Source organism: Pontibacillus sp. HN14 (genome assembly GCF_021129245.1).
Lineage (GTDB): Bacteria > Bacillota > Bacilli > Bacillales > BH030062 > Pontibacillus.
In genome coordinates, this window is record NZ_JAJOLR010000012.1 from 1 (window position 1) to 51,434 (window position 51,434).

52 protein-coding genes and 2 tRNA genes are annotated in these 51,434 nt (G+C 40.9%); 51 read left to right on the plus strand and 3 right to left on the minus strand.

All coding sequences use genetic code 11. From position 1 onward, the window contains the following. Positions 1-225 precede the first annotated feature (225 nt). The 11 genes from LQ226_RS20305 (at position 226) to rsmI (ending at position 7,627) form a co-directional block, all read left to right on the plus strand. Complete coding sequence (locus LQ226_RS20305) at positions 226-453, plus strand: sigma factor G inhibitor Gin (RefSeq protein ID WP_304610419.1); 228 nt, start codon at positions 226-228, stop codon at positions 451-453. 81 nt (positions 454-534) lie between these two features. Continuing rightward, on the plus strand, positions 535-1,986 hold the full coding sequence (locus LQ226_RS20310; protein ID WP_231419857.1) for an aminotransferase class I/II-fold pyridoxal phosphate-dependent enzyme: 1,452 nt from the start codon (positions 535-537) through the stop codon (positions 1,984-1,986). Positions 1,987-1,998: 12 nt separating this feature from the next. After that, positions 1,999-2,622, plus strand: a complete 624-nt coding sequence (tmk, locus tag LQ226_RS20315; protein ID WP_231419901.1) for a dTMP kinase — start codon at positions 1,999-2,001, stop codon at positions 2,620-2,622. Between the two features lie 74 nt (positions 2,623-2,696). Beyond that, entirely contained in the window at positions 2,697-3,026 is a 330-nt protein-coding gene (locus LQ226_RS20320) for a cyclic-di-AMP receptor (protein ID WP_231419858.1), read from the plus strand. A 16-nt stretch (positions 3,027-3,042) separates the two neighbouring features. Next, complete coding sequence (locus LQ226_RS20325) at positions 3,043-3,483, plus strand: YaaR family protein (RefSeq protein ID WP_231419859.1); 441 nt, start codon at positions 3,043-3,045, stop codon at positions 3,481-3,483. 13 nt (positions 3,484-3,496) lie between these two features. After that, entirely contained in the window at positions 3,497-4,483 is a 987-nt protein-coding gene (gene holB / locus LQ226_RS20330) for a DNA polymerase III subunit delta' (protein WP_231419860.1), read from the plus strand. A 4-nt stretch (positions 4,484-4,487) separates the two neighbouring features. Beyond that, positions 4,488-5,315: a PSP1 domain-containing protein gene (locus LQ226_RS20335; protein WP_231419861.1), complete on the plus strand. Its 828-nt coding sequence runs from the start codon at positions 4,488-4,490 to the stop codon at positions 5,313-5,315. Positions 5,316-5,331: 16 nt separating this feature from the next. Further along, entirely contained in the window at positions 5,332-5,679 is a 348-nt protein-coding gene (gene yabA, locus LQ226_RS20340; RefSeq protein WP_231419862.1) for a DNA replication initiation control protein YabA, read from the plus strand. 71 nt (positions 5,680-5,750) lie between these two features. Beyond that, positions 5,751-6,494 carry a tRNA1(Val) (adenine(37)-N6)-methyltransferase gene (locus tag LQ226_RS20345; RefSeq protein ID WP_231419863.1) on the plus strand — a complete coding sequence of 248 codons (744 nt, stop codon included), beginning with the start codon at positions 5,751-5,753 and terminating at the stop codon, positions 6,492-6,494. Continuing rightward, positions 6,484-6,786, plus strand: a complete 303-nt coding sequence (locus LQ226_RS20350) for a GIY-YIG nuclease family protein (protein WP_231419864.1) — start codon at positions 6,484-6,486, stop codon at positions 6,784-6,786. Before LQ226_RS20345 ends, LQ226_RS20350 begins: the two co-directional genes overlap by 11 nt. Next, on the plus strand, positions 6,755-7,627 hold the full coding sequence (gene rsmI, locus LQ226_RS20355; RefSeq protein ID WP_231419865.1) for a 16S rRNA (cytidine(1402)-2'-O)-methyltransferase: 873 nt from the start codon (positions 6,755-6,757) through the stop codon (positions 7,625-7,627). Before LQ226_RS20350 ends, rsmI begins: the two co-directional genes overlap by 32 nt. A 52-nt stretch (positions 7,628-7,679) precedes the next feature. Here the strand turns inward: rsmI and LQ226_RS20360 are convergent, their stop codons facing one another. Beyond that, positions 7,680-7,967, minus strand: a complete 288-nt coding sequence (locus LQ226_RS20360; RefSeq protein WP_036787243.1) for a transition state genes transcriptional regulator AbrB — start codon at positions 7,965-7,967, stop codon at positions 7,680-7,682. Between the two features lie 668 nt (positions 7,968-8,635). Between LQ226_RS20360 and metG the strand changes: the two genes are divergently transcribed. The 26 genes from metG (at position 8,636) to ytvA (ending at position 34,653) form a co-directional block, all read left to right on the plus strand. Beyond that, positions 8,636-10,594 carry a methionine--tRNA ligase gene (gene metG / locus LQ226_RS20365; RefSeq protein ID WP_231419866.1) on the plus strand — a complete coding sequence of 653 codons (1,959 nt, stop codon included), beginning with the start codon at positions 8,636-8,638 and terminating at the stop codon, positions 10,592-10,594. A 144-nt stretch (positions 10,595-10,738) separates the two neighbouring features. Next, positions 10,739-11,509 carry a TatD family hydrolase gene (locus LQ226_RS20370; RefSeq protein WP_231419867.1) on the plus strand — a complete coding sequence of 257 codons (771 nt, stop codon included), beginning with the start codon at positions 10,739-10,741 and terminating at the stop codon, positions 11,507-11,509. A gap of 209 nt (positions 11,510-11,718) precedes the next feature. Beyond that, positions 11,719-12,897: a G5 and 3D domain-containing protein gene (locus tag LQ226_RS20375; protein ID WP_231419868.1), complete on the plus strand. Its 1,179-nt coding sequence runs from the start codon at positions 11,719-11,721 to the stop codon at positions 12,895-12,897. Between the two features lie 291 nt (positions 12,898-13,188). Then, positions 13,189-13,746 carry a ribonuclease M5 gene (gene rnmV, locus LQ226_RS20380; RefSeq protein ID WP_231419869.1) on the plus strand — a complete coding sequence of 186 codons (558 nt, stop codon included), beginning with the start codon at positions 13,189-13,191 and terminating at the stop codon, positions 13,744-13,746. Continuing rightward, on the plus strand, positions 13,743-14,621 hold the full coding sequence (gene rsmA, locus LQ226_RS20385) for a 16S rRNA (adenine(1518)-N(6)/adenine(1519)-N(6))-dimethyltransferase RsmA (protein ID WP_231419870.1): 879 nt from the start codon (positions 13,743-13,745) through the stop codon (positions 14,619-14,621). The genes rnmV and rsmA overlap by 4 nt, the downstream gene beginning before the upstream one ends. A gap of 63 nt (positions 14,622-14,684) precedes the next feature. Further along, positions 14,685-15,587, plus strand: a complete 903-nt coding sequence (gene yabG, locus LQ226_RS20390; RefSeq protein WP_231419871.1) for a sporulation peptidase YabG — start codon at positions 14,685-14,687, stop codon at positions 15,585-15,587. A 284-nt stretch (positions 15,588-15,871) separates the two neighbouring features. Beyond that, entirely contained in the window at positions 15,872-16,138 is a 267-nt protein-coding gene (gene veg, locus LQ226_RS20395) for a biofilm formation stimulator Veg (protein WP_036787229.1), read from the plus strand. A 177-nt stretch (positions 16,139-16,315) separates the two neighbouring features. Continuing rightward, entirely contained in the window at positions 16,316-16,495 is a 180-nt protein-coding gene (locus tag LQ226_RS20400; RefSeq protein WP_231419872.1) for a small, acid-soluble spore protein, alpha/beta type, read from the plus strand. A gap of 790 nt (positions 16,496-17,285) precedes the next feature. Continuing rightward, positions 17,286-18,155, plus strand: coding sequence for a 4-(cytidine 5'-diphospho)-2-C-methyl-D-erythritol kinase (gene ispE / locus LQ226_RS20405; protein WP_231419873.1), 870 nt, complete (start codon positions 17,286-17,288; stop codon positions 18,153-18,155). Positions 18,156-18,209: 54 nt separating this feature from the next. Beyond that, the gene (gene purR / locus LQ226_RS20410; protein WP_231419874.1) at positions 18,210-19,025 is read left to right on the plus strand and encodes a pur operon repressor; all 816 of its coding nucleotides are present in this window, start codon (positions 18,210-18,212) and stop codon (positions 19,023-19,025) included. Between the two features lie 251 nt (positions 19,026-19,276). Beyond that, entirely contained in the window at positions 19,277-19,573 is a 297-nt protein-coding gene (gene spoVG / locus LQ226_RS20415; RefSeq protein ID WP_036787219.1) for a septation regulator SpoVG, read from the plus strand. Positions 19,574-19,809: 236 nt separating this feature from the next. Further along, positions 19,810-21,189, plus strand: coding sequence for a bifunctional UDP-N-acetylglucosamine diphosphorylase/glucosamine-1-phosphate N-acetyltransferase GlmU (glmU, locus tag LQ226_RS20420; protein WP_231419875.1), 1,380 nt, complete (start codon positions 19,810-19,812; stop codon positions 21,187-21,189). Positions 21,190-21,204: 15 nt separating this feature from the next. Then, positions 21,205-22,161, plus strand: coding sequence for a ribose-phosphate diphosphokinase (locus LQ226_RS20425; RefSeq protein ID WP_231419876.1), 957 nt, complete (start codon positions 21,205-21,207; stop codon positions 22,159-22,161). Positions 22,162-22,253: 92 nt separating this feature from the next. Further along, positions 22,254-22,907 carry a 50S ribosomal protein L25/general stress protein Ctc gene (locus LQ226_RS20430; RefSeq protein WP_231419877.1) on the plus strand — a complete coding sequence of 218 codons (654 nt, stop codon included), beginning with the start codon at positions 22,254-22,256 and terminating at the stop codon, positions 22,905-22,907. A 175-nt stretch (positions 22,908-23,082) separates the two neighbouring features. After that, positions 23,083-23,643 carry an aminoacyl-tRNA hydrolase gene (pth, locus tag LQ226_RS20435; protein WP_231419878.1) on the plus strand — a complete coding sequence of 187 codons (561 nt, stop codon included), beginning with the start codon at positions 23,083-23,085 and terminating at the stop codon, positions 23,641-23,643. A 90-nt stretch (positions 23,644-23,733) separates the two neighbouring features. Further along, positions 23,734-23,964 carry an anti-sigma-F factor Fin gene (gene fin / locus LQ226_RS20440; RefSeq protein WP_231419879.1) on the plus strand — a complete coding sequence of 77 codons (231 nt, stop codon included), beginning with the start codon at positions 23,734-23,736 and terminating at the stop codon, positions 23,962-23,964. 72 nt (positions 23,965-24,036) lie between these two features. Beyond that, positions 24,037-27,564, plus strand: a complete 3,528-nt coding sequence (mfd, locus tag LQ226_RS20445; RefSeq protein ID WP_231419880.1) for a transcription-repair coupling factor — start codon at positions 24,037-24,039, stop codon at positions 27,562-27,564. Positions 27,565-27,775: 211 nt separating this feature from the next. Beyond that, on the plus strand, positions 27,776-28,312 hold the full coding sequence (gene spoVT, locus LQ226_RS20450) for a stage V sporulation protein T (protein ID WP_036787266.1): 537 nt from the start codon (positions 27,776-27,778) through the stop codon (positions 28,310-28,312). 91 nt (positions 28,313-28,403) lie between these two features. Then, positions 28,404-29,999, plus strand: coding sequence for a putative polysaccharide biosynthesis protein (locus tag LQ226_RS20455; protein ID WP_231419881.1), 1,596 nt, complete (start codon positions 28,404-28,406; stop codon positions 29,997-29,999). Further along, positions 29,999-31,468 carry a bifunctional methyltransferase/pyrophosphohydrolase YabN gene (yabN, locus tag LQ226_RS20460; protein WP_231419882.1) on the plus strand — a complete coding sequence of 490 codons (1,470 nt, stop codon included), beginning with the start codon at positions 29,999-30,001 and terminating at the stop codon, positions 31,466-31,468. The genes LQ226_RS20455 and yabN overlap by 1 nt, the downstream gene beginning before the upstream one ends. A gap of 3 nt (positions 31,469-31,471) precedes the next feature. Further along, entirely contained in the window at positions 31,472-31,726 is a 255-nt protein-coding gene (locus LQ226_RS20465) for an RNA-binding S4 domain-containing protein (protein ID WP_231419883.1), read from the plus strand. A 221-nt stretch (positions 31,727-31,947) separates the two neighbouring features. After that, positions 31,948-32,190 (plus strand): sporulation protein YabP, encoded by a 243-nt coding sequence (yabP, locus tag LQ226_RS20470; RefSeq protein WP_229721317.1) that lies wholly within the window; start codon positions 31,948-31,950, stop codon positions 32,188-32,190. Continuing rightward, complete coding sequence (gene yabQ / locus LQ226_RS20475; protein ID WP_231419884.1) at positions 32,187-32,786, plus strand: spore cortex biosynthesis protein YabQ; 600 nt, start codon at positions 32,187-32,189, stop codon at positions 32,784-32,786. The genes yabP and yabQ overlap by 4 nt, the downstream gene beginning before the upstream one ends. 9 nt (positions 32,787-32,795) lie before the next feature. Further along, on the plus strand, positions 32,796-33,176 hold the full coding sequence (locus LQ226_RS20480; RefSeq protein WP_231419885.1) for an FtsB family cell division protein: 381 nt from the start codon (positions 32,796-32,798) through the stop codon (positions 33,174-33,176). Between the two features lie 74 nt (positions 33,177-33,250). Then, a complete protein-coding gene (locus LQ226_RS20485) occupies positions 33,251-33,685 on the plus strand; it encodes a S1 domain-containing RNA-binding protein (protein ID WP_231419886.1) in 435 nt (144 codons plus the stop codon). A 179-nt stretch (positions 33,686-33,864) separates the two neighbouring features. Then, the gene (gene ytvA, locus LQ226_RS20490; RefSeq protein WP_231419887.1) at positions 33,865-34,653 is read left to right on the plus strand and encodes a YtvA family blue-light photoreceptor; all 789 of its coding nucleotides are present in this window, start codon (positions 33,865-33,867) and stop codon (positions 34,651-34,653) included. 143 nt (positions 34,654-34,796) lie between these two features. Here ytvA and LQ226_RS20495 read toward each other — a convergent pair. Both LQ226_RS20495 and LQ226_RS20500 read right to left on the minus strand, forming a co-directional pair. Then, positions 34,797-34,868: transfer RNA gene (locus LQ226_RS20495), tRNA-Glu, on the minus strand. 25 nt (positions 34,869-34,893) lie between these two features. Beyond that, a tRNA-Met gene (locus tag LQ226_RS20500) sits at positions 34,894-34,970 on the minus strand. Positions 34,971-35,296: 326 nt separating this feature from the next. Between LQ226_RS20500 and spoIIE the strand changes: the two genes are divergently transcribed. The 14 genes from spoIIE (at position 35,297) to lysS (ending at position 50,729) form a co-directional block, all read left to right on the plus strand. After that, positions 35,297-37,747, plus strand: a complete 2,451-nt coding sequence (gene spoIIE, locus LQ226_RS20505; RefSeq protein WP_231419888.1) for a stage II sporulation protein E — start codon at positions 35,297-35,299, stop codon at positions 37,745-37,747. A gap of 130 nt (positions 37,748-37,877) precedes the next feature. Next, positions 37,878-38,618, plus strand: a complete 741-nt coding sequence (locus LQ226_RS20510) for a vWA domain-containing protein (RefSeq protein WP_231419889.1) — start codon at positions 37,878-37,880, stop codon at positions 38,616-38,618. Next, positions 38,584-39,585: a serine/threonine protein kinase gene (locus LQ226_RS20515; RefSeq protein WP_231419890.1), complete on the plus strand. Its 1,002-nt coding sequence runs from the start codon at positions 38,584-38,586 to the stop codon at positions 39,583-39,585. Before LQ226_RS20510 ends, LQ226_RS20515 begins: the two co-directional genes overlap by 35 nt. A gap of 96 nt (positions 39,586-39,681) precedes the next feature. Continuing rightward, positions 39,682-41,073 carry a tRNA lysidine(34) synthetase TilS gene (gene tilS, locus LQ226_RS20520; protein WP_231419891.1) on the plus strand — a complete coding sequence of 464 codons (1,392 nt, stop codon included), beginning with the start codon at positions 39,682-39,684 and terminating at the stop codon, positions 41,071-41,073. Between the two features lie 11 nt (positions 41,074-41,084). Beyond that, the gene (gene hpt / locus LQ226_RS20525) at positions 41,085-41,630 is read left to right on the plus strand and encodes a hypoxanthine phosphoribosyltransferase (RefSeq protein ID WP_036787165.1); all 546 of its coding nucleotides are present in this window, start codon (positions 41,085-41,087) and stop codon (positions 41,628-41,630) included. A 166-nt stretch (positions 41,631-41,796) separates the two neighbouring features. After that, on the plus strand, positions 41,797-43,827 hold the full coding sequence (ftsH, locus tag LQ226_RS20530) for an ATP-dependent zinc metalloprotease FtsH (RefSeq protein ID WP_231419892.1): 2,031 nt from the start codon (positions 41,797-41,799) through the stop codon (positions 43,825-43,827). Between the two features lie 267 nt (positions 43,828-44,094). Continuing rightward, positions 44,095-44,967 (plus strand): Hsp33 family molecular chaperone HslO, encoded by an 873-nt coding sequence (gene hslO, locus LQ226_RS20535; protein WP_231419893.1) that lies wholly within the window; start codon positions 44,095-44,097, stop codon positions 44,965-44,967. 27 nt (positions 44,968-44,994) lie between these two features. Beyond that, positions 44,995-45,909, plus strand: a complete 915-nt coding sequence (locus LQ226_RS20540) for a peptidyl-prolyl cis-trans isomerase (protein ID WP_231419894.1) — start codon at positions 44,995-44,997, stop codon at positions 45,907-45,909. A gap of 128 nt (positions 45,910-46,037) precedes the next feature. Continuing rightward, positions 46,038-46,964, plus strand: a complete 927-nt coding sequence (gene cysK, locus LQ226_RS20545; protein WP_231419895.1) for a cysteine synthase A — start codon at positions 46,038-46,040, stop codon at positions 46,962-46,964. Positions 46,965-47,265: 301 nt separating this feature from the next. Beyond that, on the plus strand, positions 47,266-48,033 hold the full coding sequence (folP, locus tag LQ226_RS20550; RefSeq protein WP_231419902.1) for a dihydropteroate synthase: 768 nt from the start codon (positions 47,266-47,268) through the stop codon (positions 48,031-48,033). A gap of 1 nt (position 48,034) precedes the next feature. Continuing rightward, the gene (folB, locus tag LQ226_RS20555) at positions 48,035-48,403 is read left to right on the plus strand and encodes a dihydroneopterin aldolase (RefSeq protein ID WP_231419896.1); all 369 of its coding nucleotides are present in this window, start codon (positions 48,035-48,037) and stop codon (positions 48,401-48,403) included. Then, positions 48,400-48,912: a 2-amino-4-hydroxy-6-hydroxymethyldihydropteridine diphosphokinase gene (folK, locus tag LQ226_RS20560; protein WP_231419897.1), complete on the plus strand. Its 513-nt coding sequence runs from the start codon at positions 48,400-48,402 to the stop codon at positions 48,910-48,912. Before folB ends, folK begins: the two co-directional genes overlap by 4 nt. Then, entirely contained in the window at positions 48,882-49,088 is a 207-nt protein-coding gene (locus tag LQ226_RS20565; protein WP_231419898.1) for a helix-turn-helix domain-containing protein, read from the plus strand. Before folK ends, LQ226_RS20565 begins: the two co-directional genes overlap by 31 nt. A gap of 156 nt (positions 49,089-49,244) precedes the next feature. Further along, entirely contained in the window at positions 49,245-50,729 is a 1,485-nt protein-coding gene (gene lysS / locus LQ226_RS20570; protein WP_231419899.1) for a lysine--tRNA ligase, read from the plus strand. Positions 50,730-51,434 lie beyond the last annotated feature (705 nt).

The following is a 51,434-nucleotide window of genomic DNA, read 5'->3' on the forward strand; positions in this document are numbered from 1 at the left end:
ACCCCCGCAAGAGTAGGACGCCGCCATGCAACGTAACCTCAAAGGATATAATCCTTTGAGGTTTTTTGTATTCCTTACATTGCTTTTAGATGAATGGCTAGCCCCTCAAATTAGTAACTTTCTTCAATCGGTCCAGGAAACAAAACAAGCCGTACAAACACAAAACTGAATATCTTACGTACATTATCATAGATCATAAAAGCTATTCGTATAAAACTAGGTTACATGGGACACACTAATCATACGGAGGTGGAGAATATGAAGGAAGAACAATCAATCTATGAAACTTGTGGTGTGTGTGAGTGCAGAAGAAAGAATGGCATTCATTTATATAACTTATTTATATGTAAGGACTGTGAGAGGGAAATTGTTCAAACGTCTCCCGAAGATCAACAGTATCAGTATTTCTTAAAGAAATTAAAAAATATAACCCAAACAAAGCAATATTCATAGTATAGTGATACTAAGGTGTTTAGAAGGGAAAGGTCATTCCTTCTTGGCACCTTTTTTACATGAATGAGGAGGGTTTATCTTATGTTGCAATCGCAAACCCCATTATATACAGCACTACAGGAGAGGGCTGAACGAGACTACATTTCTATGCATGTGCCTGGTCATAAAAATGGGACTGTCATTCCTCATGCAGGCAAGCCTTTTTTTGAAAATATATTATCTATTGATATGACGGAGATTACTGGCTTAGATGACCTTCATCAGCCTGATGGAATTATTAAAGAGGCGCAGCAGCTGACAGCAGAGTGGTTTAAAGCTAAGTCGTCCTACTTTTTAGTAGGAGGCAGTACTTCTGGAAATCTAGCTATGATTCTTGCGGCGCACAAGAAAGGAAAACCTTTTCTTGTACAACGTAACAGCCATAAATCCATTATGCATGCTTTAGAATTAGCAGGTTCTAAGTCTATTTTTATTTCTCCACGCTACGAGCAAAACTATAAGCGCTTTACAGGTCTTCATAAAGAAGAAGTACAAGAGGCATTAAACATGCAGTCTGATGTATCTGGACTCATTGTAACCTCACCAGACTATTTTGGACATACGTCTGACTTGAAAGAGATCATTGAACTAGCACACTCTTATGATATACCTATATTAGTAGATGAAGCTCACGGGGTTCACTTCTCTCTACAACACCCCTCCATCCCGATGTCATCTTTGGATTTGGGGGCTGACGTAGTGGTCCAGTCGGCTCATAAAATGGCTCCAGCTATGACAATGGGGGCTTTTTTACATACTAGTACAAATAGGATAGACAACAGCAAATTGACTCACTATTTACAAGTGTTTCAATCTAGTAGTCCTTCTTATCCAGTACTCGCTTCATTAGACCTGGCAAGGCATTACCTGGCTCACTTAGATAAAAGAGATATAGAAGCTAGTTTAGATTGGATTCATCAATTGCGCCTTTCACTTTCCAATTCAGACGTATGGACGCTCCTCCCTTTTGAAAACGGGGTAGATGACCCGTACAAGGTTACACTTCTTGTAAGAGAGGGGTTAGACCCAGATGAGGTTGCTGGGTGTTTAGAAGAGGAAGGTCTTTATCCTGAGTTAGTGGTGGGCCAACAGATTCTATTCACACTAGCTTTGACCCCTAATTATTCTGTTGCTCATTTAAACAGGTTGTTTAAGCGAGTCGAATCTAAATTAAAAGACAAGTACGATTTTAACCATGCTACAATAGAGAGAGTCGTTCATCCAGTTATAAATATGGTGCAACCCAACCCATACTCTTATCAAGAATTAGAGGGTATGGAGGTGGAGTTTGTACCTTGGCACTTAGCTATTGGACGAGTAGCAAGTTCCTCGGTTACTCCGTATCCCCCTGGTATTCCATTCATTATGAGGGGGGAACGTATCCTTAAAGGGCATGTAGAACGTATGGGTGAATTCATACGAAACGAGAAGCACATCCAAACGAGGGAAGCAGCTTATCGGAAAGGGATTCACGTTTATATAGAAAGAGAATAAAGGAGAATGAAAGTGAAGGGAACGTTTGTAACTTTTGAAGGAGGAGAAGGGGCTGGGAAGTCAACGGTTCTAAAAGCCGTGGGAGAGCGCCTTCTTCAAGAAGGATATGATGTTGTTATGACAAGAGAGCCTGGTGGAATTGATATCGCAGAGAAAATTCGCCAAGTCATTCTTGATCCATCGCATATTACAATGGATGGGCGAACGGAAGCGTTGCTATATGCAGCTGCGAGGAGGCAGCATTTAGTGGAGAAAGTTGTTCCGGCATTAAATGAAGGAAAAATTGTACTCTGTGACCGGTTTATTGATAGTAGCCTAGCTTATCAAGGCCATGCAAGAGGGTTAGGGATCGAAGAAGTACAACGCATTAATGAGTTTGCTATAGAAGGGTATATGCCTCATTTAACGTTGTTCTTCGATATTACGCCTGAAAGAGGGTTAGAACGAATTGCCCGGAACAAAGGCAGGGAACAAAATCGCTTAGACTTGGAGCACCTTCGCTTCCATCATACGGTCTATGAAGCATACGGAATGTTACTGGAGCAATACCCAAACCGCATTCAACCTATTAATGCAGATCAATCTTTAGATAAGGTTATAGAAGCAGCTTATCAAAAAGTTTCTTCCGCTATTTAACAGATGCACTTCGTAACTTGAAAAATTCTTGTTATAATAGGGTACAAATGGGTTTTAGTAAGGAGGATATCGTCATGAAAATGATTGTGGCGGTTTTACAGGATAAAGATAGCAATCGGTTAACGAACGCATTAGCTGATCATCAATATAAAACAACAAAATTATCAACAACAGGTGGTTTTTTAAAAGAGGGGAACACAACATTAATGATCGGTTGTGAAGACCATCATGTGGACGATGTTTTAGATATTATTCGTGATAACTGCAGCCAACGTGAACAAATGGTAGCCCCTATCTCCCCAATGGGCGGAAATGCGGATTCCTATATCCCGAAACCTGTGAAAGTAGAAGTCGGAGGCGCTACTGTATTTGTGCTTCCTGTAGATTCATTCTTTCAATTTTAATTAAGGAGATGATGACGTGAAGATCGGTCAAGACTTAAGGTCACAAATGGATTCTGCTCAAAAGAATATGAGACCGAACTCTAATGGTGCCAAAGGCTTTGACCAGATGGTTCAGTCTGAATCGCACAAGATGCGTCAGCAGGAATTGCATCGCTTAATGGGAGATATTACGAAACAAGGTGAGAAAGTTGCGCGCTTTCGTTCATTTAAGGACTTAGCCAGATACAAGCGCCTTGTAAAGTCATTTGTGCAGGAAGCTGTTCAGTATGGAATGAATTTAAATCAGTCCCACAGCTGGAATATGGATGGTCAAAGTAGAAAGCTTACACTCGTGAAGTCTGTGGATGACAAGTTAACTGAGTTAACAGATGAAGTAATGAACCAAGAGAAAAAATCCATTGATGTCTTAGGTATTATTGGAGAAATTAAAGGTTTATTAGTGAACTTATATACGTAAGGTCGTGACAGGAATGAACAAGTGGGCCGATATGATCGAGGTTCAGCCAATGGTTACGAAAATGTTAACCAACAGTATTCAAAAAGATCGCATCTCTCACGCTTATTTATTTCAAGGTTCTAGGGGGACAGGGAAACTAGAGATGAGTTTATTGTTTGCCAAAAGTTTCTTTTGTCAGTTCCGTGAAGGAGTAGAACCTTGTCAAACATGTAAGGATTGTATTCGCATCGACTCCGGTAATCATCCGGATGTACACGTTATACAACCAGAGGGTCAATCAATTAAGAAAGAACAGATTCTTCATTTACAGAAAGAGTTTACCTATACGGGGTTAGAATCGAATCAAAAGGTATACATTGTAGAAGACGCTGATAAAATGACAGCCAATGCAGCGAACCGATTGCTTAAGTTTCTCGAAGAGCCTAATCGTCAAACTGTCGCGATGCTTCTTACTGAAAATGGTCAGGCGCTGCTTGATACGATTCGTTCAAGATGTCAGATCATGGCTTTTCAGCCACTAAACGCGGAAAATGTAACGAAGCGTTTAATTCAAGAAGGGGTATCCGAATCTTCAGCTCGTTTATTGAGTGCTCTAACCAATAACATAGATGATGCTCTTGAAATGAATCGTGATGACTGGTTTGCGAATGCGAGAAAGTTAGTGATACAATTAATTGAAGTCCTTCAGGAAAAACCCAGCGAGGCTTTATTATTTGTTAACAATCAATGGATGGCTCATTTTAAAGACCGGGATGCCTTAAATCAAGGTTTAGATCTTCTTTCCTTATGGTTTAAGGACTTAGTGTACGAACATATCGGACTTGAGTCTTCTATTGTTTTTATTACAGAAAGGGAGCGCATTCGTACAAGCTCCTATACATGGTCGAAGCCATTTGCTACGAATGCTTTGACCTATATTTTAGAGGCAAAACGTAAGCTAATATCAAATGTTCACCCAACCCTGGTGATGGAACAACTCACGCTTCAAATACAGAGGTGATTGAATGGTTGAAGTAGTTGGTGTACGTTTCAAGCAGGCGGGAAAGATTTATTATTTTGATCCGGATACTTACCAAATTACAGACGACGATTATGTAATAGTTGAGACCGTTCGAGGAATCGAATTCGGTAAAGTCGTGATTTCGAGTAAACAGGTGGATGAAGAGGATATTGTCTTACCGCTTAAGAAAGTCATCCGAATTGCGGATGAAAAAGATAAATTAGTTGTAACAGAGAACAAACAAAATGCGAAAGAGGCATTTGACGTTTGTGCTGATAAGATTATACAACATAAGCTAGATATGAAGCTTGTAGATGTGGAATATACATTTGATCGAAATAAAGTAATCTTTTACTTTACGGCAGATGGTCGTGTAGACTTCCGTAACCTTGTGAAAGATCTGGCGTCTGTGTTTAAAACACGGATCGAGTTGCGTCAAATCGGCGTACGTGACGAGGCGAAAATGTTAGGTGGCATAGGTCCTTGTGGCCGAATGTTGTGTTGTTCTACCTTTTTAGGGGATTTTGAACCGGTTTCCATAAAGATGGCTAAAGATCAAAATCTATCGCTTAATCCTGCGAAAATTTCAGGCTTGTGTGGTCGCCTTATGTGCTGTTTGAAGTATGAGAATGATGATTACGAAACAGCGAAGAAGGAACTTCCTGATATTGGGGAAGATATTCGGACACCACATGGCCCCGGCAAGGTCGTTGGCTTAAACATCCTTGAACGTGTTATTCAAATAGAAATCCCTGATCAAGAACGAGTTATTGAATATACGCTAGAAGAGCTCATTCAAGAAGGTGCAGTACCAACGCAAGCCACAGAATAATGGGGTGGATGTAAGCGTGAATAAAAAAGAAGTATTTGAGCAAGTATCACATATGGAAGAACAAATCGGACAACTCTATCAACAATTAGGGGATCTAAAGAAACAACTGGTGGAGCTGTTAGAAGAGAATCAGCACTTATCCGTGGAGAACCACCACCTAAGGCAACGTCTTGAGCAAGATCATGAACATTCTGAACAAAGCGAGTCAAAACAATCCGAAGCAAAGGGAGCTTTGGTAGGTGAAGGATATGATAACCTTGCTCGTTTGTACGAAGAGGGTTTCCATATCTGTAACCTCCATTTTGGGAGTCCCAGGGATGAAGATTGCTTATTTTGCCTATCATTTTTAAATAAAAAGAAGTAATGTTAGAGGCTGGTCCAAACGGAACAGCCTCTCTATTTATCTTTACGGATGAATAAGGGAGTGAACCACCCATGGTAAACTTACATGGAGATGAACGAATTGATTTTTTATTAGCAGAAGAGAATTTACGTATCATACAAAGCCCCAGTGTTTTCGCTTTTTCGTTAGATGCTGTTTTGCTTGCAAAATTTACGTATGTGCCGATTAAGAGAGGGAGGATTCTGGATCTTTGCACAGGGAACGGTGTTATCCCTTTCTTTTTGAGTAATCGGTCCCGTGCTTCCATTACAGGCGTAGAGCTCCAAGAGCGCTTATATGATATGGCTGTACGAAATACCGCATTGAATGGGTTAGAGGGCCAGATTCAGTTTGTCCATGGGGATCTTAAGGAGATGCCTTCTGAATTAGGGAATGGTCAATTTGATTTGGTTACCTGTAATCCCCCTTACTTTCCTACTCCAAAAGATGACTATAAAAATGAGAATGAACATTTAGCGATTGCCCGACATGAGATTTACTGTACGTTGGAAGATGTTGTCTGGGCGTGCAGTCGCTTAACGAAGTCAGGAGGAAAGATCTCCATGGTTCATCGGCCTGGTCGTCTTCCGGATTTAATTTCTCTTTACCGCAAGTATCAGGTAGAGCCTAAACGAATTCAACTTGTCTATCCTAAGCCAGGTAAAGAGGCGAATATGGTTTTAATAGAAGGAGCGCGAGACGGGAAGCCAGATCTTAAAGTTTTACCTCCACTCTATATCTATCAAGAAAACGGGGAGTACTCGGACGAGATGAGGAAGATTCTCTATGGAGAATAATGAACATACGGTTTATATGCTCCGTTGTAAAGACAACACAATCTACACGGGCTACACAAATCACTTAGAGAATCGCTTACGTATGCATGAGGAAGGGAAAGGGGCAAAATATACGAGAGGACGTGGGCCTTTCACTCTCCTTTATTGCGCTTCTTTTTCTTCAAAGCGTGAGGCCTTGCGTGAAGAGTATCGAATCAAGCAGCTGACACGTATTCAAAAAGAACGACTTATTAATTCAGATCAGAAAGGTATGGCAGATCATGAAGACTCAAAAAAGCTTTCAAAATCCTGAAGATCAGCAGGGAGAACTTTATATTGTCCCTACACCCATTGGTAATTTAGAAGATATTACGTATCGGGCTTTGCGCATCTTAGGAGAAGTGGATGAAATTGCAGCAGAAGATACGAGGCAAACGAAGAAATTATTAACTCATTTCGACTTGCATACCCCCCTTACTAGCTATCACGAACATAATAAGTTTAACCGGGAAGCGCACCTTTTAGAAGCATTGCAGAATGGAAAGAAAATAGCCATTGTGAGTGATGCAGGAATGCCTGGAGTATCTGACCCGGGTTTTGAGATCGTAAAGCGTGCGATAGAAGAGGACATTTCGGTTATTGTACTGCCTGGTGCAAATGCTGCTCTTTGTGCCCTAGTTGGTTCAGGTTTAGATACGACTCGTTTTTCTTTCTATGGCTTTTTACCTCGTAAGAAGAAAGATCGGAAAGAGGAACTTGAAAGGTTAAGCAAGAGTGCGCAGACGCTTGTTTTTTATGAGTCTCCTCATCGTTTGAAAGAAATGTTAAAGGCCTTACATGAAGGGTTTGGTGATAGGCAAGTCGTATTAGCTCGTGAGTTAACCAAAAAATATGAGGAATATATCAGAGGAACAGCTTCTGAAGTATTAGATTGGGCTCAATCTGAACAGGTTCGCGGTGAGTTTTGTATTATTGTTGAAGGTAGCACGGGTGAAGAAGAAGACAGTGAGACCAACTGGTGGGATAATTTATCCCTTGAGGAGCATGTCGAACGCTATATAGAAGAGGGAAAGTCATCAAAGGACTCTATTAAACAGGTGGCACTGGATCGAAAAATCTCTAAGAGAGATGTTTACCAAGCTTATCATACGTAATAAAAAACCCCCGCTTACCGCGGGGGTTTGTCGTCTCTTTTTTATCTCTATATTAGTCTACTTTGTTATTTAAGCTATTTTGAATCTCGTTCATTAATTCTTTTGCACCTTCTGGGCTAAGAACTAATTTTCCGTTAGCAAGGCTCATGTTGCTCTCAGAAACCTCACCTGTAACGTGACAAGTCATGTTAGGCTTGTATTTTTTTAATACGATGCGATCGTCATCCACGTAGATTTCAAGCGCATCCTTTTCATTGATTCCTAGAGTACGGCGTAATTCGATAGGAATTACCACGCGACCCAGTTCGTCTACTTTACGTACAATACCAGTTGATTTCATGTGTATTGCTCCTCTCACTCAAAATATTTTTCTTTATCTTCGTCATGTTTCGACATTCTATACCTCATATAGTACCAGTGATTCCCATGGATGTCAATTCTTTTATTTGCCAAATACAACAAAAAATTAACAAATATAAAACAAGTAAACCACTAAATAAGGAGAATTTTCCTAGGGCTGTTATTGTTTCTTAACTTTTTCAATTAAAAGGAAACAACATCGCATACAGCTGTTATAAATTTTCGACACCATTCGACCTATTTGGGGGGTCAATGATAAAACTTTATTCCCTTAAGGTCGGTGGAAGACTTAATGATCTCTACCCTCCTTTATAAAAGAATGTGAAGCGATTACTTATAAGTCTTTTTACCCTATGTTATTTCCCCTTAATCGAATGATTTGCTTGATCGAGCTGTCCATGTGGGAAGGTTTGGCGAACCGACCTCTGTTAGGAATCCAGGAGGTAAGGTAAAAAACGTGATTATAAATGGAAATAAAGTAGTTTTCTTGATTAAATAGGGGATGTTTTTGTATAGTTTTTTGTTAGGAATGGAAATAATGCTTATGAACCGATAAAATAGAAAGGTATGCTTTATTAACTTTATAGAAGTGATCTCTCTCATCTCAATTGAGAGTTGTTCTACATATATTAAATAGGAGGGGATTCCATGACGGAAGAAAATAAGACCTTTTATATTACGACACCGATCTATTATCCTAGTGGGAACTTGCATATCGGACATGCCTACACAACAGTAGCCGGTGATGCAATTGCGCGTTATAAACGTTTACAAGGGTACGATGTGATGTACTTAACGGGTACAGATGAGCATGGCCAAAAAATTCAGCGAAAAGCAGATGAAAAAGGGGTAACCCCACAAGCTTATGTGGATGACATTGTAAGTGGTATTCAAAGTCTTTGGGATAAGATGGACATCTCTATTGATGACTTTATCCGTACAACAGAGAAGCGCCATACAGATGTCGTTGAGAAAATCTTTAATCGTCTTCTTGAGAAGGGCGATATCTACCTTGATGAATATGAAGGGTGGTACTGTACATCGTGTGAGTCATTCTTTACAGAGCGACAGTTAGACGATGGACATTGTCCGGATTGCGGAAACAAAGTAGAAAAAGTAAAAGAAGAATCCTACTTCTTCAAAATGAGCAAATACGTTGATGACTTATTAAAATTTTACGAAGAAAACCCTCATTTCATTCAGCCTGAGAGCAGAAAAAATGAAATGATTAATAATTTTATTAAGCCAGGTCTTGAAGATTTAGCTATCTCTCGTACAACCTTCGACTGGGGTGTTAAAGTACCAGGAGATCCAAAACACGTAATCTATGTTTGGATTGATGCTCTAAGTAACTACATTACAGCTTTAGGGTACGGTACAGAACATGACCAACGTTATCAGAAGTACTGGCCGGCTAACGTCCACCTTATGAGTAAGGAGATCGTTCGCTTCCACACGATTTACTGGCCAATTATGCTGATGGCTCTTGATCTGCCTTTACCAAAGCAGGTATTTGCCCATGGTTGGATCTTAATGAAAGATGGAAAGATGTCTAAATCAAAAGGAAACGTTGTGGACCCTGTTGATTTAATTGACCGTTACGGACTAGATTCTTTACGTTACTACTTGCTTCGTGAAGTGCCGTTTGGTTCAGACGGGGTATTCACACCAGAAGGATTTGTGGAGCGTACAAACTACGATCTAGCGAATGACCTTGGTAACCTTCTAAACCGTACGGTAGCAATGATTAGCAAATACTTTGATGGGGAAATTCCAGCGTTCGAAGCTGGTCAGGAGGATGTTGATGTCTCCTTAGAGACGTTTGCTAAAGAAACAAAAGAGAAAGTTGAACAGGCTATGGACCATATGGAGTTCTCTGTGGCGCTTTCAAGTCTTTGGGCATTTGTTAGCCGTACAAATAAGTATATTGATGAAACAACTCCTTGGGTACTGGCTAAGGATGAAAATAAAAAAGAGCGTCTTGGTAATGTGATGGCCCACTTGGCGGAATCCCTTCGCCATATTGCGGTAATGCTGCAGCCATTTATGACGCGCACTCCAAAACTTATGTTTGAACAACTTGGCATTGAGGACGAGCGCTATGCGAAGTGGGAAAGTTTAAATACAGTAGGTATCATTCCAGCCGGAACAAAAGTTCAAAAAGGCCAACCTATCTTCCCGCGTCTTGAAACGGAAGAGGAAACACAAATCATCAAAAACATGATGAAAGGTGGCACTCCGGCTCCTGAAGAGGAAGAAAAGGAAGAAGAAGAGGGGTCTGAAGAAATCGGAATTGATGATTTCTTAAAAGTGGATCTTCGTGTTGCTGAAGTTGTCGAGGCAGATAAGCATCCGAAAGCAGATAAGCTTCTACGTTTGCAACTTGATTTAGGGAACGAACAACGTCAGGTCGTTTCAGGAATTGCGAAACACTATACGCCAGAAGATTTAATAGGGAAGAAAGTCATATGTGTAACGAATTTGAAGCCTGTTAAATTACGAGGAGAACTTTCTCAGGGTATGGTGTTGGCCGGAGAAGACGAGCAAGGCACACTTTCTCTTGCTTCAGTAGATCAAAGCCTTCCAAATGGAACAAAAGTTAAATAACTAGAACGTTAAGGGTACTCTATACAAGTAGGGTGCCCTTTTTTTCTTTCTATTGGTTAACAATAGGGAGGGAGCGTGATCATTTTGAACACTTATAGACTGGTGTTACAATACAACTAAACGATCGATAAAGGAGTCAGTGACATGCTGTTTGATACACACGTACATTTGAATGCAAGACAATTTGAAGAAGACCGAGAAGAAGTCATTAAGCGTGCTCATGAGGCAGGCGTTGAGTATATGGTTGTCGTTGGGTTTGACCGGGAAACGATTCCATTAGCTATAGAGATCGCAGAATCTCACGAGAATATTTATGCCGCCGTGGGGTGGCATCCAGTGGATGCCATTGATATGGAAGATTCGGATTTAGAGTGGATTGAAGAGCTAGCAGCACATCCTAAAGTAGTTGCTATCGGAGAGATGGGCTTGGACTATCACTGGGACAAATCACCTGCAGATGTCCAAAAGGAAGTGTTCAAAAAGCAAATTCAACTTGCTAAGAAAGTGCAAATGCCTATTATTATTCATAACCGTGAAGCCACACAGGATATTGTGGATCTTCTAAAAGAGGAAAAGGCTGAAGAAGTAGGTGGCATTATGCATTGCTATAGCGGTTCAGTAGAGATTGCCAAGGAGTGTATAGAAATGAACTTCTACATTTCCTTAGGAGGTCCGGTGACCTTTAAGAATGCTAAAAAGCCAAAAGAAGTGGCAGAAGCTATTGATTTAGATCATTTACTTGTAGAAACAGATTGTCCTTTCCTAGCTCCTCATCCAAACCGCGGAACGCGGAATGAGCCGGCATACGTGAAACTTGTGGCAGAGCAGGTAGCCGAATTAAAAGGAATTTCGCTCGAAGAAGTTGGACAAACTACGACAAGAAATGCCTTTAAACTCTTTAAACTTGACCAATAAAATGTACACGTACTAGAATAACGGGAAAATCATGGCAGGTTATGTACACATCTGTCGCGATTTTTCCGTTTCTTTTTGAAAAGGGAGCAGGTATAGTAAAAGGAGCCAAGGTGATTGAATGGGTCCTTTTTCCATTTCTGCCGTTAATCATTTGACAGATGTTGGTGCGGTGGATATAATACACTGCGTAGAAAAAAGGAGGCAGAAGCGTGAAAAAAATAATCGCGTTGGTCGCAAGTGCCCTTATGTTTTTTGCCTTACTTGGGAGCTTAGGGTTTGAAACTACCAAGGCAGAAGTACAATTAAGCACGAATAAAGAAACAAAAACCGTGCGTACTCATGCTGGTACGGTGGAAGACCTGTTAAACGACCAAGGAATAAAAGTAGAACCACATGATGCATTATCACACAATCTTAACGATACAATTACTTCAGGAATGAATATAGACTATCAATCTGCTAAACAGATCACTGTGAAAGTAGATGGTAACACTCAACAATACTACACTACAGCCGATACAGTACAACAGCTATTCAAAGCAGAAGGCATCTCTATTAAAGAGCGTGACAAAGTGTCCCACGAACAAGCATCTTCTCTGAAAGATGGAATGGAAATTCAAGTTCAAAAGGCATTTAAGGTCGCTTTAAATGATGGCGGTGAAACTTCTGAAATATGGACAACGGCTAACACCGTAAATGATTTCTTGAAACAACAGGCTATCTCTCTTAACGAACTGGATCGTTTAAAACAAAAAGAGTCCGCTTCATTATCTAAAGATCAAAATGAAGTGACGATTACTCGTGTTGAGAAGGTAACAGATGTTGTTGAAGAAACGGTGGATTATGCTGTCGTAAAACGTAACGACAAATCCTTGGCAAAGGGTAAAGAGAAAGTTGTTCAAAACGGTGAAGAGGGCCAAGTTGTAAAGCAATATGAAGTCACGTTAGAAAATGGCGAAGAAGTGGACCGTAAACTTGTGAAAGAAGAAAGTAAAAAGGACAGTAAGGATAAGATTGTTGCCATTGGTACGAAGGTGCAGCAAGTTCAGTCATCCCAACCTCAAATTTCTCGTAGTAACAGTTCATCGGGCGTTCAAAAGACATTATACATGCATGCAACAGCTTACACGGCCTACTGTGCCGGGTGTAGTGGTGTAACATCAACAGGGATTAATCTGCGTGCAAATCCAAATCAAAAAGTCATCGCTGTAGATCCGAATGTTATCCCATTAGGATCTAAAGTATGGGTTGAAGGTTATGGGTATGCTATTGCAGGAGACCAGGGCTCAGCAATTAAAGGAAATCGCATTGATTTATTTATGTCTAGTAAAAGTGCTGCAAATAGCTTTGGTCGCAGAAATGTTCAGGTAAAAGTATATGGAAAGTAGAGCAGGGGTTTCATACCTCTGCTTTTTTTCGTTTAGAAACGAAGTTAGATGAGTGTAGGGATTATTAAAATTCAACTTCTAGTTATAATGAAATATTTATTACGTATGTACCCATATTATATGCAGTTTTACACTCTAATCTCCTGTTGTCGAACAAAAAAATTAAAGTATTCTAAAAATTGTTTCACGTGAATCATTTTGTCTGAATAGACCGAAGGACAAACAGATAGTGTTTTATTTTGAAGGATGGACGTGTTATAACTAAACAAGATACCTAAGCGGGAGGATACAATGATTATTAAAGAGGTAATTGTAGTTGAAGGAAGAGATGATACGGTGAATATCAAGCGTGCTGTAGACGCGGATACCATCGAAACAAATGGTTCAGCTGTAAACAAGGAAACCATTACAAAGATTTGCCACGCCCAGGAAAAAAGAGGCGTGATTATTTTTACAGATCCTGATTCCCCGGGGGAGAGAATACGTAGCATAGTTTCCGAGGCTGTACCAGGTTGTAAACACGCATTTTTACCTAAAGAGCAAGCACTAGCGAAACACTCCAAAGGCGTAGGGGTTGAGCATGCTACACCAGCAGATATCCAAGAGGCTCTAAAGAACGTATACAGTATAACAGAGACCTATGAGACGGATATTGAACAAGCCGATTTGGTTGATTATGGTCTGCTAGGCGGACAGGGGTCGAAAGCAAGACGGGAAAAGTTAGGGAAACGATTAAAAATTGGTTATACCAATGGAAAACAGTTATATAAACGCCTGGTTATGTTCCAGATCACAAGAGAAGAGTTCATAGCTGCGATGGAAGATATGAAGCAGGAGGAAGAAGAATGAGTGATTATAAAGCAATAGCAACACCCGTGCGAACGAAAGCGATTCTTGAGAAGTACGGATTCTCGTTCAAAAAGAGTTTAGGGCAAAATTTCTTAATAGATGCCAACACATTAGAAAATATTGTGAATCATGCAGGGGTAAATGCGGAGAGTGGCGCAATTGAAATTGGGCCAGGAATAGGAGCCCTAACAGAGCAACTGGCACGTAAGGCGGACCGAGTGCTGGCCTTTGAAATTGACCAGCGTTTACTTCCGATCTTAAAAGATACACTTCATGATTATGATAATGTCTCTGTTATTCATCAGGATATTTTGCAGGCTAACGTAAAAGAAATGATCCAGGATCATTTTAAAGAAGGTCAACCTGTCCATGTTGTGGCCAACCTGCCTTATTATATTACGACACCTATTCTAATGAATTTGTTAATGGAGCGCTTACCGATTGATAGCATAACGGTAATGATTCAAAAAGAAGTGGCAGATCGAATGGCGGCATCTCCGAACAGCAAAGCTTACGGTTCTCTTTCCATAGCAGTTCAATACTATACCGAGGCTAAGGTTGTGATGGATGTTCCTAGAACGGTCTTTATGCCTCAACCAAATGTAGGTTCAGCTGTGCTCCGTCTTTCCATGAGAAATGAGCCCCCGGTAGATGTGAAAAATGAACCTTTCTTCTTTGATCTCGTGCGGGCATCCTTTGGGCAGCGTCGTAAAACGATTATGAATAACCTCAGTCGCCATTTTAAGGATCGGTTTAGCAAAGATGAAATAAGAGAGTATTTAGAGAAAAGCGGTATTGAAGAAAAGCGCAGAGGCGAATCCTTATCTATAGAGGAATTTGCTCGACTCGCAAACACGTTTTACGAAGCATTATAGGGGCACATTTCCTTTATTCTCACATAGGCTATTTTAGAACGGTTGGTGTGAGGAGGAAGGAAGATGATTAGCAGAGGAGATTTAGTTACGCGATCCTCCTACAAGCATGATGTATTATTTCGTGTGCAGGATATTCAAGAAAGTCGAGTGCTGTTGTACGGAGAAGAAATCCGTCTTGAAGCAGATGCTCCACTGTCAGACCTGGTAAAGGTCCAAACAGATGACCTGAAGCGGCGCAAAAGGGAAGCTAAAGAGAAAGAAGATTATTCGTATCGATTATTTCGACAAGATTATCAGCTTATGCGTCAAAAGCGTGACTATGAAGCTTCAGGCGGTTACCAGCATCAAAATGCCTATTTCCAGCTTCCATCCCGTGTTCTTCATCTGGATGGAGACAGATTGTATTTAAAAAAGTGTATCGATCTATATCAGCAATTAGGTTTGCAGGTTCATGGGGTCCATTTAAGTGAAAAAGAAATGGCTCATGAAATTGGAGATTTAATTGATAAGATTAACCCGGATGTGGTCGTCATTACAGGCCATGATTCTTATTCTAAAAGTAAAGGGAATAAGCATGATCTCCGTGCTTATCGCCATTCCAAGTATTTTGCAGAAGCGGTAAGGGAAGCTCGGAGGAAAGTGCCTCACCTGGATCAGCTTGTCATTTTTGCTGGTGCCTGTCAGTCTCATTTTGAATCTTTAATACGTGCAGGAGCTAATTTCGCTAGTTCTCCTTCACGTATTAACATTCATGCGTTAGATCCTGTTTATATAGTGGCGAAAATTAGCTATACCTCCTTCATGGATAAAGTGAATGTATGGGATGTAATCCGTAATACGTTAACTGGTGAAAAAGGTCTTGGGGGAGTGGATACACGAGGATTGATGAGAACAGGTATGCCTTATGACGCTGAGGAAGAAATTGAAGATGAAGAGAATAATCCTTTTCAACACCCATTATCATAATGGGTGTTTTTTGTTTTAGGCAGGATGTTAAACCTTGAAAAGACGGTACTTTACTCTCTTCTGGTCTACTCCATTGTGAAGAGTCATTCGACCTTGCATGGAGAGAAAAGTCGAATGTTGCCATTTTCATACATAATTTTGTCAGATCCAAGAAACACTACAAATAGAAAAAAAGAAAAGGCCGTATTTCATTGACATTAAAAATAACATACTGCTATAATATAAAGTTTTATTGACTGAAAAGACAAGCGTGTGTTATAGTATAATTAGTGAGGTGGAGTGTAGTGGCAAAAACGTTAGCAGAAATCAAACAGTCTCTCGATGGGCAAATTGGGAAACGGTTAACATTGAAAGCTAATGGTGGTAGACGTAAAACCATCGAACGAAGTGGTGTATTAGCTGAAACGTATCCTTCTGTTTTCATTGTAGAACTTGACCAAGAAGAGAATGCTTATGAACGCGTCTCTTATAGCTATGCTGATGTACTTACTGAAACAGTAGAGCTAAACTTTGGTGAAGATCTGAGCAGAATGATGTTAGGGGAGCAGTAAACCTAGGTTTACTGCTTTTTACTTGCTTTAGGGTACATAGCCGGGTCCCGTTCTAACAGAGCGGGATCAATTGTTTTGTAAAGATTGCTTCAATACCCATTATTGTTTAAGACTACACAATCGGAATATACATATGCTAAACGTGTCGTACTAACACAATGAAGGGAGCTGTTTTCCTTGGGTAAACGTCGAGGCTACATGTCTGATGAGTTAAAAGAGGAAATCGCAAAGGAATTAGGTTTTTACGACACGGTTGAAAAGGATGGTTGGGGCGGTATTACGGCGCGTGACGCTGGCAATATCACCAAACGGGCTATCCAAAAAGCTCAAGAACAAATGATGAGGGACAAGTCCTAATGACAGGGGCTTGGCCCCTTTTTTGTTTAAAGGGGTATTGCGCTTGTTTTTGCCATGCAGTGAGTATTCTCTGTGACTTTTTAAAGCTTCTCATATCCCAAAAGGTCATAGATGACGAGAATCTCTTACTTTTTAAAAGGTCTTTTCCCGTAAAAGGTAACAGATGCAACGGATCAATGACCTTTTAAACGTATTTATTTCTTGAAAGGTAACAGAGGAAGGGGGTCTGTTACCTTTTCGGCTTAATAACCAAGGGAAATGTTAGAGATCGATCTCGCACGAGGGGGGCGTACGACACTAAACAGTCGCCTGCGCTTTTCGTAGTGTCTAGCTCCGGCTCCTAGCCCCTAGCGTCATAAGCAATCTAACTCCAGTGGCCTTCAGCCACTTCCGTTAGCTTGCTTATGCGTACGGGGCTGAACAGTCGCCTGCGCTTTTCGTTTATGTCCAGCTCCGGTGGGTAGAGGCTAGCGAGATAAGCAAACTACCTGCAGTGGCTAATCGCCACTTCCGGCAGTTTGCTTATCCGGCCCCACACGATGTGGGGTCGTTCGGCGTTGTCACAGGAGGTGACGTTCTTAGTCGAACTTCCGCTCTCTAACCCGCCTGCGCTTTTCGTAGTGTCTAGCTCCGGCTCCTAGTGTCTAGCGTCATAAGCCAGCTCCTCTCCAAAGGCTATCGCCTTTTCCGAAGATCTGGCTTATGCGTACGACACTGAACAGTCGCCTGCGCTTTTCGTTTAACTATGATACAATTTATCCATAATTAATGCGAAGAAGCAGGTGATGATATGCGTTTTTTGGAGAAGGCGCCGGCTAAGATTAATTTAGCCTTGGACGTGTTGTACAAGCGTCCGGATCAGTATCATGAAGTGGATATGATTATGACGACAATTGATTTGTCTGATCGCATTGAGTTAAGCCCTTTGAGAACTGATGAGATTCTGATTGTTTCGGAAAATCGGTTTGTTCCGAGTGATCACCGTAATCTTGCTTTTCAGGCTGCTCAAGTGTTGAAAGATAAGTTTGGCATCCGTGAGGGTGTGGAGATCTATATTGAGAAGCAAATTCCTGTAGCTGCTGGGCTTGCTGGGGGAAGTAGTGATGCTGCCGCGGTTCTGAGAGGGCTGAATCGATTGTGGGAATTGGATTTAAGTGTTCAGGAGCTGGCCGCAATCGGAGCTCAAATCGGTTCTGACGTGTCTTTCTGTGTTCATGGTGGAACAGCGAGGGCTACTGGCAGAGGGGAAAGAATCGAAAAACTTCCTGCACCGCCGGCTTGCTGGGTAGTATTGGCGAAGCCGACGATGGGCGTGTCGACTCAAGCGATTTATGAGAACTTGAATTTAGAGGAAGCGGAACATCCTGATATCAAAGGGATGGTGAAGGCTATTCAGAAAGAAGATTATCAAGAGATTTGTGAGAAGATCGGAAATGTATTGGAACCTGTCACCGTTCAGTTACACAGTGATGTTCAACAAATTAAAGAACATATGCATGAATTTGGTGCGGATGCTGTGTTAATGAGCGGAAGTGGTCCGACGGTATTTGGCTTAGTTCAACATGAAACAAGAGCTCAGCGTATTTACAACGGTTTACGAGGTTTCTGTGATGAAGTTTACGTGGTACGTATGCTTGGAGGACGAGTCCCTCTTGATTAAAGCCGTATAAAACTGTTATATTAAATGAAAATATTCGGTTTTTGAGGTGTAGAAATGAAAAGAAGTGAACGTTTGGTCGGAATGACGTATTATTTATTGGAGCATCCCCAACAACTTGTCTCTTTACCTTTCTTTACAGAGGCATATGATGCAGCTAAGTCTTCTGTGAGTGAAGATTTAGGTATTATTAATCAAATGTTTCAAAAGCAAGGGATTGGAGAGTTGCACACTGTTTCAGGTGCAGCAGGTGGTGTGAAGTTCATTCCGTTTAATTCGCAAGAGAATAGTGAACACTTTGCTGATCTATTGGCAAAGCAATTAGAAGACCCTGAACGCCTACTCCCGGGTGGTTACTTGTTCATGAGCGATTTGCTAGGGGACCCGGAAACGATTCGGAATATCGGACGTCTTTTTGCGACTCATTTTTCGAAGCAACACGTGGATGTCATTATGACGGTGGCTACTAAAGGGATTCCTTTAGCTTATGCGGTCGCATCATTCTTAAATGTTCCGGTCGTCATTGTCAGACGTGATCCTAAAGTTACAGAAGGATCAACGGTCAGCATTAACTACGTATCAGGGTCATCAAGAAAGATCCAGACAATGGTCTTACCTAAACGCAGTCTCCAAAAAGGGGCTAATGTCTTAATCATAGATGATTTTATGAAGGCCGGGGGTACCATTGATGGAATGAAGAGCCTGTTGAAAGAATTTGAAGCTAATGTAGCAGGTATTGGTGTTTTAGCTGAAGCGGAAGATGAAGATGAGGAACGTGTCGTGCAAGATTACGTATCACTCCTTCAAATAAATAACGTAGACATTAAAGAAAAGAAAATCGAAGTACACAGAGGAACTATGTTCCACTCGTAACTAGAGAAGAATGCATTGAATTGCATTCTTCTTTTTTTGACGTAAAAAATCGTATAGGCATTTAGAGAATTGTTTAAAAAGTTATTACCTTTTCTAAAGGAAGATATAACGGGCTGAATCATCGTACAAAGGAATTAAGATTTTGGATATTGTTAGAAAAACTTAAATTTTTTTTATATTTAAGAAGGAATTTGAACAGTCTTGTTGAATATTGGTAAATAAGTTCCTATGGAAAAAGGTGGTGACAAATAATGGAAGTAACTGACGTGAGACTACGACGCGTTAATACTGAAGGAAGAATGCGAGCAATTGCTTCTATTACGTTGGATGGTGAATTTGTTGTTCACGACATTCGAGTAATTGATGGCAACAATGGTTTGTTTGTGGCGATGCCGAGCAAACGTACTCCAGATGGAGAATTTCGTGATATTGCCCATCCAATTAACTCTGGCACACGTGGGAAAATTCAAGACGCTGTGTTAGAAGAGTATCATCGAGCGGGACAAGTTGAAGAAGAAGTGGAGTATGAAGAAGCTGGAGCTTCCTAATGCTTTACAACGCAACAGGAGTCTAATCAACAGATTAGGCTTCTTTTTTTGGTCAGAAATGAGTGAATAAAGGAAATATCCTACATATCTGTATATCAATTAGGGCTTCTCGGTAGATTACCCTCTAAAAGTCCTGCATTATAAGGTGTGAAGCCGTTCTCATAATCTTTTCTTTGTTGAAAATAGTGCGGTTTTAAGATATATTCGTAATGGATAAAAAGGATGGAGGTTTCTTCATGAATAATCGCTATGCTGTTGTATTGGCAGCCGGGCAAGGGACACGCATGAAATCGTCGTTGGCGAAAGTATTGCATCCTGTTTGCGGTAAGCCTATGGTGCAACATGTAATGGATCAATTAACGTCTCTTCAACTAGATGAAGTTATAACAGTAGTAGGGCGTAGTGCTGATGAAGTGCGTGAACAAATCGGCGCGGACAGCCAATTTGTTGTTCAGGAAGAGCAACTTGGGACAGGGCATGCGGTTCAACAAGCTGAACCTATCCTTGGCACTAACAAGGGAACAACTCTTGTAGTAGCAGCTGATACCCCACTACTTACAGCAGAAACGCTTGAGTCAGTGTTTAACTATCATGAACAAGAACAGGCGAAAGTAACGGTTCTGACAGCTCATGCTGAAGATCCGACAGGCTATGGTCGAGTGATTCGTGATGAACACGGGGATGTCGCTCGTATAGTTGAGCATAAAGATGCTTCTCCACAAGAACAAGCAGTTCAGGAAATCAACACAGCTATCTATTGTTTTGATAATGAGGCACTTTTTGAATCTCTTCAGAATGTTTCAAATGATAATGCTCAAGGGGAGTACTACCTTCCTGATGTGATCGAAATCCTTAAGAACAAAGGGGAAAAGATTGCTGCTTATCAATCTTCAGACTTTGAAGAAACATTGGGTGTAAACGACCGCGTTGCGTTATCACGTGCGGAGAAGGCAATGAAACGTCGAATTAATGAGCGTCACATGCGCAATGGCGTTACTCTGATCGATCCGGATCATACGTATATCGGATTAGATGTTACAATTGAACAGGATGCTATCATTTATCCTGGGTGTGTTCTTGAAGGAAACACACAAATTGCAACAGGTGCAGAAATTGGTCCTCATACTGAAATTAAGAATTGTTCAGTTGGACAAGCTACGGTTATTAAGCAAAGTGTTGCTCATGAAAGTCACATTGGGAATCGTGTGAAAATCGGCCCGTACGCTCACATACGTCCCGCTTCTACCCTTGCTGACGACGTTAAAGTTGGAAACTTTGTAGAGTTGAAGAAAGTTTCGTTTGGCGAAGGAAGTAAGGCTTCTCACTTAAGTTATATTGGTGATGCTGAGGTAGGAAACGGAGTAAATATTGGTTGTGGGACGATTACCGTAAACTATGATGGCCAGAATAAGCATCTAACAACCATACAAGATGATGCGTTTATCGGGTGTAACTCCAACTTAGTAGCGCCTGTTACAGTTGGTCATGGTGCATATGTAGCTGCAGGCTCAACGATTACAGATGATGTTCCTGATCGTGCGTTGTCGATTGCTCGTTCTCGTCAAACGAATAAAGACGGGTACGCAGATAAAATAAATCAAGCGAAAAAAGATTAATGGAGGTTTTAGCGAATGGCTACTTCTCAATATAAAGATCCAGCTTTAAAAGTGTTCTCACTTAATTCAAACCCAACTCTAGCTCAAGAAATTGCAGAGAATATTGGTACAGAATTAGGAAAATGTACGGTAACAAGTTTTAGTGATGGAGAGGTTCAAATTAACATTGAAGAAAGTGTACGTGGGTGTGACGTATATGTAATTCAATCAACTTCAGAGCCAGTAAACCAACACATTATGGAATTACTTATTATGATTGATGCATTGAAGCGTGCTTCTGCTCGTTCCATTAACATTGTAATGCCGTACTATGGTTACGCACGTCAAGACCGTAAAGCACGCTCTCGTGAGCCAATTACGTCTAAGCTTGTCGCGAACCTTCTTCAAACAGCTGGTGCAAGCCGCGTCATTATGTTAGATTTACACGCACCTCAAATTCAAGGATTCTTCGATGTACCAATCGACCACCTTGTAGGTGTTCCACTTCTTTCTGATTACTTTGAAGAGAAGAATTTCGATGATGTGGTTATTGTTTCGCCTGACCACGGTGGCGTTACACGTGCCCGTAAAATGGCTGATCGCCTGAAAGCACCAATTGCGATTATTGATAAGCGTCGTCCTCGTCCGAACGTAGCCGAAGTTATGAATATTGTCGGTAATATTGAAGGAAAAACAGCGATCCTGATTGATGATATTATTGATACAGCGGGAACGATTACACTTGCAGCCAATGCTCTTATCGAAAATGGGGCAAAAGAAGTCTATGCTTGTTGTACTCACCCTGTTCTATCTGGACCGGCAATTGAGCGTATTGACAACTCTAAGATTAAAGAGCTTGTCGTAACAAATACGATTCCTCTTAAAGATGAAAAACGTATCGATAAAATTACAGAGCTTTCTGTAGGAGAGCTAATTAGCGAAGCTATTACACGTGTTCACGAGCGTAAATCAATCAGCGTATTATTTGATTAATTTACCTTTTTTCTGAAAATCAGGTTTACACCCTCTGTAAAAGGGAATTATAAATCATTAGAAGCTTTATAATTCTTTGGAGGGTGATAAACGTGGCAGTTACAGTTAAAGCGAATACGAGAGAAGATTTCAAACGTTCAACTAAAAATGAGCTTCGTAAGTCCGGACTGGTTCCAGCAGTTGTTTATGGAAAAGACAAAGAACCAATTGCGGTATCGGTAAACAGCTTAGAATTATTAATGACAGTACGTGATGAAGGGAAGAACGCAATTATTTCCCTTGATATAGAAGGTAAGAAACCCGTAGACGTAATGTTACATGATTATCAGATTGAACCGATTCGTAATGAGTTATATCATGCCGATTTCTATATGGTTGATATGAGTCAGGAAATTGATGTAGAAGTAGCAATTCACTTAGAAGGAGAAGCACAAGGGACGAAAGATGGTGGGATTCTTTCTCAGCCACTTCATGAACTTTCCGTTCGTGCTAAGCCAAACGAAATCCCTGAAGAGATCAAACTAGATGTTACAAATCTAGAAGTTGGGGATAGTCTTCTTGTGAGTGATGTGAAAGCTGGAAATAACTACGAAATTACTCAGGATGAGACCACAACAATTGTGACCATCTTACCTCCTCAAACTGAAGAAGTTGTCGAACCAGGCGAAACTCAGGATGGAGATGTAGAACCAGAAGTCATTAATCAAAAAGATGATGATGAAGCGGAAGAGAGCGAAGAAGCTTAATATTCTTCGGTTGGATATGAGGCGTAACCCAAAAGGTTACGTCTCTTTTTACACGTAAAGAAGGATTCAGTAGCAGAATTGAAGAATTAAAAGAACAACGCTTTGAACTCTTCTTTTTCGCTTATAATAAAGAGAGCAGAAGACTTTTCAACTAGATAAAGAAGAGAGTGATTACATGAAATGTATTATTGGTCTAGGGAATCCAGGCCCTAAATTTGAAGATACGCGCCACAATATTGGATTTATGGTAATTGATGAGCTATTACGTCGCCATAATTGGAAATTAGATAAAGAGAAATATAAAGGACAGCATACTGTAGAACGTCTAGGTGGAGAAAAGGTTATTCTTTTAAAGCCACTGACGTATATGAACTTATCTGGAGAGTCTATTCGCCCGTTGATGGACTATTACGATTTAGCTCCGGAGGATATCGTTGTGATCTATGATGATTTGGATTTACCTCCAGGAAAGGTTCGTTTGCGTCAAAAGGGTGGACACGGGGGCCATAACGGAATCCGTTCAACCATCGATCACCTAGGTACGAAGGAATTCCCGCGCATAAGACTTGGAATTGGACGTCCTAGTGGTCCGATGCCTGTACCTGACTATGTGTTAGGGAAGTTTCAAGGGGAAGATGCTACGGCAGCGAAAGAAAGTGTTCAAAAGGCTGCAGATGCGTGTGAAGCTTGGATGGAAAAAGGCTTTTTAGAAGTTATGAATGAATTTAACAAGTAAAATGAGTAGAGTAGAGAAGCGGTCATTCGTATAACGTTAGGAGACTCCGGACAAACTAGAGTGTAAATAGCTAGTTTTAGGAGGATGACCATGGCCGTTAAATATCAGTGTCGTCATTGCAAAAAGGAAATCGGTGAACTATCACAAGATGTGCTTGATTCCGTCGAGCTTGGACTTACTTCTCTGAACGAGGAGGAGCTTTTAGATATGGTTAGCTATCACGAAAATGGTGATGTGATGGTAAGAACAATTTGTGAAGATTGCCAAGAATCATTAGAAGAAAATCCTCACTATCATGAACTTGATTTCTTTATACATTAAATTGATTTGTTCGCTTTGGTGAAAAGCCAAAGCATTTTTGTATGGAGTGTGGGGATTAAGGGGGGGAACAGATTGCAAGGACTCAAGCAATTTCTAACACAACAAGATGATATCCACTCCATTATTTCAGGATTTTCATCAGGCATGAAAGAACAGTTTGTATCAGGGCTTTCAGGTTCTTCGCGTGGGGTCTTAATATCCTTACTTGAAGAATCTGCGAAGCGCCCTGTTTTAGTAGTGACCCATCAGCTTATGCAAGCTCAACAACTCTATGAAGATTTGCTTGGGCTCACAGAGCCTGAGGAAGTTCATTTATATCCAGTCAATGAATTAATTGCTTCGGAGATTGCGGTAGCAAGCCCTGAGTTAAGAAGTGAGCGGATTGAAGCTTTAAATCATTGGTCTGAGAGGAAATCGGGTATTTTAATTGCTCCGGTTGCCGCTCTTAAACGTATTTTGCCACCGACCTCCTACTGGGAGAACTATCAGCTTCCCTTTGAAGTGGGTGGGGTCATTCAATTAGAAGATTACATGAAACAACTAGTCGATATGGGCTATGAACGTGCTGATATGGTATCTGCTCCTGGAGAATTCAGCATGCGCGGTGGGATTATGGATATCTATCCACTAACACAACCCAACCCTTTGCGCATCGAGTTCTTTGACGATGAAGTGGATTCAATTCGTTATTTCGATTCAGAAAGTCAACGTTCACTGGAGAAAGTAAATCGGGTCACAATTGGACCTGCTAGTGAGTTGCTTTTAACCGATGAAGATTTAGCAAGGGCCGCTCAAAAGCTTAGCGAGTCTTTTGCAGACACGCTGAAGAATCTTAAATCACCAGAGTTAAAGGAAACGCTATCTGAGAATATCGAACGTGATATTGAACGATTAAAGCAGCAGGAACGTTTTCAGGAAATGTATAAATATATTTCTTTATACTATGAAGAATCGGCTAGTTTGCTAGATTATCTACCAGACAATGGGTTAATGGTCTTTGATGAAATGAGTCGAATTCAAGAAACCGCTACACGCTTAGATGAAGAAGAAGCCGAATGGTATAGTAGTTTGTTGGAATCAGGGCAAATGGTAAGGGATTTATCAATCTCCTACAATTGGTCTGATGTTTGGCATTCCATTCACCACCCTCGTCTTTATATGTCAGTATTCCTGCGCCATATTCCAAATACCCAACCAGAGAATATCGTAAATATCTCGTGTAGGGCCATGCAACAATTCCATGGGCAAATGAATTTGCTACAAACGGAAATGGATCGTTGGCAAAAGGGAGATTATTCCGTTCTAATCGTAGCACCAAACGAATCTCGCGCAGAGAAAATCCAGGCTGTACTCGAAGACTATGATATGGAAGCGGTCGTTTCTGAAAGAAGGCCTGCCTTCCCACTGACTAATCCAACGATTATGGTAGGTCACCTGACCACAGGTTTTGAGTTACCTATGCATAAAGTAGCCGTGTTAACAGAGAATGAGTTATTTAAAAAGAGGTCAACACGTCCAAAGAGAAAGAAGAAGATTTCGAATGCTGAGCGGATAAAAAGTTATCAGGAATTGAAGGTCGGAGATTACGTTGTTCACGCTCATCACGGAATCGGAAAATACTTAGGAATTGAAACGCTTGAATTAAACGGGCTACATAAAGACTATATGCTCGTTAAGTACTCAGGTGATGATAAGCTATACGTTCCGATTGACCAAATTGATTTGGTCCAAAAGTATGTTGGATCTGAAAGCAAAGAACCTAAGCTTTACAAGCTCGGCGGAAGTGAATGGAAGAAAGTCAAAAGCCGCGTTCAATCATCTGTCGAGGATATTGCAGATGACTTAATTAAGCTTTATGCAGAACGAGAGGCGACAAAGGGGTACGCCTTTGCTGAGGATACTGAAATGCAAAGGGAGTTTGAAGCTGCATTCCCTTACCAGGAGACAGAAGACCAAATTCGCTGTATTGAGGAGATCAAAACGGATATGGAGAAAGTACGTCCGATGGATCGCCTTCTATGTGGTGATGTAGGGTATGGAAAGACAGAGGTCGCCATTCGCGCAGCCTTTAAGGCGATTGCAGATGGAAAGCAAGTTGTTATTCTGGTGCCGACAACCATATTAGCTCAGCAGCACTATGAAACCATCCGTGAGCGTTTTCAGGATTTCCCTATTGAAATTGGTTTGCTAAGCCGCTTCCGAACACGAAAGCAACAGAAAGAAACGACGGAGGGCTTAGAAAAGGGGACGGTTGATCTTGTCGTTGGGACTCATCGTATCCTATCTAAAGACATTAAGGTAAAAGATCTAGGTCTTCTTATAGTCGATGAAGAACAACGCTTTGGAGTTAAGCACAAAGAAAAGATTAAGCAGATGAAAACAAATGTCGATGTCCTGACGCTTACAGCAACACCAATCCCAAGAACGCTTCATATGTCGATGCTAGGCGTACGAGATCTATCCGTTATCGAAACACCTCCTGAGAACAGGTTTCCTATTCAGACATACGTACTCGAATATAACCACGTGTTTATTCGCGAGGCCATTGAACGAGAATTGGCCCGTGGTGGACAAGTCTTCTTCTTGTATAACCGTGTGGAGAATATTGAACGTATGGCGGAGGAAATATCAGCACTCGTGGACGAAGCACGTGTTTCTTATGCGCATGGCCAAATGAATGAGTCTGAGCTTGAAAATGTGATGTTTAGTTTCCTTGAAGGGGAGTCTGACGTTCTTGTATCTACCACCATTATTGAAACAGGGGTGGATATACCGAATGTAAACACACTTATCGTGTATGATGCTGATCGCATGGGATTGAGTCAGCTTTATCAGTTAAGAGGACGTGTAGGGCGCTCTAATCGCGTAGCCTATGCTTATTTCACTTATCAAAAAGATAAAGTCCTATCTGAAGTAGCAGAGAAACGGTTACAAGCTATCAAGGAATTCACAGAGCTGGGTTCAGGCTTTAAGATTGCCATGCGTGATCTATCGATACGAGGAGCAGGGAACCTTCTTGGTTCTCAACAACATGGTTTTATAGATTCCGTTGGTTTCGACATGTACTCTCAAATGCTAAATGATGCCATCGAAGCCAAGCAAAAAGGAAAAGAAGTCGAAGAGACGAAACCGTTTGAACCAGAACTTACTCTAAGCCTGGATGCTTATATCCCGGATTCTTATATTGCGGATGAGAAACAGAAGATTGATATGTACAAGCGATTCCAGTCCATTGAATCTCAGGAAGATCTTCATGATCTGCGAGAAGAGATGATCGATCGATTCAGTGATTATCCTGAACAGGTAGAGAATCTGTATCAAGTAGCGGTGCTGAAACTTGCTGCCAAGAAGGAGCGCGTGGAATCCATTAGTGAGAAGAAACAAAAGATTGAGTTGCTGATGGAAGCCGATGCTAGCCAGCAAATTGATGGAGCGAAGTTATTTGAGATCGCTAACCAATATGGGCGTATGATTCAATTAGGGACAGAAGGCCAGCAATTGAAAGTCGTCTTTAAATGGGATCGAAACACCGCCCATCATCGTTATAAAACGATTGAGGAGTTCTTGCAGCAATTGCCTGAAGCCAAACATTCTGCATAGAGCAAATGTTAAGCAATATCCCTAATTTTATTGTACAAAATGAGCCTCACTTTGAAGAATTTGATGTTTTCTCCTACAAATATGAAGGAATAATGTATAGTTCTCACTTTGAGAAAAATACTATACCCATCAAATGGTGATTTTGTTCTTTACAGAAGCGATCATACATCACCAAGAGAATAATCATCAGATGAAAGTGAGGCTTCATGGAATGAAAGCAACTGGTATCGTAAGACGTATTGATGATTTAGGTCGGGTTGTTATCCCGAAAGAAATTCGAAGAACCCTTCGTATTCGAGAAGGGGATCCTCTAGAAATCTTTGTAGACCGAGAAGGTGAAGTTATATTAAAGAAATATTCACCGATTAGTGAACTAGGAGATTTCGCAAAGGAATATGCAGATGCACTATTTGACTCACTTGGTCATCCTGTCCTTATTTGTGATCGTGACGAATTCATAGCTGTTTCAGGTGGGTCGAGAAAAGAATACTTGAATAAAAGTATTGGCCAAAAAGTCGAACAAGCTATTCAGGATCGTGTGGTCTTAACAGAATCCAATGAGTCCACAATTGAAATTGCAGATGGCATTGACGAAACCATTTCTTCGTATGTTATTGGACCGATTATCTCAGGTGGAGATCCAATTGGTTGTGTGATGATCCTGTCGAAAGAAGGCGAAGCGTTAACGAACGTTGAGCAAAAAGCGGTCGAAACAGCAGCGAGCTTCTTAGCTAAACAAATGGAATAGAAAGAAAGAGAGGAGCCTCATTTGCGTAGGCTCCTCTTTTCATACATACTAGAATAAGTAAGAATGGAAAGGTTTAGAAAGGGATACATACATGGCAATACATACGAAACAACAACGCCTGTTGAGAGGGGCTTTGCTACTTACGTTAGCTGGTTTAGTCGGGAAGGTATTAAGCGCAGGTTATCGAATCCCCCTTCAAAATATTGCAGGTGATGTAGGCTTTTATATTTACCAGCAGGTTTATCCGATATTAGGGATGGCCTCTATGATTTCGATATATGGGTTTCCTATGGCCATTTCGTCTCTTGTGGCCAAAGCAAGAGCAGAGAAAAGATCGTTATCGCTTTCCCGCTTTTACGTACCTGTCTTTGGAGTGATGGTTACCATTAGCATCGTGTTGTTTTGCTTGATTTACTTCGGATCTCCTGTCATTGCCTCTGTAATGGGGGATTCGAATTTACGCGAGCCCCTTGAGGTAACTTCGACGGTATTTTTACTCCTTCCTTTTACCTCAATTGGAAGAGGGGCCTTTCAGGGGATAGATGATATGACGCCCACAGCGGTTTCTCAGATGACGGAGCAGGTGGTAAGAGTTAGCGTCATTATATTGGCCACCTTATACTTTGTAGGGGAAGGCTATAACTATTATTATGTAGGTTCAGGTGCGGCATTCGGTTCGATTGCAGGAGGGCTTGGAGCTTGTTTTGTGCTTTCTCTTTTTATCGTGAAACGTCGGTCGTCTCTTCTGTTTCATTCCTCGAATGCTTTTTCCATGATGGAGATTGCGAGGACTATGGTTCTCACAGGATTATTTTTATGTGTAAATTACATGATGCTCTTACTTATGCAGTTTGCGGATGCCTTTACAATGGTTTCTCCTTTAAAGGAATATGGCCTATCGTTAGAAGGAGCTCAGAAAATGAAGGGGATATTCGATCGTGGCTATCCCCTCCTTCAATTAGGGACTGTTCTTGCCTCTTCTTTGGCTCTTGCTATAGTTCCGTCTGTGACCAAGAAGCGACTCGAGAATAAAGCGAAGGATGTAGAGGAGAATGTGGGGCAAGCCATGAAGCTTTCATTGCTGATTTCAGTGGCTGCTTCTGTTGGACTCTTTATGTTGTTACCTGAAGTGAACGTTCTTCTCTTTACTAGTAATGAGGGAACCACTGCGCTAAGGATATTGGCCATTGTGATTGTCTTCGCTTCTCTTACGTTGACTCTGTCTTCTTTACTCCAAGGGTTTGGTATAGTATTTTTGCCAGCTTTGACCGTAGGGGGTGGCATTGTGGTAAAGGGAGTCTTAAACAGCCTCCTTATTCCATTCTACAGCATCACAGGAGCTGCCATCGCTACTCTGTTGAGTGTTCTTATCATCCTTCTTAGCAATATAGTGATATTCAGAAAACGAGTCCCTGTGTCCTTGAAAGCAAGTATTCCTTGGAGAGCTACGATCATCTCTTTAGGTATAATGGTTATGGTTGTATTCCTCACTGGTGAAGCTTATAAAGGTCTTGTAGAAATGAACGATCGTCAGGATTATATAGGATACTGCCTTCTCACAATTGGAGCCGGAGGCGTGAGTTATATGATTTCATTACTTAAGACTGGTGCTTTTACGGAAGATGAAGTGAAGGAATTTCCTATGTCTTCAAAAATAAAAAGATTAACGAAAAGGAGGTCATCTTAATGACACATCATATTGATATAGTCGGTTTAGGGGCGGCAGATCTAAACCAGTTGCCCTTAGGTGTCTATCGTTTCTTGTTAAAGAGTGAAGGGGCTCGCTATGCCCGTACGCTAGATCATCCTGTTATTCAAGAACTAGAAGCGGAAGGGATCACATTTCAATCATTTGATCACATTTATGAGGAACAACAACAATTTGGTGAAGTGTATGAAAGAATAGCGAAAGAGATCCTATCTAAAGCGCAACAACAAGACGTTGTGTATGTGGTGCCAGGCCACCCTATGCTTGCAGAGAAAACAGTCCAGCTCTTGTTAGAAGCGGAAAGGAATCATACAGTCTCTGTTTCAATTAAAGGGGGACAGAGTTATTTAGATGATCTTTTCACAAGTTTAAAAATTGATCCAATAGAAGGATTTCAGTTTATCGATGCTACAGGCTTTTCTCGTAATAGCATAGAGCACAGACAACATACAGTATTCTGTCAGGTATACGACAACATGATTGCATCAGATGTAAAGGTTGCCTTATTAGAGGATTTGTCGCCTGAGTTCCCGGTTTATATCGTAGATGCAGCCGGAAGTGAGCATGAACGTATAATAGAAGTACCTTTAGTTGAGCTTGATCGCAACGTTGAACTGAGTAATCTCACAAGTGTATATGTCCCACCTGTGAAAGAAGAGCAGCTTCCTCATAAATTCTTTCGTGTTCGTGAAGTTATCGCTGCATTACGTGCGCCGGGCGGTTGTCCGTGGGATCGTAAACAAACCCATGAGAGTTTGCGCCCCTATTTAATTGAGGAATCTTATGAGTTAATACAAGCTATTGATGATCAAGATGATGAGGGGATTGTGGAAGAACTCGGGGACGTGCTTCTACAAGTGCTATTACATAGTCAGATTGGTGAAGATGAAGGATTTTTCACAGTGGATGACGTAATTCTATCATTAACGGAGAAAATGATTCGCCGTCATCCTCATGTATTCGGAGACCGCCAAGCTGATGATGTAGAACAAGTCATGAAGAATTGGGATGAAATTAAAAAGGATGAAAAAGGGGAAGAGCGTCCATCTGTGTTAGATGGAATAGTAGAAGCCTTGCCTGGCTTAATGAGAGCTCAAGAACTGCAGAAGAAGGCGAAGAAAGTAGGATTTGACTGGGATGATCCGCAGCCAATGTGGGATAAGGTGTTAGAAGAAATGGATGAGTTTAAAGAGAGCTTGCATTCTGAAGGATTTTCCGCTCAAGAACTAGAATATGGAGACGTGTTGTTTGCGTTTGTGAATCTTGCTCGTTACTATAAAATAAATCCAGAACTCGCAATTCAACGAACAAATGACAAATTCGAAAGACGTTTCAAAGAGATGGAATCCGTAATCACATCTGAGAATCAGCAAATGGAAACGATGACGTTAGAGCAATTAGATCGATATTGGATACAAGCTAAAAACAGGGAGAAAGGGGAACAATAAACGATGAGACTAGATAAATTTCTAAAAATATCTCGTTTGATTAAACGTCGTACTTTGGCGAAAGAAGTGGCAGATCAAGGGCGAATTCAATTAAACGGGAATACAGCAAAGGCATCTACTGATGTATCTATAGGTGATGAGCTTTCCATTCGTTTTGGACAGAAGCAATTAACATTAGAGGTGACGTCTCTACGGGAAAATGTGAAAAAAGATGAGGCATCCTCTCTCTATAAAATTATAAGTGAGCAAGAGGTTTAGACAGACCGAACAAAAGCATTGAGCACGGATCTCCCTTTCCTGAGATCCGTGCTCATTTTTGTGTCTATTTAAGGATAAGGTCATCATCTTTTTTAAAGGGATTGTACATAAATGAATCCCCTCTTTCATAGATTGGTATCGATAAGGGGAGGGGTGGATATATGGAGTATTATGATAAAGAAGTACAAGGGTCCAGAGGGCAAGGGGATCATCACGTAAAGATGAATAATAGACGCAATCTGGAAATCACGGGAGTAAAAGAAGTCGATAGCTTTGATGCTGAAGAATTTTTGTTGCAGACCAATATGGGGTATTTAGTGGTTCGGGGCCAGAATCTACAGATGAAGAACTTAGATGTAGAGCAAGGGATCGTCTCTATTAAGGGAAAGGTGTATGAGCTCTCCTATTTGGATGAACAGCAACAGGAGAAAGCTAAAGGATTCTTTAGCAAAATGTTCAAATGAGTTTAGATACTCAATTTATTACAATGCTCATCATGTTTAGTAGTGGCGTCTACTTGGGTATGGTTATGGATACATTTAAAAGATTCGAACCCTTGTGGAAGCCGAACGTCGTCATGAGGTATTCGTTTGAAATTTTATTCTGGATTCTTCAAGGTTTGGTCTTGTTTTATTTTCTATTTTTAGCGAACCAAGGGGAATTACGTCTATATATTGTGCTGGCTGTGGTGTGCGGTTATGCTGCATACCAGGCCTTATTTAGGACAACCTATAAAAAAGTATTAGAGAGGTTAATCAAGATTGTTGCAGGGCTGATTCGTTTCCTCACGCGTCTTGTGACCGTTTTTATTGTTCGTCCTATCCGTTTTCTAATATTCACGATTGTGAAGCTAATTCTCCTTCTATGGACAACCTCGCTAGCCATTCTTTTCTTTTTACTAAAAATTATACTATATCCATTTCAGCTAATCGGGCGCATAACGTGGAAGCTTGTGCCGAAAAATGCGAAAAAATACTTACTAGACGTAGCAGGGTTTTATAGTAAAATAAAGAATATAATACTAAAATGGCGGGAATTTATCCAGCAAAAAAGGAGGTAGCACATCGTCGTGCAGAATCAACGTGACTCAGTGGCAAAGATTGATTCGGGATATGTAAAGCAGTATGATGCGCACGTAGAGCGTCAAAACAAGAAAAAGAAGCGGCTGATTCGCCGATTAGCCTTGTTTGTGATCGCCACCCTTCTGTTATTTGGTGGATTACTGACTTACCATATTCAACAACGAAGTCTTTATGCTGATAAACAGGCTAAATATGAAGAATTACAAGAAGAGATGAACCTATTAGAGAAGCAGGAAAAAGATTTTAAAGAAGAAATAAAGCTTTTAAATGATGAAGAGTACGTTTTACAAATCGCAAGAACGAACTATTTCTTCTCAAAAGAAGGCGAAATTATCTTTAAAATCCCTGATAATGGTCCCTCTTATTGACACTCTTTTTAAAGCTTATATATAATATATAAGAATGATACTTTTTGAAATTCATAAGGAGGAGCAATTTTTTTATGTCAATTGAAGTAGGCAGCAAGTTGCAGGGCAAGGTAACAGGTATCACTAATTTTGGAGCATTCGTTGAACTACCTAATGGTTCAACAGGCTTGGTTCATATTAGTGAGGTTGCTGATAATTATGTAAAAGACATTAATGATCACTTAAGTGAAGGCGACCAGGTAGAAGTGAAAGTGATTAATGTAGAAAAAGACGGTAAGATTGGCTTGTCTATTAAGAAAGCGAAGGACAACTACAAAGGTGACCGCGAACGTCGCAGTAATAACCATAATAAAGGCGGCGGAAAAGGCAAAGGAAACAAAGGCAACCAGCGCCCTGAGAATTTTGATTCGTTAATGAATCGTTTCCTTAAAGATAGTGATGAAAAACTCGCATCTTTAAAAAAGCACACGGAATCGAAACGTGGAGGTCGAGGTGCTAAACGAGGCTAACTTGCTGTCTATGAGCAACCATTATGAATTGAATGTTCTTATATAAAAAAGTGACCAGCTTTATTAAAAGCTGGTCACTTTTTGTATTCAATGAGGAAGGGGCGAAGAGCTTTGTTTGGTTCCTTTTATAAAGGTTTGATAATATGAATATATAGATGATTGAGGAGGAGGCCTTAGTCGTGAAGGAATGGATGGAAGAACATATAGTAAAGAGGTTGTTAGAAGATGCGATCAATCACACTCGAGTAGGTGTTACGATAACAGATCCAGACCAATCGGATAACCCGATTATTTATGCTAATAAAGGTTTTGAATCTATTACAGGATATCGCAATGATGAAATCATAGGGCGTAACTGTAGGTTTCTTCAAGGCGAACAGACAGATCAGGCAAGGATAGCTCAGTTAAAGCATGCCATTGCCAATAAAGAATCCGTTTCTATAACGCTCAAGAATTATAAGAAAGATGGAGAAACCTTCTGGAATGAACTACATATTGATCCAGTTTACGTAGAAGAAGAGAGTAAACATTTTTTTATTGGGATCCAACGAGATGTAACGGACAAGAAAAGGGCAGAAGAGGACTTAACAAAATCCTTAAACGAGATAACAGCTCTCTCTACACCGATTGTTCCTTTAACAGATGAGATCTCGGTTTTACCTTTGATCGGCAATATGGACGGGGAACGGCTTGCTATCATATCTGACAATATTGCAGAGAAGATGGCCTCTCTAAAACACCGTAAGTTGATTGTAGAATTATCAGGGTTAATCGATTTTGACGAAGAAGTTATTCACGGAATTTATAGATTGCATCATTTATTGCAACTTCTAGGTACGGAATTAATGATTGCTGGAATATCCGCTGACTTTGCAAGTAAAGCAGCTAGAATGGGGATCCTTGTAGATGATATTAAATCCTATGCCACGGTCAAGGATGCTTTAAGGAATTTACAAACCTCTCTATAACTTGAGGTTGAAATCATGAGGAATAGAAATGCTACACATATAAAAAAGCTGCTTCTTAATAAGAAGCAGCTTTTCCTTCATCCTATTTCACATAAATGTAAAAAAATCCACACCGGTGTGTGGTAGGACAAGAATTCGGATGATGACCCGTACGGGACTCGAACCCGTGTTACCGCCGTGAAAGGGCGGTGTCTTAACCGCTTGACCAACGGGCCGTTGAATAGTATCTAGTAAAATAAATGGTAGCGGCGGAGGGGATCGAACCCCCGACCTCACGGGTATGAACCGTACGCTCTCGCCAGCTGAGCTACACCGCCATAATCTTACTGTGTAATAGTATACTTTTTGTTTCTTCGGTGTGTTTCCCCCGAAGTCACAAGCATTATATTACATGACCAACGCCAAAGTGTCAACGGATTTTATAAATGTCATTATTTTTTGAATATTTAGCGCTTAATTCTGAAGTAAGATATGGGATTCCGACAGAGATAAAGGAGGGAGAGAAGGAAAGTTTCAAACAATTTGGCGAAAGACCATTCACCGTATAGAAAGCCGTCGAAACTTTTTTACATTCCGTTCTGTTGTTTTGACAAAATAAGCCTGTCCTATGTGATTAAATAAGTCACTAAGGGGGAGTGTTCAAATGGAGATCTTAACTAAACGAGGAGTTAAGGAAATGAGCGGGGTGGGTTTAGCTACTCTAGAAAATTGGAAGCGAAGGATGGGGGAGCAGGCGAAAGCCTTTATGATTGAAAAAGGGTGGCTTTTGTGGATTGTTGGCTTCCTGTTAGGAAGAGCGATTGTTCTATCATCAGTATCGCCTTTTGCCCTTTCTTTTCTCGCTTCTGTTTGGCTTATGAGAAAAGATAAGTCATTGAAGGTTATGTCCGCTGTTCTTATTGGTTCATTAACCTATAACTGGCAACATAGTCTCTATGTATTTGCGGCTATGATGAGTTTCTTCTTATTAGCCTTTGTACTTCAGCGCATGAAAAAACAGCAAGAAATCTTGCCTTTTGTGGTATTTCTCGCAAGTTTCATTCCAAGAGCCGTGGCTTATACTGTCGTTCAGCCTGCTGAAGCATATGATTGGATGCTTGCCGTTGTAGAAGCAAGCTTGAGCGCGATCCTTGTACTTATCTTTATGCAGAGTATTCCATTGTTATCACCAAAACGTTATAAACAATCACTCAAAAATGAAGAGATTGTTTGTATGATTATCTTATTAGCTTCCGTCCTAACAGGTACGATTGGATGGCAAATTTATAATATATCGCTTGAACAAACGTTATCGAGGTATCTTGTCCTATGGCTTGCTTACATTGGTGGGGCGGCTATTGGTTCAACCGTCGGAGTGGTGACGGGGTTAATATTAAGTCTGGCTAACGTGGCAAGCTTATATCAAATGAGTTTATTAGCCTTCTCTGGGTTACTGGGTGGTTTATTAAAAGAAGGAAAGAAGATTGGGGTGGGGGTTGGCCTCTTCGTTGGTACGATGCTAATCGGTATTTACGGGGAAGGACTGGGTTCATTGGCTCCGTCCATGTTAGAGTCTTCCGTGGCTGTTTTGCTCTTCTTTGTCACGCCAGAAAAGTGGATTCGTAATTTGGCCAGGTATATACCTGGGACCAATGAACATTCCCAGGAGCAAGAGCAATACTTACAAAAAATCCGCAATGTAACAGCCAACCGAGTTGAGCAATTCTCAAGTGTCTTTCAGGCGCTCTCTAAGAGTTTTGCGCAAGTACAGCATCATATGGATGAGGAACAAGAGAGTAAAGAAACCGATTATTTCCTGAGCAATGTTACGGAGAAGACGTGCCAATCGTGTTTCAAGAAGGATAAATGCTGGGCTCAGCAGTTTGATGAGACCTACGGATATATGAAAGAAATGATGAATGAATTGGATGCAGGAACCTTCCAGCATAAACGAAAACTGCAATCAGACTTTGAAAAGCACTGCGTTAAATCAAAGAAGGTTATTGAAACGATGAATCATGAACTATCATTTTTCCAAGCCAATCAGCGATTGAAAAAGCAAGTATTAGAGAGCAGACGTTTCGTAGCGGACCAACTGAACGGTGTTTCAGAAGTTATGGGGGACTTCGCGAAAGAGATCTTAAAAGAGCGGGAAAATCATGAATTACAAGAAGAAGAAATAATACAAGCATTAAAAAGTATGGGGTTTGAGATTGAACAACTTGAGATCTATAGCTTAGAAACGGGGAATATTGATATCGATATGACGCTTTCTTTCTATGATTATAAAGGGGAGGGTGCGAAGATTATAGCTCCTGTTTTGTCTGAGATCTTAAATGAAACGGTAATGGTGAAGCATGAGGAGATCTCACCATTCCCTAATGGATATGGGTCATTTTCATTTGGTTCCACGAAGAAATTCGTAATCGATACAGGGGTGGCTCATGCTGCCAAAGATGGTGGATTAGTTTCAGGCGATAGTTATTCTACAATGGAGCTTGGAGCAGGTAAATACGCTGTTGCGATTAGTGATGGGATGGGCAATGGGGAAAGAGCTCATGTGGAGAGCATGGAGACGCTACGCTTACTTCAACAAATCTTACAGTCAGGCATCGAAGAAAAGGTAGCGATTAAATCTATTAATTCTATTCTTTCTCTAAGAACCACCGATGAAATATTCTCAACACTTGATTTAGCGGTTATTGACTTGCAGGATGCAGCCGTGAAGTTCTTAAAAATCGGATCTACTCCAAGCTTCATTAAGAGGGGAGATCAACTAAGCAAAATTGAGGCGAGTAACTTACCTATTGGCATCATACAGGAATTCGATGTTGAGGTTGTTAGTGATCAGTTAAAACCTGGCGATCTTCTTATCATGATGAGTGATGGAATCTTTGAGGGGCCAAAGCATGTAGAGAATATTGACATGTGGTTAAAGCGTAAAATTAGAGATATGGAAACAGAAGATCCTCAAGATGTTGCTGACCTATTACTTGAAGAAGTGGTCAGGACACGGGCTGGGGCAATTGAGGATGACATGACCGTTGTGGTGGCAAAAATCAATCATAATGTTCCCCAGTGGGCGAACATCCCTATACTTGGACGGGCACAATAAAGAGAAAAGGGTACCTTTTGGGCGGAGGTGCTCTTTTTTATTTTGGGAGACTCTGCTTTTGTAAGTTACTAGTATAAATGCAATGAATCTAGTCGAAGATGATAGTAATTTATGGAGGAGGAGATATCTCATGAATAAAGGGACATTAAAGCAAATTCTATTGATAACAGACGGATGTTCAAACCAGGGAGAGGATCCTTCTGCTGTGGCGACGTTAGCTTATCAGCAGGGGGTAACGGTAAATGTAATCGGGGTCCTTGACGATCAACAATCAGAGCAACCTGATGGTTTAGAAGAAGTTGAAGAGATTGCGATGAGTGGTGGTGGGGTTAGCCAGATTGTATATGCAAAGTCTTTGTCTCAGACTGTTCAAATGGTAACCAAGCAAGCTATGACCCAGACGCTTCAGGGTGTCGTTAATCAAGAATTACAGCAAATCCTTGGAGCACAGCAAGAGATTGAGGATCTTCCTCCTGAAAAGCGCGGAGAGATCATGGAAGTTGTGGAAGACCTTGGTGAAACGTGTGATTTAGAAGTATTGGTATTGGTGGATACAAGTGCGAGTATGCATAATAAACTTCCTACAGTGCGTGATTCTTTATTCGATCTATCTTTAAGTTTAAATGCCCGTATGGGGAAAAACCGCTTCTCCATCTACACATTTCCAGGGAAGCGCAAGGATTTGGATAAGGTTATGGATTGGACGCCTAAGCTTGATTCCATTTCTTCTGTCTTCCCGAAACTGACCAGTGGTGGGATTACACCAACAGGGCCTGCTTTAAGAGAGGCCATGCAACAATTCGCCAAAAAACGAAGCCTTCGTAACTTCATAGGTCGTGAAGATCATCATGCAGAAGAATCAGGGTATTAATTTATCACCTGGTACAGTTGTAAAAGGGAAGTGGCACCATCGTTCATTTATAATCGTTAAACAGTTAGGGTCTGGCGCTATGGGTGTTGTGTATCTAGCCACAGAACAAGGGCGGAAGGTGGCAGTGAAGTTCGGGCACAATAGTTCCTCTATTACCACAGAAGTAAATGTATTACGTACGTTTCAAAAGGTTCAAGATCACCAGCTTGGACCTTCTTTATTAGATGTAGACGACTTTGTCCTTCCAGATGGCTCACAAGTTTCTTTTTATGCCATGGAGTATCTGAAAGGGAAAGATCTAAATCCATTTGTGCAAGATCATGGGACTGAATGGATTGGTATTCTCGCGGTTCAGCTGCTAGAAGACTTAGAACACCTTCATCAATTTGGTTGGGTATTTGGAGATTTGAAACCTGATAACCTTATCGTGACGTTCCCACCTGCGCGTCTTCGTTGGTTGGATGTCGGGGGTACGACTCAAATTGGGAGAGCGATTAAAGAGTACACTGAATTTTATGATCGTGGCTATTGGGGGATGGGATCAAGGAAAGCAGATCCTCAATATGATTTATTTGCCTTAGCGATGGTGCTTTTACAGATTGAATACCCCTCTCGTTTTGAAAGAGGGACCCACCCGGAGAAGACTTTGTTTTCGAAAGTACAACAAGCTAAAAAAATAGCTCCATATAAAGAGATCCTGAAGAAAGCACTTCATTCTGAATACTCCTCTGCAGAAGAGATGAAGCATGCCATAAATACTTTATTATTAACTCCTACACGTCAGACCGCTAGCACTTCAAGAATTGCCAGACGCCAATCTGCTTCTATAAAGCAAAATCAGAAGAGCCCATCTGGACCCATACACTCCTCTTCTGCATCAAGCTCAGCTCGTAGTTGGGAATTGATTGGAATTGTTATGACCGTGTGCTTATTTTATATGATGTATGTAGTTATGCAGTGGATTTAACGAGTTGGACGCTTACGTTTTGCAGTAGTTGAATGATAAATGGTAGGATAGAAATGGCATATTAAGATAAAAAGAATAAGAACGGAGTTGGGGCAGTTGTTTAGCCAAAAGGTCGATCAATTTGCTCAAAGGCATCAGCTGTTTTCAGCGAATTCTACCATATTAGTTGCTGTCTCAGGAGGGCCTGATTCTATGGCTCTTCTCCATTATCTAAAAAGCAGGGAACAACGCTTTGGAATTGATCTTGTTGTTTTAACGATTGATCACTCCTTGAGAGGGGTAGACTCCAAAGAGGATGTTCATTATGTAAGTACTACCTGTAAGAAGTGGGATATTAAATGTGAAACCGTTACGTTAGATGTGCCTTCTTTCAAAGAGGAGCACGGTTTAGGAACACAAGAGGCAGCCAGGAAGCTTAGATATCGTTACTTCAGCGATCAAATGCGAAAGCATCATGCAGATTTTCTGGCGATGGGTCATCATGGCGATGATCAAGTGGAGACGATTCTTATGGAAATGGTGCGTGGAGCAGAACCAAGCAGCATTCGTGGTATTCCAGTTTATCGTTCCTTTAGCATAGGTCAGATTATTCGTCCACTTCTATGTGTGACAAAGCAAGAAATTGAAGCTTATTGTGAAGAAGTTGGTATTACTCCTCGTATAGATGAGTCCAACAAGTCAACGACTTATACAAGGAACGCTATGCGAGCTCACGTATTACCGGTCCTGAAGTCTCACAACCCGAAGGTCCACGAGCATATGCAGTATTTCCAAGAGTATCAGCGGGATGACGAGGCCTATATGATGCAAGAATCTAAGCGGATTTTCGAGTCCTCTCTTTTTGACAAAAAGGATCATGAGATTCAGTTTAATCGAAGTGATTTTTTAAACGTTCCTTCACCTTTACAAAGGAGGACCTTTCACTTAATATTAAACTATCTGTATCAAGAACCCTCTTTTGATGTAACTTATCATCACTGGGAGCAATACATACGAATAGTGAAAGACAAGACCCCACAAGCAATCATGCATTTGCCAAGAGGTCTGTCTGTTGTTCGTTCTTATGAGAATATCGTTTTTACCTTTAAGAAAGAAGAAGCGGTCCCTTTTCATTATTTGTTACACGTGCCAGGGGAATTGGTTTTGCCTGATGGAGCTTATATATATGCCGATCAAGACGATCATTACAGGGGTCACGACAGCCATCATTTTGCTTGTGATATAAGTAACGTAACCTTACCTCTCATCGTTCGGACGAGAAAGCCGGGCGATAAATTTATTCCTAAAGGAATGAAGGGGCGTAAAAAGGTGAAAGACTTATTTATTGATGAAAAGGTCCCTCATGAACAACGCAGTAAGTGGCCAATTGTTACAGATGCAAATGGTCAAATCCTGTGGGTCGTTTCATTAAAAGAAGCAAACATTCCAGTTAATCAACAACACCCGACCTGGTTACATCTTACTTATGAGAATCACAAGAACTTCTAGGAGGATGGAAAATGCATAATGATATCGAAAAAGTCTTAATTTCCGAGGAGGAGCTACAATCAAAAGTTAAGGAATTGGCAGCCCAACTGTCTGAAGATTATGAAGGCAAGTTTCCTCTAGCAATTGGTGTGCTAAAAGGTGCCATGCCATTTATGTCTGATCTGTTAAAGCGTATGGACACATACCTGGAAATGGACTTTATGGATGTATCAAGCTATAACGGTACAATGCAATCATCAGGCGAAGTGAAAATTGTTAAAGATTTAGACACACAGGTAGAAGGAAGAGACCTTCTAATTATCGAAGATATTATCGATAGTGGCTTAACTTTAAGTTACCTTGTTGATCTGTTTAAATACCGTAAAGCGAAGTCCATTAAGATCGTAACGCTTCTTGATAAGCCATCTGGCCGAAAAGGAGACGTTAAAGCGGACCTTGCAGGATTTGAAGTACCTGATGAATTTGTAGTAGGTTATGGGTTAGACTACCAAGAGAGATATCGTAACCTACCATATATCGGTGTCTTAAAACCAGCTGTTTACGGTGGAGATCAATAAGAATAAACCTTCGTTTTATTCATATAATTCACCAAAACGGGTTGTACTCATAGTAAGAGGTGACAATCTGTTGACAACCGTTACCTGACAAGGGTAATTAGTTGTGTAAGTTCTTTCACATATGGTACTATTTACTATAGTTTTCTCGCCTGGGAGGAGGTAGGCAATGAACCGAATATTTCGTAATACCATCTTCTATGCGCTAATCTTTTTAGTGGTGATAGGAGTTGTTGGTCTATTCAGAGGAGATACTTCTCAAGATGAACAATTTAAATACAGTGAATTTGTTCAGCAGCTAAATGATGGTCAGATAGAGACCATGAACATTCAATATACGAACCATGCTTACAAGGTGACTGGTGACTTGGTTTCGTCTGGCGATGGAGAAGAAGAGAATCAAAGCTACACAGCAACGATTCCGGATAACGAACAAATTGTTAACCGAATTGCAGATGCCGCACAACAACAGGGAATTGAGACAGTTGATTTTGAAAAAGCGGAAGAGCCTAGCGGATGGGTGACGTTCTTTACATCCATTATTCCGTTTGTCATCATCTTCATTCTATTCTTCTTCTTACTCAACCAAGCTCAAGGTGGCGGAAGCAAAGTCATGAACTTTGGTAAAAGTAAGGCGAAGTTATTCAATGAAGAGAAGAAAAAGGTTCGTTTTAAAGACGTAGCCGGGGCAGATGAGGAGAAACAAGAACTAGTTGAGGTTGTTGATTTCCTAAAAGATCCTCGTAAATTTGCTGCAATTGGTGCACGTATTCCTAAAGGTGTTCTACTTGTTGGACCACCAGGAACAGGTAAAACGTTAATAGCACGTGCTGTAGCTGGGGAAGCGGGCGTACCGTTCTTCTCAATCAGTGGTTCAGACTTCGTGGAAATGTTCGTTGGTGTAGGTGCTTCTCGTGTACGTGATTTATTCGAGAACGCGAAGAAGAATGCACCATGTATTATCTTTATCGATGAGATTGATGCTGTAGGTCGTCAACGTGGCGCAGGTTTAGGTGGAGGTCACGATGAACGTGAACAAACGCTTAACCAGCTACTTGTTGAGATGGATGGTTTTGGTGCCAATGAGGGAATCATTATCATTGCTGCGACAAACAGACCAGATATTCTTGACCCAGCCTTACTCCGTCCAGGACGTTTCGACCGTCAAATTACCGTAAACCGTCCGGACTTAAAAGGACGCGAAGAAGTGCTTAAAGTTCACGCTCGTAATAAACCACTGGATGACGAGTCAATTGATCTTCATACAATTGCAATGCGTACACCAGGATTTTCGGGTGCTGACCTTGAGAACTTACTGAACGAAGCTGCGCTTGTTGCGGCTCGTGCAGATAAGGAAAAAATCGATATGCTCTCAGTTGATGAAGCGATTGATCGTGTTATTGCAGGTCCTGCGAAGAAGAGTCGCGTCGTTTCTCAGAAAGAGCGTAACATTGTGGCTCACCACGAAAGTGGACACACCATTATCGGAATGGTTCTTGATGAGGCGGATATGGTTCACAAGGTTACGATTGTTCCTCGTGGTCAAGCTGGCGGTTATGCCGTTATGCTTCCTAAGGAAGATCGCTTCATGATGACCCAGCCGGAACTTCAAGATAAGATTGCAGGTCTGCTTGGTGGACGTGTGGCAGAAGAAATTATGTTTGGAGAAGTTAGTACTGGTGCTTCAAACGACTTCCAACGCGCGACAAGCATTGCACGTAAGATGGTTACTGAATATGGTATGAGCTCTAAGCTTGGACCACTTCAATTTGGTGGTGGCGGTGGAGGACAAGTGTTCTTAGGCCGTGACATCCAAAATGAGCAAAATTACAGTGACAAGATTGCGTATGAAATTGATCAGGAAGTTCAGCGAATCATTAAAGAACAATATGACCGTGCTAAAGGCATCTTAACTAAGCATAAAGAGCAGCTTGAGCTAATTGCCAAGACGCTTCTTGATATAGAAACGTTAGATGCAGCACAAATCCGTTCTTTATTTGATAAAGGTGTTTTACCTGAAGGTTCTGATGACCCAGCCTATACTTCTAAATCTGAATCTGGAGAAGATGTTAAAGTGAACATTCAGTCCAAAGAAGATGAAGAGCCAAAGGCTGATCTGAATAAGAAAGAACCAACAAACCTAAATAAATCTGAACCATCTGAAACGGATGGCGAAGACCCTGATAAGAAAAACGACTAAGTATACTAAAGAACTGCTTCAGCCCTTAAGAGCTGAAGCAGTTTTTGTTTGTGTGTAAGGGTGTTCTGCATGCATATGTTTCAGATTATGTGACTAGTTTCCCTCCCTTCGTTTACAATAGGATTGAGTAACTTTGTTGAAATAGATAACCAATATCGTTTATTTTAAATAAATAGTGATAAGCTCATTTCGTACATATCTCTAAAAGGGATGTGGATTATACTGCTGAAAGCAGGATTACGAAAAAGAAAAGGAGAATGAATTAATATGGGTGATTATTTAATTCGCGCAACCGCCTATAATGGTATGGTACGCGCATATGGCATACAATCAACAGAAACAGTAGGAGAAGCAGTTCGTCGTCAAGATACCTATGCAACAGCTTCTGCTGCGCTTGGGCGTACTTTAACAATCTCAGCTATGATGGGGTCTATGTTAAAAGGAGACGATAAACTTACGATAAAGGTTGAAGGTGGAGGACCGATTGGTGCAATTATAGCCGATGCTACAGCTCACGGTGATGTACGTGGGTATGTATCCAATCCTCATGTAGACTTTGACTTAAATGACAACGGAAAGCTTGATGTCCGCCGAGCGGTAGGGACAACGGGTACGTTAAGTGTCGTGAAAGATCTTGGCCTAAAGAATAACTTTACCGGTGAAGTACCGATTGTTTCTGGGGAGATTGGGGAAGACTTTACGTATTACTTTGCAAATTCTGAGCAAGTCCCTTCGGCAGTAGGTGCTGGAGTGCTGGTGAACCCGGATCAGACTATTAAAGCTTCTGGAGGCTTTATCATTCAGATTATGCCTGGTGCTGATGATGAAACCATTTCAAAAATAGAGCAACAAATCAATGAACTACCACAGGTGTCTCGTTTAATTAATGAAGGGCATACGCCTGAAGAAATGCTAGAAAAACTTCTAGAAGGCGGAGATATGAAGATCTTAAGCAAATCGCCGGTTCAATTTAAATGTCAGTGTTCGCGTGAGCGTCTGGAGCAGGCTCTTCAAGGTCTAGGTGATGAAGAACTTCAAGCTATGATTGAAGAAGATCATGGTGCAGAGGCGCACTGCCATTTCTGTAATGAAGCGTATCACTTTACAGAGGATGAGCTTCGCGAACTTAAAACACAATAGATAGACATCTAGGGAAAGGTGGTTGGGATGACGCGAAAGCTTTTGTGGGGGATTATTGTAGTTTTACTTGTTACAAATTTAACGACACTGTTAGTTTGGGTGAACACTAAGGAACAAGATTCAACAAGCTCCACGAATAAGCTGGCTCCGGTTGTTGAAGCAACAGAAGAACCAGTAGCTTTAGTAGGAGATGAAAAAATTCATCATGAAGAGTGGATGGCTACCCTTCAGGAACAATACGGGGAAGACATTCTGAGGGAAATGATCGATAAACAAGTAGTCTTTCAACTTGCTGATCAGTTTGAGGTTGATATTTCAAATAAACTCATCCAACGTGAACTTGCTCTTATGGAGACGATGCTTCCGGTTATGGATGAAAGTGAAATAAAGTTGAAACGGGAGCAGTGGGAGAATGATGTTCAGTACCGCTATTTTTTGGAAGATCTGTTGACGAAAGATATTGGTATTAGCGAGAAAAAGATCAAAGACTTTTATGAAGATCATCAAGACCAATACGAGTTCCATACGACCTATCAGTTCTCTCATATTGTTTTACCTTCAAAGGAAACCGCCTTAAAGGTGAAAGAAGAACTTGATAACGGGGCTGAATTTAGTATGTTAGCCAGAGAATATTCAGAAGATGAATACACGAAAGATAAAGGCGGTTATCTCGGTTATTTCTCCGTGGAAAGTCGATACTTACCATCCTCCTACTATGAAGAGGCGGAAAGTTTAGGTCAAGGTGAGTACAGTAGCCCTTTCCAAACAGATCAGGGCTTTGTGTTGCTTCAATTGCACCGGACGCTTCCTCCTATCACTTTTACCTATGAAGAAGTTAAAGAACAAATTAAAAGAGAAATTGCACTTGATTATGTAAGTGGTTCGTTATCGGCCTCCCCCCTATGGAAAGAGATTGGGGTCAACTGGATTTATGGCGATTAACGAATCGCTTCTTTTTTATAGGTGGGAAGGATATATTAATTAGGGATTCTTTTTGTTTGACTTTTTAGACTATTATCCATAAATTATTAGTAAGTCTATAATATTACTAGGAATTGGGAGTGTTTGATGTGAGAATTGGAAATTCAATCGCAGATCTAATTGGTAAGACGCCTATTGTGAAGTTGAATCGAATCTCTGATGAGAACAGCGCGGATATATACGTTAAATTAGAATACATGAATCCAGGGAGTTCTGTGAAAGACCGAATTGCACTTGCGATGATTGAAGCCGCTGAGAAAGAGGGGAACCTGAAGGAAGGGGATACTATTATTGAACCAACAAGTGGTAATACAGGTATTGGCCTTGCGATGGTTGCGGCTGCAAAAGGATATCGCTCCATTTTAGTTATGCCAGATACGATGAGTGAAGAGCGAAGAAACCTTCTGAAAGCTTACGGGGCTGAACTGGTGCTAACTCCAGGGAGTGAAGGTATGAAAGGTGCCATTAAAAAGGCTGAAGCTTTGCAAAAAGAGCACGGCTACTTCATGCCTCAACAATTCAATAATGAAGCGAACCCGGCCGTACACGAGAAGACTACGGGTCCTGAAATTGTGGAACAGATGGGCGACCAGTTAGACGCGTTTATAGCAGGAATCGGAACAGGGGGCACGATAACGGGAGCAGGAAAGGTTTTGAAGAATGCATTTCCTAACATTCAGATCTACGCTGTAGAGCCGGAAAGTTCTCCTGTTCTATCAGGTGGTTCCCCAGGCCCGCATAAAATTCAAGGAATCGGTGCCGGCTTTGTTCCTAAGGTACTGGACACAGCTGTTTATGATGAAATTATCCAAGTAACCAATGATCAGGCATACGAAACGGCTAGGGAAGTAGCGAAGACTGAAGGTGTGCTAGGTGGTGTCTCTACTGGTGCTGCAATCTATGCTGCGAAAGAAGTAGCCAAAAAGCTTGGAAAAGGTAAGAAGGTGCTCGCTATTGTACCAAGCAACGGAGAGCGTTACCTATCTACTCCTCTTTACCAATTCGATCCCTCCTAGCTTTAAGAATGACCTCTCCTTTTATAGGGAGAGGTTTTTTTGTATACGTGATAAGGAATAAAGAGATCCCTCTTATAGGGTGCGACGTTGCTTTCCTGCAAACTCACAGCGGCATCGTCTCCGATTTTATAAAAAAGGGCGAAAGGCATCATTCATGCTGAACTGGCTCACTTATGTGAATATATCCCTTAGATTGTGTACAATAGAATAGGAAACAAGAACGGTAATAAAGGAGTTAGGTATTGTGACTATTCTTCGTACAAGAGAAAAAACGTTTGATTTAACGAAGGAAACCCTCGTCATGGGTATTTTAAATGTTACTCCCGATTCATTTTCTGATGGAGGTCAGTTTGATGAGGTAGAGGTCGCTATAAAGCAAGCGAAGCAAATGCAGCAGGATGGAGCTCATATTATCGATGTGGGCGGGGAATCAACAAGACCCGGGCATGATCCGGTTACTGAACAAGAAGAGTTGAAACGAGTTCTTCCTATTATCAGGGCGGTGAGGCAGGAAATTGATATCCCGATCTCAATAGATACCTATAAATCAGAAGTAGCCAGGCAAGCCCTGGAGGCTGGAGCTTCTATTATCAATGATGTGTGGGGAGCTAAAAGAGATCCACAAATGGCCCAAGTAGCTGCCGCATATCAAGTTCCAATTATATTAATGCACAATCGTGAAGACCGCCATTATGCCAATTTAATAGAAGATATGAAAAAGGATCTACAGGAAAGTATCGACCTTGCTAAAGATGCTGGTGTGAGAGATGAGAATATCTTATTGGATCCTGGGGTAGGCTTCGCGAAGACGCCCGAGCAAAACGTAGAGGTTATGGGTCATTTGTCAGAAGTCGTATCGTTAGGGTACCCTGTTTTACTTGGAACCTCTAGAAAATCATTTATCGGCCAGGTGCTAGACCTTCCTGTTGAAGAGCGCATGGAAGGGACGGGGGCTACGGTTTGTTATGGTATGACACAAGGTATTGACCTTGTTCGAGTTCATGATGTAAAACCCATTGCAAGAATGACGAAAATGATGGATAAGATGCTAGGAAAGGGGAGCGATTAACATGGACAAAATTCTAATTAACCAAATGTCTTTTTACGGCTATCATGGTTTGTTTCCGGAAGAGAATAAATTAGGGCAAAGGTTTAAGGTTGACCTAAGCTTAGAGTTAGATCTTAAGAAAGCTGGACAAACTGATGATATGGAAGAGAGCATTAATTACGGACGTATTTATGAAGTGACAAAAGAGGTTGTCGAAGGCGAAGCAAAGCAATTAGTGGAAACGGTAGCTGAGAATATTGCTTCAGAATTGCTGACTCATTTTGAGAAATTACAAGCTTTAACTGTTACGGTTATTAAACCTGATCCACCTATACCAGGGCATTATGAATCGGTAGCCATTGAACTATACAGGGAGCGTACAAGTGAATGAAGGAAGCATATATAGCACTGGGATCTAACATCCCTCCGAAGGCTAACTATCTTGAGCAATCTTTAAAGCTATTGCACGAGCATGAAGATGTTGAAGTTTTACAAGCTTCTCCTATTTATGAAACGGTTCCTGTAGGTTATACTGAACAAAGTGATTTTCTAAATATGGTAGCCCATATCCGCACTTCTCTAACTGCTTTTAGCCTTTTAGAAGTATGTCAGGGAATTGAACGAGATCTTGGACGTGAACGTACGATTAAATGGGGACCTCGTACAATCGACCTTGACATTTTATTATATAATCAAGAGAATATTGAAACAGAAGAATTAGTTGTCCCTCATCCTAGATTACAAGAACGAGGCTTTGTGCTTGTGCCTTTGGCTGAACTAGCTCCGAATTTAATCGTTCCTGTTATTGGTGAGTCTGTTTCAGATTTACTAGCTGCCCTAGCAGATGATGAGAAAGAAGGAATCGCTAAATGGAAGCCGCAAAATGGGGTAAACGAATAAGATCCTACAGGAAATTAAAGGGCTATACTCAAGTTGATTTTGCAAAGATGCTTGGAATTTCAGTATCTGTTCTGGGTGAAATTGAGAGAGGTGCTCGTTTTCCTAATGAAAAGCTCATAAATAAAATTTCAATAGAGCTAAAAGTTCCGATCCAAGAATTAGTCCCGAGGGATTGAGTTTGACAGGAATAAGGGCAAGGAGTTTTCGCTTGCCATTAAGAAAGCGTGGATTCGTAACATCTAAAGGATAAGCATACTATTCATTAGCCATTGTTTGGCTGATGGATGAATATGCTACTTGAGTGGACAAGCTAAAAAATTGGAGTGATTAACATGACAGAAGAATTGAATGACCACATGCGCGTACGTCGCGAGAAATTGCAATCTTACGCTGAACAAGGGCTGGACCCATTTGGGAATAAATATGAGCGTACTCACTTGTCGGAGGATTTAAAAGAAGCATATGATGAATTCTCTAAAGAGGAACTAGAAGAGAAGGCTGCTGAAGTAACGATTGCTGGCCGTATCATGACGAAACGCGGAAAAGGCAAAGCAGGTTTCGCACACCTACAAGATTTGAAAGGACAAATTCAAATCTACGTTCGTAAAGATACGGTTGGTGAAGAAGCGTATGAGTTATTCAGTACAGCGGATATGGGAGACATTGTAGGTGTAACAGGGAAGATGTTTAAAACCAAAGTAGGTGAACTTTCGGTTAAAGCAACTGAATTTCATATGCTAACGAAATCTCTTCGTCCATTACCTGAGAAGTTTCATGGTCTTAAGGACGTAGAGCAGCGTTATCGTCAACGCTATCTTGACCTTATTACTAATCCAACTAGCCGTGACACCTTTGTGACTCGCAGTAAAATTATTCAGTCTATGCGTCGCTACTTTGATGACTTAGGTTTCTTAGAAGTAGAGACTCCGACGATGCATGCTATTCCTGGTGGAGCGTCTGCTCGTCCGTTTATTACTCACCACAATGCGTTAGATATGCCTTTATATATGCGCATTGCCATTGAGCTTCATTTGAAACGCCTAATTGTAGGTGGCATGGAAAAAGTATATGAGATCGGTCGAGTATTCCGTAATGAAGGTGTATCTACAAGACACAACCCGGAATTCACAATGCTAGAACTTTATGAAGCCTATGCTGACTTCCATGATGTGATGGCTTTAACGGAAGAAGTAATTGCTCATATCGCAAAGGATGTCTTAGGTACGACAACAGTTCAATACGGAGAATATGAAGTTAATCTTGAGCCGAAATGGACTCGCTTGCATATGGTAGATGCGATTAAAGAATATACCGGTGTAGATTTCTGGCAGCAGATGACTGATGAAGAAGCAAAAGCTCTTGCTAAAGAAAATGGAATCGATATCGAAGACAATATGACGTACGGGCATATTGTGAACGAATTCTTTGAACAACGTGTAGAGGATAAGCTTATTCAACCTACCTTTGTTTATGGTCACCCATTAGAAATCTCTCCTCTAGCGAAGAAGAATAAAGAGGACGAGCGTTTCACGGATCGTTTCGAACTCTTTATTGTAGGTCGAGAGCATGCGAATGCCTTCTCTGAGCTTAACGATCCTATTGATCAACGTCAGCGTTTCGAAGCGCAAGTAAAAGAAAGAGAAGAAGGAAATGATGAGGCTCATCTAATGGACGAAGACTTCTTAGAAGCCCTTGAGTATGGTCTGCCGCCAACAGGAGGACTTGGAATCGGGATTGATCGCTTAGTAATGCTTCTTACTAATTCTCCATCTATTCGTGATGTGTTATTGTTCCCGCAAATGAGAAACCGTGACTAATATGGATCCCCTGCAAATTGCAGGGGATTTTTTTATATGTAGCTATTTTAATAGCGGGGTGGTGGTGGAAATATGACGGAATAGTTGATGTATCAGTACACAATGGATTTTTCAGATTCATTAGAATAAACTTAAAACAAAAAAGTTGTTAAAAAACCTTGCGCGAAGAAAGTCAGCCGTGGTACATTATTAAACGTTGCGTTAACAACAACGCAACAAACAAAGTGATCTCGAGATAGTGTTAAGCAATTGAATTGCCACCACAAATCTTCTTATTATATAGGAGAGAGATCAGGTTAATGAAAGAGAACAAAAACTTTTTAAAAAAGATATTGACTCAAAATTAACCGCATGATAAGATATTTAAGTCGCTGTTAAACGACAGCAACAAAAAAGGATCTCAGGCGAAACGCACATAAAGCAATTTGAGAGCGCGCCATACTTAATGAGTGAGAGATCGAGTTGAAAAAGAGAACAAAAACTTTTTAAAAAAGATATTGACTCAAAATCAACCACATGTTAAACTAGTTAAGTCGCTGTTAAACAGCGGACATAACGAAGAAACATTAAAACGAAACATTTGATCTTTGAAAACTGAACGAAACAACATGTATCGTCAATGTCTTTAAATTGATTTTTAAAGCCAGTAATCATTTATTTTGATGCTAGGCAGACTCACATTTTATGGAGAGTTTGATCTTGGCT

Coding starts and splice junctions, on each gene's coding strand:
- LQ226_RS20305 (WP_304610419.1), top strand. CDS start 226: ATGGGACACACTAATCATACGGAGGTGGAGAATATGAAGGAAGAACAA.
- LQ226_RS20310 (WP_231419857.1), top strand. CDS start 535: ATGTTGCAATCGCAAACCCCATTATATACAGCACTACAGGAGAGGGCT.
- LQ226_RS20320 (WP_231419858.1), top strand. CDS start 2,697: ATGAAAATGATTGTGGCGGTTTTACAGGATAAAGATAGCAATCGGTTA.
- holB (WP_231419860.1), top strand. CDS start 3,497: ATGAACAAGTGGGCCGATATGATCGAGGTTCAGCCAATGGTTACGAAA.
- LQ226_RS20335 (WP_231419861.1), top strand. CDS start 4,488: ATGGTTGAAGTAGTTGGTGTACGTTTCAAGCAGGCGGGAAAGATTTAT.
- LQ226_RS20345 (WP_231419863.1), top strand. CDS start 5,751: ATGGTAAACTTACATGGAGATGAACGAATTGATTTTTTATTAGCAGAA.
- LQ226_RS20350 (WP_231419864.1), top strand. CDS start 6,484: ATGGAGAATAATGAACATACGGTTTATATGCTCCGTTGTAAAGACAAC.
- rsmI (WP_231419865.1), top strand. CDS start 6,755: ATGAAGACTCAAAAAAGCTTTCAAAATCCTGAAGATCAGCAGGGAGAA.
- LQ226_RS20360 (WP_036787243.1), bottom strand. CDS start 7,967: ATGAAATCAACTGGTATTGTACGTAAAGTAGACGAACTGGGTCGCGTG.
- metG (WP_231419866.1), top strand. CDS start 8,636: ATGACGGAAGAAAATAAGACCTTTTATATTACGACACCGATCTATTAT.
- LQ226_RS20370 (WP_231419867.1), top strand. CDS start 10,739: ATGCTGTTTGATACACACGTACATTTGAATGCAAGACAATTTGAAGAA.
- rnmV (WP_231419869.1), top strand. CDS start 13,189: ATGATTATTAAAGAGGTAATTGTAGTTGAAGGAAGAGATGATACGGTG.
- rsmA (WP_231419870.1), top strand. CDS start 13,743: ATGAGTGATTATAAAGCAATAGCAACACCCGTGCGAACGAAAGCGATT.
- yabG (WP_231419871.1), top strand. CDS start 14,685: ATGATTAGCAGAGGAGATTTAGTTACGCGATCCTCCTACAAGCATGAT.
- ispE (WP_231419873.1), top strand. CDS start 17,286: ATGCGTTTTTTGGAGAAGGCGCCGGCTAAGATTAATTTAGCCTTGGAC.
- purR (WP_231419874.1), top strand. CDS start 18,210: ATGAAAAGAAGTGAACGTTTGGTCGGAATGACGTATTATTTATTGGAG.
- spoVG (WP_036787219.1), top strand. CDS start 19,277: ATGGAAGTAACTGACGTGAGACTACGACGCGTTAATACTGAAGGAAGA.
- glmU (WP_231419875.1), top strand. CDS start 19,810: ATGAATAATCGCTATGCTGTTGTATTGGCAGCCGGGCAAGGGACACGC.
- LQ226_RS20425 (WP_231419876.1), top strand. CDS start 21,205: ATGGCTACTTCTCAATATAAAGATCCAGCTTTAAAAGTGTTCTCACTT.
- pth (WP_231419878.1), top strand. CDS start 23,083: ATGAAATGTATTATTGGTCTAGGGAATCCAGGCCCTAAATTTGAAGAT.
- fin (WP_231419879.1), top strand. CDS start 23,734: ATGGCCGTTAAATATCAGTGTCGTCATTGCAAAAAGGAAATCGGTGAA.
- spoVT (WP_036787266.1), top strand. CDS start 27,776: ATGAAAGCAACTGGTATCGTAAGACGTATTGATGATTTAGGTCGGGTT.
- LQ226_RS20455 (WP_231419881.1), top strand. CDS start 28,404: ATGGCAATACATACGAAACAACAACGCCTGTTGAGAGGGGCTTTGCTA.
- yabN (WP_231419882.1), top strand. CDS start 29,999: ATGACACATCATATTGATATAGTCGGTTTAGGGGCGGCAGATCTAAAC.
- LQ226_RS20465 (WP_231419883.1), top strand. CDS start 31,472: ATGAGACTAGATAAATTTCTAAAAATATCTCGTTTGATTAAACGTCGT.
- yabP (WP_229721317.1), top strand. CDS start 31,948: ATGAATAATAGACGCAATCTGGAAATCACGGGAGTAAAAGAAGTCGAT.
- yabQ (WP_231419884.1), top strand. CDS start 32,187: ATGAGTTTAGATACTCAATTTATTACAATGCTCATCATGTTTAGTAGT.
- LQ226_RS20485 (WP_231419886.1), top strand. CDS start 33,251: ATGTCAATTGAAGTAGGCAGCAAGTTGCAGGGCAAGGTAACAGGTATC.
- spoIIE (WP_231419888.1), top strand. CDS start 35,297: ATGGAGATCTTAACTAAACGAGGAGTTAAGGAAATGAGCGGGGTGGGT.
- LQ226_RS20510 (WP_231419889.1), top strand. CDS start 37,878: ATGAATAAAGGGACATTAAAGCAAATTCTATTGATAACAGACGGATGT.
- hpt (WP_036787165.1), top strand. CDS start 41,085: ATGCATAATGATATCGAAAAAGTCTTAATTTCCGAGGAGGAGCTACAA.
- ftsH (WP_231419892.1), top strand. CDS start 41,797: ATGAACCGAATATTTCGTAATACCATCTTCTATGCGCTAATCTTTTTA.
- hslO (WP_231419893.1), top strand. CDS start 44,095: ATGGGTGATTATTTAATTCGCGCAACCGCCTATAATGGTATGGTACGC.
- LQ226_RS20540 (WP_231419894.1), top strand. CDS start 44,995: ATGACGCGAAAGCTTTTGTGGGGGATTATTGTAGTTTTACTTGTTACA.
- folP (WP_231419902.1), top strand. CDS start 47,266: ATGGGTATTTTAAATGTTACTCCCGATTCATTTTCTGATGGAGGTCAG.
- folB (WP_231419896.1), top strand. CDS start 48,035: ATGGACAAAATTCTAATTAACCAAATGTCTTTTTACGGCTATCATGGT.
- folK (WP_231419897.1), top strand. CDS start 48,400: ATGAAGGAAGCATATATAGCACTGGGATCTAACATCCCTCCGAAGGCT.
- LQ226_RS20565 (WP_231419898.1), top strand. CDS start 48,882: ATGGAAGCCGCAAAATGGGGTAAACGAATAAGATCCTACAGGAAATTA.
- lysS (WP_231419899.1), top strand. CDS start 49,245: ATGACAGAAGAATTGAATGACCACATGCGCGTACGTCGCGAGAAATTG.